Annotated in this window: 43 protein-coding genes and 1 tRNA gene (1 of these 44 running past the window's edge); 22 read left to right on the forward strand and 22 right to left on the reverse strand. The window is 48.1% G+C overall.

Going from position 1 to position 57,671, the window contains the following annotated elements:
• On the forward strand, positions 1 to 276 hold a 276-nt coding region (locus P2H89_RS19655; RefSeq protein WP_275830013.1), incomplete at its 5' end, for a transposase.
• A gap of 228 nt (positions 277 to 504) precedes the next feature.
• Here P2H89_RS19655 and P2H89_RS19660 read toward each other — a convergent pair.
• The 4 genes from P2H89_RS19660 to P2H89_RS19675 all read right to left on the reverse strand — a co-directional run bounded on the left by P2H89_RS19660 (position 505) and on the right by P2H89_RS19675 (position 4,635).
• On the reverse strand, positions 505 to 1,257 hold the full coding sequence (locus P2H89_RS19660) for a glucose 1-dehydrogenase (RefSeq protein ID WP_275830015.1): 753 nt from the start codon (positions 1,255 to 1,257) through the stop codon (positions 505 to 507).
• A gap of 89 nt (positions 1,258 to 1,346) precedes the next feature.
• Entirely contained in the window at positions 1,347 to 1,943 is a 597-nt protein-coding gene (locus P2H89_RS19665) for an ester cyclase (protein WP_275830017.1), read from the reverse strand.
• Positions 1,944 to 2,107: 164 nt separating this feature from the next.
• Entirely contained in the window at positions 2,108 to 3,880 is a 1,773-nt protein-coding gene (locus tag P2H89_RS19670) for an amidohydrolase (RefSeq protein WP_275830019.1), read from the reverse strand.
• A gap of 53 nt (positions 3,881 to 3,933) precedes the next feature.
• Positions 3,934 to 4,635 carry a hydrolase gene (locus tag P2H89_RS19675; protein ID WP_275830021.1) on the reverse strand — a complete coding sequence of 234 codons (702 nt, stop codon included), beginning with the start codon at positions 4,633 to 4,635 and terminating at the stop codon, positions 3,934 to 3,936.
• Positions 4,636 to 4,897: 262 nt separating this feature from the next.
• Between P2H89_RS19675 and P2H89_RS19680 the strand changes: the two genes are divergently transcribed.
• Positions 4,898 to 6,097 (forward strand): DUF2252 family protein, encoded by a 1,200-nt coding sequence (locus P2H89_RS19680; RefSeq protein WP_275830023.1) that lies wholly within the window; start codon positions 4,898 to 4,900, stop codon positions 6,095 to 6,097.
• A gap of 116 nt (positions 6,098 to 6,213) precedes the next feature.
• Here the strand turns inward: P2H89_RS19680 and P2H89_RS19685 are convergent, their stop codons facing one another.
• The 5 genes from P2H89_RS19685 to P2H89_RS19705 all read right to left on the reverse strand — a co-directional run bounded on the left by P2H89_RS19685 (position 6,214) and on the right by P2H89_RS19705 (position 14,802).
• Positions 6,214 to 6,693, reverse strand: a complete 480-nt coding sequence (locus tag P2H89_RS19685) for a hypothetical protein (RefSeq protein WP_275830025.1) — start codon at positions 6,691 to 6,693, stop codon at positions 6,214 to 6,216.
• Positions 6,690 to 10,112: a glycosyltransferase gene (locus tag P2H89_RS19690; RefSeq protein ID WP_275830027.1), complete on the reverse strand. Its 3,423-nt coding sequence runs from the start codon at positions 10,110 to 10,112 to the stop codon at positions 6,690 to 6,692. Before P2H89_RS19690 ends, P2H89_RS19685 begins: the two co-directional genes overlap by 4 nt.
• 171 nt (positions 10,113 to 10,283) lie before the next feature.
• Positions 10,284 to 11,072, reverse strand: a complete 789-nt coding sequence (locus tag P2H89_RS19695) for an SDR family oxidoreductase (RefSeq protein WP_275830029.1) — start codon at positions 11,070 to 11,072, stop codon at positions 10,284 to 10,286.
• 102 nt (positions 11,073 to 11,174) lie between these two features.
• A complete protein-coding gene (locus P2H89_RS19700) occupies positions 11,175 to 13,559 on the reverse strand; it encodes an outer membrane beta-barrel protein (RefSeq protein ID WP_275830031.1) in 2,385 nt (794 codons plus the stop codon).
• 154 nt (positions 13,560 to 13,713) lie between these two features.
• On the reverse strand, positions 13,714 to 14,802 hold the full coding sequence (locus tag P2H89_RS19705) for a helix-turn-helix domain-containing protein (RefSeq protein WP_275830033.1): 1,089 nt from the start codon (positions 14,800 to 14,802) through the stop codon (positions 13,714 to 13,716).
• 265 nt (positions 14,803 to 15,067) lie between these two features.
• Here P2H89_RS19705 and P2H89_RS19710 point away from each other — a divergent pair, with 265 nt between their 5' ends.
• From P2H89_RS19710 to P2H89_RS19740, 7 genes are all read left to right on the forward strand, one after another.
• Positions 15,068 to 15,883 (forward strand): DUF6597 domain-containing transcriptional factor, encoded by an 816-nt coding sequence (locus tag P2H89_RS19710; protein ID WP_275830035.1) that lies wholly within the window; start codon positions 15,068 to 15,070, stop codon positions 15,881 to 15,883.
• 252 nt (positions 15,884 to 16,135) lie between these two features.
• Positions 16,136 to 19,771 carry an MBG domain-containing protein gene (locus P2H89_RS19715; protein WP_275830037.1) on the forward strand — a complete coding sequence of 1,212 codons (3,636 nt, stop codon included), beginning with the start codon at positions 16,136 to 16,138 and terminating at the stop codon, positions 19,769 to 19,771.
• A 170-nt stretch (positions 19,772 to 19,941) separates the two neighbouring features.
• Complete coding sequence (locus tag P2H89_RS19720; RefSeq protein ID WP_275830039.1) at positions 19,942 to 20,616, forward strand: TIGR02117 family protein; 675 nt, start codon at positions 19,942 to 19,944, stop codon at positions 20,614 to 20,616.
• Between the two features lie 140 nt (positions 20,617 to 20,756).
• Positions 20,757 to 21,161 (forward strand): hypothetical protein, encoded by a 405-nt coding sequence (locus P2H89_RS19725; RefSeq protein WP_275830041.1) that lies wholly within the window; start codon positions 20,757 to 20,759, stop codon positions 21,159 to 21,161.
• 163 nt (positions 21,162 to 21,324) lie between these two features.
• The gene (locus tag P2H89_RS19730) at positions 21,325 to 22,410 is read left to right on the forward strand and encodes an efflux RND transporter periplasmic adaptor subunit (protein ID WP_275830043.1); all 1,086 of its coding nucleotides are present in this window, start codon (positions 21,325 to 21,327) and stop codon (positions 22,408 to 22,410) included.
• Positions 22,411 to 22,435: 25 nt separating this feature from the next.
• Positions 22,436 to 25,603, forward strand: a complete 3,168-nt coding sequence (locus P2H89_RS19735; RefSeq protein ID WP_275830045.1) for an efflux RND transporter permease subunit — start codon at positions 22,436 to 22,438, stop codon at positions 25,601 to 25,603.
• Complete coding sequence (locus P2H89_RS19740; RefSeq protein ID WP_275830048.1) at positions 25,596 to 27,029, forward strand: TolC family protein; 1,434 nt, start codon at positions 25,596 to 25,598, stop codon at positions 27,027 to 27,029. The genes P2H89_RS19735 and P2H89_RS19740 overlap by 8 nt, the downstream gene beginning before the upstream one ends.
• Positions 27,030 to 27,136: 107 nt before the next feature.
• Here P2H89_RS19740 and P2H89_RS19745 read toward each other — a convergent pair whose 3' ends face one another.
• Positions 27,137 to 28,306: a P1 family peptidase gene (locus P2H89_RS19745; RefSeq protein ID WP_275830050.1), complete on the reverse strand. Its 1,170-nt coding sequence runs from the start codon at positions 28,304 to 28,306 to the stop codon at positions 27,137 to 27,139.
• Between the two features lie 840 nt (positions 28,307 to 29,146).
• Here P2H89_RS19745 and P2H89_RS19750 point away from each other — a divergent pair.
• The 3 genes from P2H89_RS19750 (at position 29,147) to P2H89_RS19760 (ending at position 32,719) form a co-directional block, all read left to right on the forward strand.
• Positions 29,147 to 31,606, forward strand: a complete 2,460-nt coding sequence (locus P2H89_RS19750; RefSeq protein WP_275830051.1) for a glycoside hydrolase family 9 protein — start codon at positions 29,147 to 29,149, stop codon at positions 31,604 to 31,606.
• A gap of 173 nt (positions 31,607 to 31,779) precedes the next feature.
• Entirely contained in the window at positions 31,780 to 32,076 is a 297-nt protein-coding gene (locus P2H89_RS19755) for a hypothetical protein (RefSeq protein WP_275830053.1), read from the forward strand.
• Positions 32,077 to 32,155: 79 nt separating this feature from the next.
• Complete coding sequence (locus tag P2H89_RS19760; RefSeq protein WP_275830055.1) at positions 32,156 to 32,719, forward strand: dihydrofolate reductase family protein; 564 nt, start codon at positions 32,156 to 32,158, stop codon at positions 32,717 to 32,719.
• A 50-nt stretch (positions 32,720 to 32,769) separates the two neighbouring features.
• On the opposite strand, the gene P2H89_RS19765 is transcribed toward P2H89_RS19760, so the two are convergent.
• Positions 32,770 to 34,281 carry an alpha/beta fold hydrolase gene (locus P2H89_RS19765; RefSeq protein WP_275830057.1) on the reverse strand — a complete coding sequence of 504 codons (1,512 nt, stop codon included), beginning with the start codon at positions 34,279 to 34,281 and terminating at the stop codon, positions 32,770 to 32,772.
• Positions 34,282 to 34,535: 254 nt separating this feature from the next.
• Here P2H89_RS19765 and P2H89_RS19770 point away from each other — a divergent pair, with 254 nt between their 5' ends.
• Both P2H89_RS19770 and P2H89_RS19775 read left to right on the forward strand, forming a co-directional pair.
• Positions 34,536 to 35,444 carry an NmrA/HSCARG family protein gene (locus P2H89_RS19770; RefSeq protein ID WP_275830059.1) on the forward strand — a complete coding sequence of 303 codons (909 nt, stop codon included), beginning with the start codon at positions 34,536 to 34,538 and terminating at the stop codon, positions 35,442 to 35,444.
• A gap of 121 nt (positions 35,445 to 35,565) precedes the next feature.
• Positions 35,566 to 36,150, forward strand: coding sequence for a Crp/Fnr family transcriptional regulator (locus P2H89_RS19775; protein WP_275830061.1), 585 nt, complete (start codon positions 35,566 to 35,568; stop codon positions 36,148 to 36,150).
• 66 nt (positions 36,151 to 36,216) lie between these two features.
• On the opposite strand, the gene P2H89_RS19780 is transcribed toward P2H89_RS19775, so the two are convergent.
• Entirely contained in the window at positions 36,217 to 36,825 is a 609-nt protein-coding gene (locus P2H89_RS19780; RefSeq protein WP_275830063.1) for a hypothetical protein, read from the reverse strand.
• A 344-nt stretch (positions 36,826 to 37,169) separates the two neighbouring features.
• Positions 37,170 to 37,997 carry a helix-turn-helix domain-containing protein gene (locus P2H89_RS19785; RefSeq protein WP_275830065.1) on the reverse strand — a complete coding sequence of 276 codons (828 nt, stop codon included), beginning with the start codon at positions 37,995 to 37,997 and terminating at the stop codon, positions 37,170 to 37,172.
• A gap of 199 nt (positions 37,998 to 38,196) precedes the next feature.
• On the opposite strand from P2H89_RS19785, the gene P2H89_RS19790 reads away from it, so the two are divergent.
• Complete coding sequence (locus P2H89_RS19790; RefSeq protein ID WP_275830067.1) at positions 38,197 to 38,655, forward strand: SRPBCC family protein; 459 nt, start codon at positions 38,197 to 38,199, stop codon at positions 38,653 to 38,655.
• Between the two features lie 212 nt (positions 38,656 to 38,867).
• On the opposite strand, the gene P2H89_RS19795 is transcribed toward P2H89_RS19790, so the two are convergent.
• From P2H89_RS19795 to P2H89_RS19805, 3 genes are all read right to left on the reverse strand, one after another.
• Positions 38,868 to 39,473: a hypothetical protein gene (locus P2H89_RS19795; RefSeq protein ID WP_275830069.1), complete on the reverse strand. Its 606-nt coding sequence runs from the start codon at positions 39,471 to 39,473 to the stop codon at positions 38,868 to 38,870.
• A gap of 228 nt (positions 39,474 to 39,701) precedes the next feature.
• Positions 39,702 to 41,189 (reverse strand): S41 family peptidase, encoded by a 1,488-nt coding sequence (locus tag P2H89_RS19800; RefSeq protein ID WP_275830071.1) that lies wholly within the window; start codon positions 41,187 to 41,189, stop codon positions 39,702 to 39,704.
• 293 nt (positions 41,190 to 41,482) lie between these two features.
• Positions 41,483 to 41,554: transfer RNA gene (locus P2H89_RS19805), tRNA-Arg, on the reverse strand.
• Between the two features lie 230 nt (positions 41,555 to 41,784).
• On the opposite strand from P2H89_RS19805, the gene P2H89_RS19810 reads away from it, so the two are divergent.
• The gene (locus P2H89_RS19810; RefSeq protein WP_275830073.1) at positions 41,785 to 42,435 is read left to right on the forward strand and encodes a hypothetical protein; all 651 of its coding nucleotides are present in this window, start codon (positions 41,785 to 41,787) and stop codon (positions 42,433 to 42,435) included.
• A 53-nt stretch (positions 42,436 to 42,488) separates the two neighbouring features.
• Here the strand turns inward: P2H89_RS19810 and P2H89_RS19815 are convergent, their stop codons facing one another.
• The 3 genes from P2H89_RS19815 to P2H89_RS19825 are packed head-to-tail and all read right to left on the reverse strand — an operon-like array spanning position 42,489 to position 45,193.
• Entirely contained in the window at positions 42,489 to 42,965 is a 477-nt protein-coding gene (locus P2H89_RS19815; RefSeq protein ID WP_275830075.1) for an SRPBCC family protein, read from the reverse strand.
• Positions 42,966 to 43,004: 39 nt separating this feature from the next.
• Positions 43,005 to 43,823 carry a response regulator gene (locus P2H89_RS19820; protein ID WP_275830077.1) on the reverse strand — a complete coding sequence of 273 codons (819 nt, stop codon included), beginning with the start codon at positions 43,821 to 43,823 and terminating at the stop codon, positions 43,005 to 43,007.
• Between the two features lie 8 nt (positions 43,824 to 43,831).
• Positions 43,832 to 45,193, reverse strand: coding sequence for a sigma-54 dependent transcriptional regulator (locus tag P2H89_RS19825; RefSeq protein WP_275830079.1), 1,362 nt, complete (start codon positions 45,191 to 45,193; stop codon positions 43,832 to 43,834).
• A gap of 267 nt (positions 45,194 to 45,460) precedes the next feature.
• Between P2H89_RS19825 and P2H89_RS19830 the strand changes: the two genes are divergently transcribed.
• Together P2H89_RS19830 and P2H89_RS19835 are read left to right on the forward strand one after the other, a co-directional pair.
• Positions 45,461 to 47,413, forward strand: coding sequence for a PD-(D/E)XK nuclease family protein (locus tag P2H89_RS19830; protein WP_275830081.1), 1,953 nt, complete (start codon positions 45,461 to 45,463; stop codon positions 47,411 to 47,413).
• A gap of 48 nt (positions 47,414 to 47,461) precedes the next feature.
• Positions 47,462 to 48,898: an Ig-like domain-containing domain gene (locus tag P2H89_RS19835; RefSeq protein ID WP_275830083.1), complete on the forward strand. Its 1,437-nt coding sequence runs from the start codon at positions 47,462 to 47,464 to the stop codon at positions 48,896 to 48,898.
• A gap of 14 nt (positions 48,899 to 48,912) precedes the next feature.
• Here the strand turns inward: P2H89_RS19835 and P2H89_RS19840 are convergent, their stop codons facing one another.
• Positions 48,913 to 50,163 carry an outer membrane beta-barrel protein gene (locus P2H89_RS19840; RefSeq protein WP_275830085.1) on the reverse strand — a complete coding sequence of 417 codons (1,251 nt, stop codon included), beginning with the start codon at positions 50,161 to 50,163 and terminating at the stop codon, positions 48,913 to 48,915.
• Between the two features lie 231 nt (positions 50,164 to 50,394).
• Between P2H89_RS19840 and recR the strand changes: the two genes are divergently transcribed.
• The 3 genes from recR to metH all read left to right on the forward strand — a co-directional run bounded on the left by recR (position 50,395) and on the right by metH (position 55,092).
• Positions 50,395 to 51,015 carry a recombination mediator RecR gene (gene recR / locus P2H89_RS19845; RefSeq protein WP_275830087.1) on the forward strand — a complete coding sequence of 207 codons (621 nt, stop codon included), beginning with the start codon at positions 50,395 to 50,397 and terminating at the stop codon, positions 51,013 to 51,015.
• Between the two features lie 295 nt (positions 51,016 to 51,310).
• Positions 51,311 to 52,321, forward strand: coding sequence for a homocysteine S-methyltransferase family protein (locus P2H89_RS19850; RefSeq protein ID WP_275830089.1), 1,011 nt, complete (start codon positions 51,311 to 51,313; stop codon positions 52,319 to 52,321).
• 80 nt (positions 52,322 to 52,401) lie between these two features.
• Positions 52,402 to 55,092 (forward strand): methionine synthase, encoded by a 2,691-nt coding sequence (gene metH / locus P2H89_RS19855; protein ID WP_275830091.1) that lies wholly within the window; start codon positions 52,402 to 52,404, stop codon positions 55,090 to 55,092.
• A 69-nt stretch (positions 55,093 to 55,161) separates the two neighbouring features.
• On the opposite strand, the gene P2H89_RS19860 is transcribed toward metH, so the two are convergent.
• Positions 55,162 to 55,650, reverse strand: coding sequence for a hypothetical protein (locus P2H89_RS19860; protein ID WP_275830092.1), 489 nt, complete (start codon positions 55,648 to 55,650; stop codon positions 55,162 to 55,164).
• A gap of 68 nt (positions 55,651 to 55,718) precedes the next feature.
• On the reverse strand, positions 55,719 to 56,621 hold the full coding sequence (locus tag P2H89_RS19865; RefSeq protein ID WP_275830094.1) for a DUF5694 domain-containing protein: 903 nt from the start codon (positions 56,619 to 56,621) through the stop codon (positions 55,719 to 55,721).
• A 196-nt stretch (positions 56,622 to 56,817) separates the two neighbouring features.
• Between P2H89_RS19865 and P2H89_RS19870 the strand changes: the two genes are divergently transcribed.
• Positions 56,818 to 57,671, forward strand: partial view of a histidine kinase gene (locus tag P2H89_RS19870; protein ID WP_275830096.1) — the 5' portion only. Its footprint extends 172 nt past the window's final position; 854 of the gene's 1,026 nt are visible here — the first part of the coding sequence; it begins with the start codon at positions 56,818 to 56,820; the stop codon falls past the right edge of the window.

A 57,671-nucleotide genomic window follows, 5' to 3' on the forward strand; every position in this document is an offset into this window, starting at 1 on the left:
TGCTTTTTGAACGGAGTCTGCAACACGCAAAATGGAGATCGAATTATAGAAATATCCCTGAATAATATTCGCTTGAAAAAGGCTGCAGAAAAGCGGCTAAAAACAAAGCGAGGCCTGCAAAAACGTAAACAACGTTGCTTCGATACAGAACCAGTGTTTGCCAACATCAAACACAACCACTACTTCAAGAGATTTATGCTCAGAGGTATTGAAAAAGTATCGATAGAAACGGGCTTACTGGCCCTGGCACACAATCTCAGAAAGAAAGTAGCCTAAAAAAGGCCAAAGGCCGAACACTCTACTCCCCACAAAGACTTGAGTTAGTGGTCACTCCACCTAAACTTCCGTCCCCCCCAAAGATCCCCACAGATAAACTCCACACAACGTCATAAAAGGAAAAAGGGTGCCTCATAATTTTGAGACACCCTCTTTGTTATGAGCATATGTTTCGCGCATCTCTACAGGTGGATGCCTCCTTCATGCATGCGTCCCGGGAGGCCACCCCTATTGCGCCAGGTAGCCGCCATCCACATTGTAATATGATCCGGTCACAAAGGAAGCTTTATCAGAGGCCAGCCATAGCGCCAGTTCGGCTACTTCTTCCGAAGCACCCAGTCTGCCCATGGGGTGCAGACTCACCAGCGCTTTCATCGCAGCGTCATTGAGGCTTTTAGTGAGCAGGGGCGTTACGATATAGCCCGGCCCGATCGAATTGATGCGGATCTTTTTATCAGCATACTCCAATGCGGCAGCTTCTGTAAGGCCGATCACACCATGCTTGGCAGCCGCATACGCAGGCGATAAGCGTGTACCCACTTTACCAAGTATAGAGGCAACATTAACAATAGCGCCTCCACCCGAAGCCTGCATCGCCGGCAGCTGATAACGCATGCCGTAGAATACACCGGAAAGATTAATGCTTATCACCTTGTCCCACCCTTCTATAGGATACTCCCCCGTTACAGCCTGCGGACCGCCAATGCCGGCATTGTTAACGGCAAGATGCACGCCACCAAATTGCTTCACGGTTTGCTCTACCAGGGCCTTGCTGTCTTCGGGCTTCGACGTATCGGCCTTCACAAAAAAAGCCTCCCCTCCTTTGCCTTTGATATCCGACACGGTAGCATTGCCGCCTTTTTCGTCAATGTCCGATACCACGATCTTCGCGCCCTCTACCGCATACAGCAATGAAATAGCATGCCCAATACCCGATCCGGCGCCCGTTACGATCGCCACCTTCTTGTCTAACATTTTCATCTTATACTTTTTTAATGAGGTAATCGAATCAAGTGGGCAAAGGGGCGTAACTAACATGCACCCATCAAGTAAGGGCCGGCTGTACAGATTTACTGGGCCAGGCCAATTTGTTTCATGAAAGCCTGGTTGTCCCAGAATAGGTATTCTTCTACCATCTTGCCGTCTTTCCAATGGCCAATGGTGCACATACCCAACTTAAATTTCTTCCCGGTAGGCGGTATGAACTTACCACCGCCAACGGGCATGGATTTCGAAAAGCTACCTTCCATTTCGCCGATCACCGCAGTCCAGTCGCCACTGCCAAACTTCACAGGATGCGTTTTGATCTTTGTATCTGGCGCAAATACGAACATAGGCTTTAGCATATCGATATGCTGCGGAGAAAGGCCAACCGTTACCGAGCCGTCGGGATAGTATACTTTAATATCGTCAGCATGGCTGATCGACAACTCGGGCCATTGCTGATTACTGTAGAAGACAAAGTCAAGCGAGTCGAATCGCCTCAACCGCATTTCAGTCATTTCCCGGTCTTCATTGGACATCTTCAACGCACTTTCCAGCGAGTCGATCTTTGCCTGAAGCTGCGCGGTATTTCCACCACCCGAACAGGCTGTAAAGAAAACAATGAAAAGACCCACCATGCAGTAAATGCAATATGGCATCGAAGCGAGTTGTAGCTTTTTCATGTTTTGCTGTTTTCTACAACCTATGCAATACTTTCGAAATACGGTTATCCTGTTTCAAACTCCAACCTGCTATTGGCCAGCCCACATGAACAATGTGTTGCTATGCCAATAAAAAAACCGTCCGGATGATCCGGACGGTTTGCTATAACACTCATGTGACCAAACTAAGGTTGATACCCACCATAATATTTTACAGGGCTCCAGGCTGGTATCACCGGCAACGGCACAGGAGCCACAGGGCTGAGCACCTTGCTACCATACACTACCTTGCCATCGACGATCGTGAGCAGTGCGTTGATCGATTTGATCTCCTCATCACTCACCGTGAAATAATCCTTATCGAGGATCACCAAGTCGGCGGAATATCCAGCTCGTATACGCCCCTTCCCTTTCTCCCTGATCAACTCATAGCCACCCGCAGTCAGCAACTTTAACGCTGTTTGCCGGTCGAGCGCATTTTCGGCAGCCATCACTTGCGTGCCACCCACCGTTTTACCAGTCGTGATCCAATACAAAGCCACCCACGGGTTGTAACTCGCTACCCTTGTTCCATCAGTACCAAGCCCCACAGGCAGTCCAAGCTCCAACATTCTCTTTACGGGAGGAGAGGCCAGTGCTGCCTTCTTACCATATCGATGAATGAAGCTCTCGCCCTGGTAAGCCATGCGGTGTTGTATCGCAATACCGCCACCCAGTGCCTTAATACGTAGCAGGTTGGCTTCACTGATCGTTTCGGCATGATCAAAGAACCATACCAGACCATTGAGTGGGGTTTCCTTATTAACCGTCTCGATGACATCGAGGTCGCGGGTTATGCTCTCATTGTAAGTAGCATGCAGCCTGAAAGGCCAGCGTTTTTGCACCAGCAGTTGGATCACCGACTTCAGATTAGCCTCCATGCCCGGAGGCAACTCCGGCCGCGGAAACAGGAAGTTCTCGAAGTCGGCCGCATCGGCTACCAGGTTCTCGCCTCCACCCGTTACGTGGTAGTCTACATCATTGATGCCATTGTGGCCATGGTGATCGATCTCCACCATACCAGTCCACCGTTTGTAGTCATTCAACTCGGTTCCCTTCTTTTGCGCAAACAGAAAGTAAGGCAAACGCACGGTGATCTTGCCGAGCTTATTGAGCGAATCGGTGATCGCATAATCGTCGGGGAAATTCTGAAAGCCACCACCGGCATCCATCACCGCCGTAACACCAAACCTGTTCAACTCGGTCATGTACTGCAGCGTGGAGTTGATCTTCTCTTCGGTAGTCAACTCAGGTAGTTTTGCCAGCGTGGAATACAGGATAAATGCATTCGGCTCGGCCACCAGCAGACCGGTAGGGTTGCCCTCATTGTCTTTCTCGATCAAACCACCAGCCGGGTTGGGCGTATCGCCATTGATGTTGAGCAGCTGCAAACCAGCCTTGTTTAACCAGGCCTTTCCGTATAAGTATAAAATGAAAGTGGGCACATCACCGGTTGCTGCATTGATCTCTGCCAGCGTAGGCAATCTCTTTTCAGCAAACTGGTATTCATTCCAACCACCTACCACACGCACCCACTGCCCGCTGGGAGTGCGCTGAGCCTGCTCCTTCAGCATCTCTAAAGCACGTTGCAGACTGGTTACGCCATCCCACCTCAACTCAGTATTATAAAAGCGGCCTCCGCGTATTACGTGCAGGTGACTATCGAAAAGGCCGGGAATAACGCGCCGGCCGCCGGCATCAATAATTTTTGTTTGTTTGGTTTTCAGTTTCAGCACCTGCTGGTTCGTACCAGTTTGCAGGATCTTACTGCCGGCAATAGCAACTGCCTCGGTCGTTACATTGCCATCACCCGTAGTAACCTTTGCGTTGGTGATGATCAAATCAGCTTTTGTTTGTGCCTGGCTGTCGGGTGCCCACAAGAGCACTACCAATGACAGCACTAAAGAAATCGTTCTCATCGTACAAAAATTAAGGGGCGGATGAACCGCCCCTGTTTTACATCAACCAATTATTAGTGTTTCAGCATTTCATGAGCGTATTGGATACCGATACCATAAGCGCCACCGTATTTCTTCACGAGGCTGGTAACGGCTGCGTATGTTTCACCTCTTGCCCAGTCGCGTTGCAGCTCGAGCAGGTACTGCATGGAAGTGATGGGTTTTACACCGGCCTGCACCATGCGGCTTATCGCCATTTCATGAGCTTCAGTGCTTACGTCGCCACTGGCGTCTGTGATCACATATACATCGTATCCATCAGCTTTAGCAGACAAAGCGGGGCCTACGATACAAACGCTTGTCCACAGACCGGCTAATACGATCTTCTTTTTACCCTTGTCCACGATCGCTTTGTGCGCGTTCACATCTTCCCAGGAATTCATCGTTGTTCTATCGATATAAGGGAACTTAGCGGCAGGATAGAATTCTGCAACCTCTGGGAATACAGGTCCGCTGAATGATTTCTCAGCAACGGTAGTAACGACGGTAGGCACTTTAAAGATGCTGGAAGCGCCAGCTACGATGGCTGTATTGTTCCTTAATTGTTCGATAGCGATATTCTTAACGGCGAAACCCATCTGGCTTTCATGATCTATCAGTACCAGGGCGTGGTTGGTAGGGTTCAGTAATTCGGGAGAGGGCTTCTGGGCTTGTGCAGTAAATCCAAGAACTGCAAGAGAAAAAGAGGCTACTACGGATTTAATTAACGGTTTCATAATTGTAACTTTTAAGTTTTGTTCGGTTTATGTTATGTTCGATTAATTTGATAACACAAAGCTATTGCAGCGCGCTGCCGAAGGCAAGTGACAAATTGAGGATAGTGTTGTACATATCATCGAAGCATTGAAAAAGCACTTTAATCGTCACAATCACACTATATAATATGCAGCGACCGATGCCCGCATCGCTTATCACATTCTTATTACCGTTAAAACACCTGCGCGGCAAACGCAAAGAAAATGTTAACTTGGAAGTACCATGAGCAGGGATATACTATCAATCATCAAGCAGTTCAATGCCACGCGCGATCAGCAGGTACTACCCCGCAAATACGAAGCAATGGCAGAAGACCCCTTCCGTTTTTTCCGGGGCACCTGCCATCTCTTCTACTATGATCTGGCGCAGCAGTACCCATTCGATGCATCGCCCGCTTCGTGGATCTGTGGGGACCTGCACCTGGAGAATTTCGGCAGCTATAAAGGCAGTAACAAGTTGGTGTATTTCGACATGAATGATTTTGATGAAGGTATACTGGCTCCCTTATTATACGATCTCTCCCGCCTGCTTACATCGCTCAACATTGCGATCGCCGAAATTGGATATTCCCGGAAGGAAAAAAAGAAGCTCACGCAGCAATTGCTACAGCAATACCGCTTCGCACTGGTGAAGAACAAAGCCTTTAACATTGAAAAGGAAACCTCGGCCGGTCTCATCAAAAAGCTCATCAATAAAGTCAGCGAACGCACACGCACTGACCTCCTCCGCGAGCGCACGAACAATAGATCATCCAACGCCAAACTGATTGTTGACGATAAGCTGATCAAAATATCCAAAGACGAAAGGAAGGCATTGGCAGCCTCCTTCGCCAAATGGTTCAATAAAGGGTTTCATGCAGGATTTAAAGTAGCAGATGCGGGTTTCAGGATTGCCGGCACCGGCAGCATCGGCGTAAAACGTTATGTATGCTTACTGGAGAATGAAGTGGATCCGCGGCAGAAGAGATTGATCGATGTTAAAATGGCGATGCCTTCCTCCATACCGCTGCCTTCGCATATTCAACAACCCGGCTGGAAAAATGAAGCAGAGCGCATCATAGAGGTGCAGGAAATGATGCAGCATGTAACACCCGCATACCTGTCGACATTCAAGCACCACAATGAATGGTATGTAGTGCGCGCCATACAACCCACCGCCGATAAGATCAGCCTGGATGATTCCTGGCACCAACCCAACCGGGTTACCCAATACCTGGCCGACCTGGCCATGCTCACTGCATCCACGCACCTGCGCAGCAGCGGGCGCCGCGGATCGGCCACTGCCGATGAACTAAAAGCATTTGCCGAGGCCACCGCCTGGGAAAACCAACTCATCAAATGGGCAGATGACTATGCTCAACAGGTAGTAAAAGATCACGCACAATTTAAGAAGGCCTGGAAGGAAGGGTACTTTAGAAACTAACCCATCGTCATTCACCTTCCTCTCCTCCAATTCCCACTCCACGTAAAATGAAAAACCCCGGCTCAACGAACCGGGGCTGTTTGGAATGAATGGGATGATAAACTAAACCCTAACAACTATTTTGTAGCCTTCTTCTTATTGGCTTTGTACCGCATATCGGGCGTACCGTCTTTCTTGGCAGGGCCTGAAGCGCTTGCCTGGTTTGCCTTGTAGCGCTTATCGGGCGTACCATCTTTTTTTACAGGGCCAGCGGGTGCTGTGGAAGCTGCCGGTTTACTGCCTGCCTGTGGGTTCGCAGAAGCCGAAGGCGTTGCAGAAGCGGTTGGCTTACTACCGGCAGCAGGCTTACTGGCCGATGCAGGTGTAGCGGCATGGTGGTTACGCTCTTTCTTTTTGTCGTGCTTAGCAGCTACGGCAGCACTGTCTGCCTTTAGCGTTTTGTCGGCTTTAAATGCTTTCTTCTCTTTCTTATGACCTGCCTTTGCTGCCGCCTGCGTTTTCGCAGGCTCCTGTACTTTTGTATCTGTGGCCGACTGAGCAAAGGTGGCAGCATTGATACCAATCAGAACGAGGGCTGCTAATAATACTCTTTTCATGTGTTTTGATATTTGATTTTAACGAAACTTACATTACCGGTCCGCTTCAACACACCCCATCCCTGCCCTTCTCCTTTAACGGCTTTCCGAAGCGCTTTAAAAAGGATCACATACATTAGCTGCCTGTACACCAATCGCTGTGGTATCAACCACACCAGCTTACCTGGCTTTTCTTTCTCGAATGCGAAAGCTACGATGCTCACCAGTATATCCACTGCAAAAAATACGAGGTAGTATACCAGTATCTTATGCATACTCTCGGGGTCGTGCCTGTTCCAGATAAGGCTCAACACGAACATGACATCTGCTAACGGAGCCAATGCCGGTAATATTATTTGAAAGAGTAGAATATTCGGAAGCGATACCATACCGAGCGCCTTGTAACGCGGATTAAAACAGGCGTCCCGGTTCTTCCAAAAGCTTTGCATGATTCCGTAGGTCCAGCGAAAGCGCTGTTTCATGAATTGTTTCAGCGTCTCCGGCGCCTCCGTAACAGCAATCGCATCCGGACAATTGACAATCTGGTATCCATTGCGAAGAATACGAATGGTAAGATCGCAATCTTCCGCAAGTGTATCACTCGTAAAACCATCAGCCGCTTCAATCGCTGCTTTTCTGAATGCGCCAATGGCGCCCGGCACCACCGTGATCCCATTGACGAGGTCAAAAGCCCGACGATCAAAATTCTGTGCGGTAGTATATTCGATACTCTGCCAGCGGGTGAGCATATTGCGCTCATTACCCACTTTTACGTTCCCGGCAACAGCACCAACCATAGCAACATCGCTGCTATTTGTTGATGGCTCTGCGATAAACTTCGTCATCAACATCCTCACAGCATGCTGTTTCAGCTGTGTATCTGCATCTATACAAACCACAAAGTCATGCTGTGTATGCGCGATCCCAAAATTCAAAGCCGATGCTTTACCGCCATTGGGCTTAGTGAGTACTTTTACCCGGTCATCTCCGGCAAATGCAGCCTGCACACGCTGGTAGGTTGCATCTTTCGAACCATCATCTACAAAGATGATATCAAAGGCAGGATAGTCCTGTTGCAACAGGTTTTCGATTGTCTTCACCGCATTGATCTCCTCGTTGTAAGCCGGGACTATAATACTTACCGCTGGCCATGCATCTGCAGGAATCAACGTAGCTGCCATACGTCGGCCAGCTATGATCTTTTGCATCAGGGCCATGATCGCCATACTGCCAATACGGATAAAACCAAGCAGGATCGCTACCCAAAACGCCGCACTGAGAAATTGTCCCAGCCAGTAACCCACTGTTGCGATCCTGCCATTCCAGGCCACCAGGCTATTATTCACTGGCGGCATCACCTCATCTTTTGTTTTACCCAACAAACCCGAAATAGTAGTAAACCCAATACCCCGTTCCTTGAAATAATGAATGATCCCTGGCAGGGCAGCCACAGTAGCCGCGCGGTTACCACCAGCGTCGTGCAGCAGAATGATGCCCTTTTCGGGATTCGCTTCATATTCCCTGATCGTCCTCGCATATATGCTGTCGGCGGTAACACCCTTCTCCCAGTCGTTGGGGTCGATGCTTTCTCCCACCGTATAATAGTTCTGTTGCTTGCTCAGGTTAATGGGACGTAACTCTACATCGGTAGTAGGTTCAGAATCGGCATTGTAAGGCGCCCTGAAGAGGACCGTGGTATGCCCGGTGATCGATTCAATCAACAGGCGTGTAGCCTCCATTTCGGTAGCTGCCCTTTCGGGACTCACCATCGCTATATTGGGATGGGTGAAGGTGTGATTGCCGATCTCATGCCCTTCGCGATAGATCCTTTTCAACAAGGGCAGATTATTCTCCGCCTGCAAACCGATCACGAAAAACGCGGCTGGTACATTTTCCTTCTTAAGTATATCGAGCACCTGTGGCGTATAGGTAGGATCGGGTCCGTCGTCGAAAGTAAGCGCCACCTGTTTATGTACCACTCCATATTTCCGGATCACGTATTTGGTGGGCAACTGCACATATCGTTGTTCGCCGATAAGGCCTTCCGTACTGTCTACCATAATGTCGATCTTGCCGGGCTGGGGCGCCGTGATCACATTGAGCACTTCACCATCGCCGATGTAGTCGGGCCTTTCCACCGGCGTATTTACTGTCATCAGTTTGTTGTAATCGAAAGGATGTGCGGCAATTGCTTTATTGGTGAGGTTTCGGTTGTAAAAGGTCCAGAGGCGTTCATCTTCACTGCCCAATCTCCACAAGGCAGTGCCTGCTGTACCATACTCGTCTGCAAACCTTACCGTATTGAAATTAGAAGCTGCATCATTGAAATACACGTCATGTCCCCTGCCATTGCCATCGGTATATTGGTAATGGTTATTGTAGGTATCGTTGTCAAAATCGATGTCGGCGTTGTACTGGCGGGCATTTGCCAGCGCCTGCTGGTAAGTTACTGTAGTAGCTTCCATATGGCCGGCCCAATCGTATCCATAGCCTGCAATGCAGAGGATCAGTTTGTCGGTAGGTATCTCTTTAGCAGTTTCATCCAGCACTTTCTCGATCCACTGCTGACTACTCACGCTGCCCGGTACACTTGAGGCAAAATGTTCGTCGTAGGCCATGAGGAACATATAATCATTATACCGCTGCAACTCGCCTACATTAAAGTCCGCATCGTGGGGCATAATATCCTGCGTAACCAGGTAACCTTTGGGATGCAACTTATTGTACAGCTCCCGCTGAAAGGCAATGATAGGCTCATCCCCTTTTTCCCGAAACTCTTCAAAGTCAATATTAATACCTTGCAGTTGATATTGATCGAGGTACTTTACGATATCATTGATAAGGCGTTCGCGCTTTAGCGGGTTGTGCAGGATGCGGTGTAACATGGCGCCATCGAAGCCGCCTTCTCCCAATTGCTCATTGGTATTGTTGATCAGGGGAACAATCTTCACCTGCTTTTGCTTCATGACCTGCAGGGCCTCCTGGTCTATTTCAACGCGCAGGGTATCGGTAGCCGGGTCGATAAAGAACCATTCGGGCACCACCATGTTGAGCTTATCGATATGCTGTTGCAGGGAATAAAAAGACTGCGGATCCCAGTCCACATAAAAAGCAGCCCGCACCTGGTGACTGGTAAGGTGCGGCGTATGATGCAGTAATTCGTTGTTCCTTTCCCGCGCCTGCAGGAAGGCTTCAAAGCCTTTGTATTTGCGGGCCTCCTGTTTGTTAAGGCCGGCCGGCGTAATCGGATGTGGCAGTTCATGTAAGGCATCTGTGCTGCTGGCCAGGGCCGGTAATCCCGGCTTCAGCGCTTTGTTGAGGGTGATGATCACCACCGGCACCGTAAGTATCAGCAAAAAAAAGAGCGACCTGCCAGTCCACTGGAAGGTCCGCCACCGCCACTTTGAATCCGTCTGAAATATTTGATGTTGCGCGCCCATAGTTGTTAAGTTTGGTATCCCGTTTATTCCGGTACCAAAGCTATTTTACACTATGGGCCTGCCCAACGGGCAATCGGCGGGCAGGCAAAAACGGTCGTCGGATACCCAGGCATCCAGGCATCTATCCCAGGCCATACCTCCTTCGGTCCCCGCAACCAGGCACTCAGCATCTTACTCATTTACCATCCCACCCGTAATGTTGGCAAAGGTGCCCGAGGTAACACCTGCCTTATCGGAGGCCATAAAGGCCGCCATATACCCCACCTGCGCCAGCGTTGGATGTTTTCCTCCTACGAGGTTCCTGTGCACAAACTTCCACTCCTTCATGCGCTGCTCCACCACGGGCGACACCTCAAAAGTTTTGTCGATACTCTCCTGCGACTCCGGAGAGCCCGAAGAATGAAGGTATACAGTGCGAACGCCGTGCTCGCCCAGCTCGGCCGCTAGCGTTTTGGACAATGCTTCAATGGCAGCCCAGGCGGGCCCAAAACCTGTTGTATAGGGAATGGGAATATGGCTGGGGATGGCGGTGATCATCATGATCACCCCGGCCCGCTGCTTTACCATGTATTTCGAAGCAGCATTGGCAGTATGGAATTGTGATTGCGTGTAATGCGTGATCGGCAAAGTGAAATCTTCCCAGCTGATCTCGGACAAGGCCGCGCCCTGTTTGCCACCCGTTATATTGGTGGCACAAAACGATATGTCCACCCGTCCTGCTTTATCCACTACCCCATTTACAAATGCCTCTACCGAAGTTTTGTCGAGCACATCTACGATGCCGGTTTCAGCACGGCCACCTTCCGCAATGATGGCGTCTGCCACCTTCCGGGTGCGGGTATCTGACTGCGCACCCAGGTACACCGTTGCTCCTTCCCGGGCAAATGCATGGGCTATCGTGCGGCCAATAGAACCGGCTCCATATACAATGGCGATCTTGTTCTCCAATAGTTTCTCCATAATAGTGTCCGCGGCAATTGACCGCAGACACTAAAAGTAAAACTTACCATTGGGTCGTTGAGGGGGTGTATACGACAAAGAGCGGGGTGCATCCTGCCACTTTCAGTTACTTACCCGGTTCTCTTCCTCTGTTGTCCGGGATTGCCGGCTGCGTGGTTTCGCCTTTCCAAAACTATAACCTACTGACAACACTACCCGTTGCGCATACCCCCGGTGCGACAACCTGTTATTGATGATATTTTCTTCCCGGAACTGAAGCCGCGTTATATAGGTATTGAACACATCATAAAAATTCAGCTTTGTATTGAGCGTACTCTTTGCCCATGTTTTTTGCAACCCAACGTCGATGCCGCCGATGGGCTTGAAAATATAGAGACTATTGCCGCTTCTCGATCTATGCCGCCAGGATACATCAGCAGTTATCCCCGCAGGCAGCGAAAACACCTGGCTGCCGCTTAATGAATAATCAGTGACGGGGATAGCGTAGGTCTTACCGAAATAAGGCATCTGCTCCTTGTGATAATACACGCCACCATTCTGCACTATGCGCCACCATTTGGTGAGCGCAATGGCATAACTTAATTCTACACTGGCGAAATCGTGATAAGGCAAATTAGTACCGAGGTACAGCAGGTCATTCGTTACCGGGTCGTATTCGGGATAACGCGTTAACCGGTCTTTTTCCCTGCCGGCATTAAGAGCTACCTGGAAATCCTTGTACGAATAAGTTAATGAAATGACGCTCGTGACAGATGGCAGCAGGTAAGGATTGCCTACCCAATAGTTGAGCGGACTAAAATAAAACCGGAATGGATTTAATTGATCGAACGTGGGCCGCGTCATGCGGCGCGTAAATGACAATCCGATCACTTCATGGGCCCTGAGCGTATAGGAGAAATTAACACCTGGCAGCCAGGTAATATAATTCCTGGTCCTCACCTCCTGTAATGTAACCGCATCGGCGCGCGTATAGGTATGCTCTGCCCGCAAACTCAATTTAATACTGAATCGCTTGACCTTTCTGCTATACCCGAAGTAACCCGCGCTGATGTATTCATTGTACAGGAAACGGTTGGTACGGCCGGCATCGGGCACAAACTTTTTTTCTGTATTGAGGGTATCATACCGCAGGTCGTTATTGGTGGTGATATAAGCGAACCTTCCCCCCATTTCAAGGGAGCCATTGGGGATGGATCTTGTATAATCAACCTGCGCCGACCTTAAGGTAATATCGTTTTTCAACGTCGTTTTCCAATAACTCATTAATACGTCCTGCAGACTGTTACGATTCTGAATATCTTCTTCCTGCCGGTTACGGATCTTGCCAAAACTGCCAAACACATTGAGCGTATGCTTTCCCCAAGAGCCATCATAGCTCAGGTTTATCACCTGGTTCTTTTGGGTTTGATTGGCCAGCGATCTGCTGACTGTAGCATCCAGTAACTGAGTGCGGGTAGCATCGGAGAAATGGAGGGAGTTCAAACTAAGCCTTTCGCGGTTGGCCTGCCAGGATTTATAGGTTAACCCAAAAGTCTGGTTTTTCTTGAATTGATAGTCGACCGAGCCCTGCAGGTTGAGATTGTTTTGCGCCGTTTTGTTGTTGGTGAGCGTTGCCATATACCGCGTGTTGGCCAGGTGCTGCAAAGCCTGGTAGGTATAAGGATCGTTCCCTACCATATAGCCTGCCCGCAAGCCATAAGTAAACTTATTGGCGCCAAGGTTAACCTGAAAACTATTGTCAGCATAGGGATATTTGCTTTGACGCAAGGAAGAGGTCACCGATCCTTTCCATCCCTGCCCTTGTTTGCGCAGCCTGATGTCGATGATCGCTTTGTATTGCGCGTCGTAACGCGCCGAAGGATTGGCGATCAGCTCCACCGATTCCACCTGGTCGGGCGTTAATCCATTGAGGTAGGCCACCTGTTCTTCGGCACTCATGGCAGTTGGCTTGCCATCCACAAAAATGACCGGCACATTTCTGCCCTGCATCAACAGCGAGCCATCGGCATTGACCGCAAGGCCCGGCGCCTTGGCCAGTATGTCCAGCACATTGGCCGATGCCCTGAAGAAAGTGTTGCCCGCCACCTGTAGGATCGTTTTATCGTCCCGCACCTGGATACCCCGCCTTTCTCCGCTCACCACAACGGCCTCTAAAGCCTGATCGTCGCGCAACAGTGTCAGGTAGCCAAGTGGCAAAGTGGTGGCCTGCGCTTCCACCCGCAAGGGCCGTTGATGGGCCCTGTAGCTGAGGGCAGTAATCTTCAACACATAATTACCGGGATTAATATCCGGCAGCTCAAACCGGCCTGCCGAATCTGCCTGAATACCGCGCACAGTTACGGAATCGGGCAATTTCTGTAATGAAAGACTCGCATAAGGAATGGCCGAACGATGGGCACTGTCAATTACCCGCCCCGTAATACGCACCTGAGCCTGTACATAAACACCTGAAAAGGGAACGAAGCACAAGAAGATAAATCGCATCATAAGCTACATTTATGGCGCCCCTTGGGGGCAGGTCCTAAATGTAACAGCGGAAGCAGGCAGGCAAGGTCCGGTACTATTAATCCGGAGGTACGGAATTATAAAACCGTACCGGTATTGCCGAAACCGAACACCCAACTTATTGTTATTTAAACCACTATATAGTATCGGCTTTTGTAAGACCTTCCTTGTACAAAGCGGGGGTAGTATCCATGATCTTCCGGAAAGCGGCGTAGAAAGTCGACTTTGAATTGAAGCCCACCTCGTATCCGATGGCTTCGAGCGAGTAGGGATGGTTTGATGCGATCATAGCGCAAGCCTTGTTTACACGGTAGCCGTTGATGTAGGCTGTAAAATTCTTACCAAGATTATCATTTAAGACCTGCGATAATTGATGGGGCGTTACCTGCACGGCTTTCGCCAATCCGGCAAGACTCAATGCCGGATCTTTGTAGATCTCCTGCTGCTGCATCACTTGCTCCAGCCTGCCCAGTAACCCCGCAGCCGCGTCATCATCTACTTTTTTATTCGCATACTTAACAGGGGTCGCCTGCTCAGTCTTTCGTTGCTGGCTGCTCCTCAGGGCCAGCACAATAATGATCCCGTACAAAAAGAAGGTGAACAGCACCGAACTGCTGAAGTATAAACTGCATTGGCGGGGCATGACCATTGCGAGCGCAAAGGTGGAAAAGATCACCAGGTTGGCGATCATGATCGTCAACATCCATTTTTCGGGAGTCAGCAACCGCATACCAGCAACAGTTTTACGGCTGAACAACCTGGCGAGCAACGGCCCGGCCGCGATCACGGCAGCGATGACATACAAGACCCAAATGACGTAAATGCCCTTTATAATATACCGGTTCCATAGATCCGGGTAGATAGCGTAAGGACAGAACAGAGCACCGACCACGATGAGGCCCAATAAAAACCCGATCTGCCATTTCCAGGGCCGCGGCACATCGCTCATATTGCGCACCGTCGATCGTACATAGAAATACAGAAAGGGCCCTATCAGTAAGCAGGCCGACAAACCGATCTGAAGGTATACTTTAGGAATAGTGGGATTGAAAGTTACCAACACCGACTTGCCCACCCGTATGCTCAATGCCAGCAGCAGGGCTCCCAGAAAAGTATTCGAAACAGTCTTTACCCGGGCAAAGAGCAACAGCCATAAGCCGAGTATAAGACCATTGAAAGCCCCAAGGCTCCCCAGGAAGAACATGATAAATTTGCTATCGATCATAATGACGGCTCCGGTTTACATTTCCCCCAGGCAATATACTGCCTTTTCGGGGAGGCATCTGTGATACCTTCTAAAGGTACTGATTTAGCCTATTTCCCAAATGCTACCGGTCATACAGACGGCCTCCCCCCAAACCCACCGCCGAGCTATGGGGTAACGCATGGTTTGTTCCGATTTGTACAATCCGGGCAACCTATTCCGGTCTAAATTTGTTGAGTTAAGTAATCCAGGTGGGTAAACCTGTTTTTGTATCTTTAACACAATCATGATGTACCGGGAATATAAGCCAGGACCTCGTTTAAAAGAATATGTCAAATGTTATTACATCTACGAGTCGAACTCGGAGACAACGTTTGAGGATACCGTATTTCCCAGCGGAAATATGGAGATCATCTTTAATCTGGGTTCTGGTCAATGGCAAACCGCTCCCAATGAAACCTTTCTCGCCAATCCCGCTATTGAATTATGGGGACAGATCGTTAAGCCCTTACCAGTAAGATCGATCGGTCAAAACACCATGCTGGGCGTGAGACTCTATCCACAGGCAGCAGCCTTCTTTCTGAAGGAAAAAGTGGACCTGTTCAATAACCAGGTAGCCGACTTCAGTGAAGTGGTCGATAAAGCGGTGCAATCCCTGCACAGCCAGTTAATGGACACGGGCTCCTGGAGCAAACGCATTGAATTGTTGGATAACTACCTGTTTGGATTACTGAATGATGCCGGCAGGCGTTTGCAAAAGATAGCAGTGGTCAATGATGTGATGCAGGAAATGAAGCAACATGATTTCTTCGACAATATTGAAAATGTAGCGGCCCGCTATGGTATCACTTCCCGTTACCTGCAAAAGTTGTTCGTGCAGTACACCGGCCTCACGCCCAAGTTGTACAGCAAGATCCATCGTTTTCAAAACAGCCTTCGTCTTGTTAGTCAGAAAGAGAGTTCACTTACATCCATAGCATACGACTGCGGCTATTTCGATCAGTCGCATTTCATCCGCGAATTCAAATCATTTACAGGATACACACCCTCCGGCTATTCCATCGAAAGTTCTCCGGTAACCCTGGCACTGGCCAGCAATTAAAAGATAACCTGACCAGCGCAGGTACTGGCTGCAATTTGCTGCTGCCGTCTTAATTACCATTTTGCAAAACGTATTTTTCCGAACCCTCTCTATTCCATTATCTGGAAAATATCCCAATATGGCTAACCCGCCGGAATACCTGCCGGCGGAGGTCATGATTCCTGTTTTAGGAACAATATAACCGAGCCGGAATCCGTTACCCATTACAATACCCCCGGCAACCCTGTTGCCGGGACCATAATCCTCTTTCCCATGATAAAAACTGTACCCCCGTTCTTTTTATCGTCCATTTCCGGCATGAAGGTGAGGTCATTGGTAACAGCAGCCTCTTTGTTGGCAGTCTGCTCCGCCAATGCATTCCATGGCCCTACTGCTGGCAATAAGATTTCGGTAACCTCCAAAGCAAGATCGGCCTGGCACAAGTCGTTCGTCAAGCGGTCGGGCCCTGCAGCCAACGACCTCGAGATTGCAGAGGTAGCGCCCGAATACAAAACCCTGAGCAGGCTTTGGACCGATCAGAACCCGATCAAGGTAACGATCAAAAACAATGGTACCAGCGATCAGGCAAACGTTGTAGTAGATCTGAACGTTGTCGGCGCCAATGCCGAGGCCCTGTCGCAGATCGTTCCGTTCATTGCTGCGGGGAGCAGTGAAACGATCACCTTTACCGGTTCCATAGCATCCACCGGTACCCAGGTGATAGAGGCCAAAGTGCCCGACGATGATGACAATACCAACAACACAAAGACCGCTTCGCAGAATATCAGCTGTAACAGGTATGGCTATACCGGTTCTGAGCCCATCTATGATGGTTTTGGTTTCGGATCGGGCACCGGTATCGTGAGTGCACGTTATCAGGCACCCGGTATTCCTGTTTATATAAAAGGCGTCACCGTCCATATTTCGAACGATCCTTCCAACGTGGGTAAATCCATAACCGGTGTACTGCTCGACGAACTTGGCAATATCATTGCCGACTCCGAGCCTTACTTTGCTACCGCGGGAGATCTCAATACCAGCGTACAGATCGCCTTCTACTCACCTGTACAGTTTAGCGGCACGGAGGTATTCTTTGCCGGCATCAGGCAGGATGAAGGCGGACAAGCTCCTGTAGGGGTGGCGTTACCAGCCACCACACCGGCCAACCGTTACTTCACCTTTGCAGCCGATGGCGGCGCTGCTACTCACTACACTACGTTGGGCAGTCTCAAGATCGGCATCATGGCCGATGTAGCTGCCGACCTTACCAGTTCGCTCACCGGCCAGATCATGGCAGGCAAACCGGTTACTTTTACCGCCACTTCCGGCTTCCCCGATTATACCTTCAAGGTGAACGGCGTTGCCGTACAGTCTTCGTTCAATAATGAATACACCTACTACCCCAATAATAATGATAACGTCTATGTAGAGATCAGCAGTAACGGCTGTACCTCCGATCCCATCGGCAATTTTGTAGTCGATGTGCAGGGCATCAACCCCAACGGAGGTGTTGTTTATGTAAATAAGAATAACCCTACACCGGGCGACGGCAGCAGCTGGTCGAACGCAGTAACCGAACTGGCCGATGTACTTCGCTGGGCCAAGGCCAAAGAGGCCGACTGGACTGGCGGCAGTCCATTGCAGGTTTGGGTAGCAGGAGGAACCTATAAACCTTTGTACAGTGCAGCTGACGACAACTTTGGTAATGAGGACGGCATGAACAACTCTTTCCTGCTCGTGAAGAACCTGAAATTATACGGCGGCTTTGCAGGCACAGAAACAGACCTCTCCGAAAGAGACCTTTCCATTGCCAGCAATAAAAGTATTTTGAGCGGCGACTTTAACGGCGACGATCTTGTAATTGGAACCGCAGTAGACCTCGTCATCGAAAATACTATTGAGAACGCCAACCACGTCGTGATATCTTCTGGTGAAGTAGGAGAAGCTTCGCTCGACGGCTTTACCGTATCCGGTGGTGGTGGTGATATGGAAGCACTGAACGACATCCAGGTAAATAGCAACTGGCTTACCAGGCTCGGTGGCGGTGGCGTACACAACTACCTTTCCGCTCCGTCAATCACGAATGTAGTTATACGAGGCAACAAGTCCTTCTTCCATGGAGGTGGTATCTACAATGATCAGTCGAGCCCCGTTTTGACGAACGTGCTGATCGTCGACAACGTATCTGAATTTCAGGGAGGTGGTATGGTCAATGCCAACATGTCGGCACCGGTACTCACCAACGTTACCATCAGCAACAACAATGCCCTGGTAGAAGGAGGTGGTTATATCAACATTTCCTCCAACCCTACTATCCGCAATACCATTGTCTCGGGCAATAGCTCACCGGTGGTAGATGACAACAGTACACCAACGATCACTTACAGCCTGATCGAAGGAGTGCCGGAAGATGTAGACAATGGCAACCTGAATGGCAGCCTGGACCCTACCTTCAACAATCCTGCAGCAGGCAACTATACCCTGAAACAAGGTAGCCCGGCCATCAACAACGGCAGCTACCTGTACTATATGGTGGGCCAAATGCCCGATCTTTCCAACATCGGCAAAGACCTGGGAGGCAGGCCCCGCATCAGCGGCAGTGTGCCCGATCTAGGTGCTTATGAATCGAGCAGCAATGACCAGATCATCACGGCAGAAGATATCAACCGCACTTACGGCGATGGAGATATCGAGCTCACTGCATTCGCCAGTTCTGGGCTTCCTGTAAGTTATGCCCTCGCCGATAATATCGTGGGCGATCTGTACCAGGATCCGCTCGACAACACGAAATGGAAGATCAAGATCAAAAAAGCCGGCGTAGTTGTTGTAACCGTAAGCCAGGGTGGTGATGCCACCTACGATCCCGCACAAAGCGTAGAGGTATTGCTGGTGGTAAACCGCAAGGAACTTACTGTAACGGCCGATAACAAAACAATCGCCTACGGCGAAAACATTCCTTCACTTTCCATCAGTTATGATGGCTTCATCGGTAGTGAAACGGTAGCAGCCATAACACAACCTGCTATTTCAACAACCGCCACCAAACTCAGCACGCCAGGCGAATACCCCATCATACTGGTGGGCGGAGAAGCTGTCAACTATGATCTTAAGCTCGTGCATGGCACCCTCACCATTGAAGGGGCCGCTATCAACATCACGAAGCAACCAGGCAGTCAGTCGGTCTGTGCCGGCTCTGTCGCCATCTTCGATGCAAAAGCCACTACCAGTATCTCAGTAGCCGTGTTGTATCAGTGGCAGCAAAGTACCGACAACAAATTCTGGAGCAATGTAGCCGGCGCTACCGATACAGCCCTGAAGGTAACGGCCGCCGACGAAATGTTCTACCGCTGCGTGCTCACCGCACCGGGTCGCGTAGTACGCACAGATATCGTTAAGCTCTCTGTGAAGCCGGTAGAAAAACCCGTGATCAACATGCCTAATATTATCTGTTTGTCGGAAGCCCGCTACCCGTTGAGCGCGTCCTTGCCGGGTGGTGTGTTCACCGGACCTGGTGTTAGTGGCTCTACCTGGTATATTGATTCGCTCAAGCCAGGACTGCAAACTGTACAATACGCTTACACCAATACTAACGGCTGTGTAGCTAAAGTGAGCAAAACGGCCAGTCTCTCCCTGTGCGGCGACAAATCGATAGTAACAGTTACCAAAGCCAATCCGAACCCCACGACAGGATATGTAATCGTGAAAGTGCTGATGACAGAGACCCTGAAGCAAACAGTAGTGGTTTCAAACAGCTACGGCCAGGTGGTCTTCAGTAAAGAGGCGCAGTTCAGAAAGGGATGGAACCAAATGCCGATCGATCTCAGCAAAGAAAGCGCCGGCATCTATTTCATCACGGTGAATGGCTATGGTAAATCGCCATCCTCGGTGATCAGGGTTATGAAAGAGTAACAGGTAACAGTTGAAGATACTTTGCAACTCAACTTCTCCTAAAATATATTCGCCCCCTCCCCTACAGCCACCCCCAAAAAGGGTGGCTGTTTTTATAGGAGGCAATTTCTTCGTAGTGGGTTACTTTTCGGCGGTTTCCGGTATCAAACAATACCACCAACCTAGGCAGTTTGAAAAAAATTCTCAAATACGTGGGTTACACATTGCTTACTTTCATCGGCCTGATACTCTTTTATCTGTTGTGCGCCTGGGGGCTTTCCCGTATTCCGGTATCCGGAGAGGTGGCCGCCGCTCCTGAAATCGAAATCTTTCTTAAGACCAATGGCGTTCATACCGACGTGGTTATGCCTGTAAGAACTGCTCAAAAGGACTGGAGCCTCTCTTTCCCCTTTCAAAATACCCGCCGTGCCGACACCAGCTACCGGTATATTGCCATCGGTTGGGGCGACAAGGGCTTCTATCTTGAAACACCCACCTGGGCCGATCTGAAACCCAGCACCGCATTCAACGCTGCCTTCGGATTGGGCAGCGCCGCTATCCATGCCACCTATTACCACCAACTGATAGAAAATAACCAATGCGTGAAGCTTAGCATTGGCAGGGATCAATACGAACAACTCATCCAATACATCGACAAGTCTTTGCAGAAAGACGATAGCGGCAGCCTGATGACCATCGGCGCCAATGCCCGCTATGGTGATCATGATGCCTTTTATGAAGCCAATGGACGATACAGCCTTTTTCACACCTGCAATACCTGGACAAACAATGCACTGAAAGCATCCCGGCAAACAGCCTGTTGGTGGACTCCGTTCGATAAAGGGATATTTTACCACTATCGATAGCGCCATTAACCACCCATTAACCATCGTTTAACGATTAGATAAATATTCTTCACTGGTATAAAAGAAGAAAAGTTCTCATTTTTGCCAGCCGGTAGTTGACGCTTTAGTCAGCGTTTCAACTACCCTCATATTATCAACTAATGAGATCAGTGATATTCTTGATATGCCTTTGTGCTCTTTTACTGAAGGGGTACGATTTTGTGCGTACAGGCATTCACCACTACTCGGTTGGTTACTTTGCCACTCAACATGCCGACAAGCGGCAACACATCCGTCAATCGTGCGCCCACCACGATAATCCGCTGTTCATAGATGCAGCAGCGAACTATGAAGAAGACGATCTCTTCTGCGAAGACCTGGAAGAGGAAGACGAAGACAGCGATCACGCTCTCTGGGGCAGAAAAGCCTGGTGGAGAACAAGAGGCAACTCACCTCCCGACGAGAGTGCCGGCTTACATTATCTCAACAAATACTCCCGGGACCTGCTTCCCTTTTGCAGCCATCTCGCCCATATCTACATTACCCAACGGGCATTAAGGATCTGATCATGCCTGTTACGTCATTACCCTGGTTGGTAATGGCAGGATGGTCTTATTATTTCAATTCCTTCCAAACAAAATCCAGGCTTTAACAAGCACTGACCCCATTTTATCTGCGGCGGAGTGGCAATACTCCTCCGGTATTTTATCGTTCAATTTCAATACAGTCATGAAAAGAATTGTAGTATTTGCAAGCCTGCTTGCATTGTTGTATCAAACAAGCTGCACCACCCGGGCAGCTGAAAAAAAGGAAGAAGCCGAAAAATTCTCTGTAACCAGTCCTGTACAGGTTGACACCTCTTTTACCAAGGATTACGTATCCCAGATACGATCCGTAAAGAACATCGAGATACGCGCGCAGGAAAAAGGCTTCCTTGAAAACATTTATGTGGATGAAGGCCAGACCGTAAAAGCAGGCCAACTTCTGTTCAAGATCATGCCCAAGCTCTATGAAGCCGAATTACTGAAAGCGGAGGCGGAAACAAGGGCGGCAGACATTGAACTGCAGAACACCCGGGCCCTGGTAGAAAAGAACATCGTTTCTAAAAATGAACAGGCGGTTGCCCAGGCAAAGCTCGACCAGGCAAAAGCAGCCACATCGCTGGCGAAACTTCACCTTTCGTTTACAGAGATAAGGGCGCCTTTCGATGGCATCATCGACCGCATCCCTAAACGTCTGGGCAGCCTCATCGATGAAGGCGAACTGCTCACCAGCTTGTCCGACAACAGCCAGATGTTTGCTTACTTCAACGTGTCGGAACCCGAATACCTCGATTACCAGACCAGTAAGAAAAGCCAGGCCAACACCAAAGTGAATCTATTGCTGGCCAATAATACGGTGCTCCCTTACGAAGGGAAAGTAGAGCTCATCGAAGGCGAGTTTGACAATGAAACAGGCAATATCGCCTTCAGGGCCAAATTCCCCAATCCCGATCGTCTCTTAAAACATGGTGAAACGGGCAAGGTGCTGATGACAATGCCCATCAAAAATGCATTGGTCATTCCGCAAAAAGCCACTTATGAGATACAGGATAAGATCTATGTATTTGTCGTCGACAAAGACAGTAAGGTAAAGTCGAAGATGATCACCATACTTGGCGATATGCCCGACCTCTATGTAGTAGGCAGCGGCCTCGCAGCAACCGACAAGATCCTCCTCGAGGGTGTTCAGAAAGTAAAAGACAATGACCGGATCAACTTTGAATTTCAGGACCCGCATGAAGTGATAGCCCACCTGAAATTGAAAGCAGAATAATAGTTCATATTAATAGCGTACCTAAATGTTTAATAAGTTTATACAGCGACCGGTTCTGTCTATTGTCATATCGCTTATCATCGTATTCCTGGGCATACTGGCCATATTCCAGTTGCCCGTAACTCAATTCCCTTCCATATCGCCGCCCAAGGTGAATGTAGTGGCCGAGTACCCCGGAGCGAACGGCGAATTAATGATCAAATCGGTAATTATTCCCCTGGAAAGAGCCATCAACGGCGTTCCCGGGATGAAATACATGGCATCGGATGCAGGTAACGATGGAGAAGCTACCATTCAGGTGGTATTCAATCTCGGTACCGACCCCAACGTCGCCTCTTTGAATGTGCAGAACAGGGTGGCATCGGTAGTCAACAAACTGCCACCACTCGTAGTACGTGAAGGTGTAAAGATCACCCGCGAGGAATCGAACATGCTCATGTACATCAACCTGTACAGCGATGATCCCAATACCGACCAGAAGTTCCTCTTCAACTTTGCCGACATCAACGTACTGTCGGAACTGAAGCGGGTAGATGGTGTAGGATATGCAGACATCCTCGGTAACCGGGAATACGCCATGCGTATCTGGCTCAAACCCGATCGCATGCTCGCCTACAAGATATCCGCCGAAGAAGTGATGAAGTCCCTGAGCGATCAGAGCCTGGAAGCTTCTCCCGGCAAAACAGGGGAGAGCTCAGGTAAACGCTCGCAGTCGTTTGAATACGTACTGAAGTATACGGGAAGGTTTACCACTAAAGAACAATATGAGAACGTGGTGTTACGCTCCAGTTCGAACGGAGAACTGTTGCGTTTGAAAGATGTGGCAGAGGTAGAGTTTGGCAGTTCGATGTACGATATCTATTCCAACCTCAACGGCAAACCTTCGGCGGCCATCGTACTGAAGCAATCGTATGGCAGTAACGCCAGCCAGGTGATCAAGAACGTGAAGGCCAAGATGAAAGAGATCCAGGCCAACTCATTCCCCAAAGGCATGGAGTATGAGATCAGTTACGACGTATCGAAATTCCTGGATGCCTCTATGGAGAAGGTGATACACACCCTGATAGAGGCCTTCATACTGGTGGGTATCGTGGTGTTCATCTTCCTGGGTGACTGGCGTTCTACACTGATCCCGGCGATGGCCGTACCGGTTTCACTGGTGGGCACCTTCATGTTCATGCAGTTCTTCGGTATTACCCTGAACCTCATTACCCTGTTTGCACTGGTACTGGCGATCGGAGTGGTGGTGGATGATGCCATTGTGGTGATCGAGGCGGTGCACGCCAAGATGGAAGAGGAGGGCCTGTCAGTATTGAAAGCGACCAAGAAAGCCATGCATGAGATTGCGGGGGCCATCGTTGCCATCACCTTTATCATGGCCGCGGTGTTCATACCGGTGGCGTTCATGTCGGGCCCGGTCGGTATCTTCTACCGGCAATTCTCCATCACCATGGCAACGGCGATCATCTTGTCGGGTGTGGTGGCCCTTACGCTAACACCGGCCCTTTGCGCCATGATCCTGAAGAATCACCATGGCAAGCCGAAAAAGAAAACACCGGTCGATAAGTTCATCGATGGCTTCAACAAGCTGTTCAACCGCGCCTCTGGCCGATACGAAAAGATACTGCGGGTATTGGTAAACCGCAGGGCTGTTACCTTCCTGATGTTGGGAGCATTCTGTGCAGGCATTTATTTCCTGAACGGCAAAGTACCTTCCGGCTTCATCCCCAATGAAGACCAGGGCATGTTCTATGCCATCATCCAAACGCCGCCCGGTTCATCGCTCGAAAGAACGAATGAAATATCGGAAAGGTTACAGAAGATCTGTGAAGAGGTAGATGGGGTGCAATCCGTTTCTTCCCTGGCTGGTTATGAGATCCTCACAGAAGGAACGGGCGCCAACTCAGGCACCTGTTTGATCAACCTGAAACCCTGGGAAGAAAGAAAACATTCGGTGACGGAGATCATCGAGGAGCTGGAAGAAAAGTCGAAAGACATCGCTGGTGCGAATATCGAGTTCTTCCAGCCGCCAGCCGTACCAGGCTATGGCGCCGCGGGCGGTTTCGAATTACGCCTGCTCGATAAAGCAGGAACAGGCGACTATAAGAAGATGGAGCAGGTAAGCAATGATTTTGTGAAAGAGCTTACCAAACGCAAAGAGCTCTCCTCGGTATTCAGTTTCTACAGCGCCAGCTTTCCCCAGTACATGCTTAAGGTTGACAATGATATCGCACAGCAAAAAGGGGTGAGTATCGAGAATGCGATGAATACCCTATCTACCTTACTCGGCAGTAACTATGAGATCAGTTTCATCAAATTTGGCCGGCAATATAAGGTGATCGTTCAGGCGGCACCCCAATACCGTGCCCTGCCCGATGATATCCTGAAGCTTTACGTGAAGAACGATAAGGATGAGATGGTACCATTCTCTGCTTTCATGAAAATGGACAAAGTATATGGCTTATCGGAGATCACCCGCCACAATATGTACACCGCCTCGGAGATCAGCGGAGCTGCGGCGCCGGGATACAGTAGTGGTACTGCCATCAAGGTGATCAATGAGGTAGCTCAAAAAACGTTACCGCGTGGTTTTGGAATTGACTGGGCAGGCATCTCGAAAGATGAAGTGGCGCAGGGCAACCAGGCGGTATATATATTCCTGATCTGTCTTGGATTTGTGTACCTGATTCTGGCGGCACAATACGAAAGCTTTATCCTGCCCTTATCGGTGATCCTTTCATTACCGGCTGGTATATTCGGTGCCTTCCTGCTATTACAGTTGACCGGACTGGAAAATAACATCTATGCGCAGGTGGCGATGGTGATGCTGATCGGGTTGTTGGGTAAGAATGCAGTGCTGATCGTCGAGTTTGCCGTGCAGAAACACCGCTCAGGCTCTACGGTATTGCAGGCGGCACTGGAAGGTGCCAAGGTGCGTTTCCGCCCGATCCTGATGACATCCTTTGCCTTCATTGCCGGTTTGATACCATTGGTATTTGCCTCCGGCCCAGGTAAGATCGGTAATCGCACGATCGGTACCGCTGCCTTTGGTGGTATGTTGTTCGGTACCATATTCGGGGTGTTGATCATTCCCGGACTGTATTACATATTCGGCAAGATCGCGGAAAGGCGTATGCTCCACAAGGAAGAGGAAGAGAATCCATTAACAGAAGAAATTGATCACCATGTTTAAAATCAGCATACATCACTGCCTGGGCGCATTGGGCATTTGCCTGGCCATTGCCAGTTGCAAGGCTCCAGCGGTTTCCGTGCGTGAAGAGAACAAAACGGTACCCGCCAACTTTGGCAGCGGCGGGGATACAAACACCCTTGCGGCGCTGCCCTGGAAGCAATATTTCACCGATAAGCACCTCATCAACCTGATCGATACAGCACTGAAGAATAATCAGGAGCTGATGATCACTTTACAGGAGGTAGAGATTGCGCGTAACGAGATCAGAATGAAACAAGCGCCATTGCTACCAACTGTGGGCGCGAGGGCTGGTATCGGCGTTGAAAAAGTAGGCAGGTATACCAGCCAGGGTGCAGGTGATGCCACTACCGAAATAAAGCCCGGCAAAGAAACCCCCGATCCATTGGGAGATTTTACGGGTGCGATCTACGCCAATTGGGAAGTGGATATCTGGAAGAAGTTGCGCAACTCCAAGAAAGCAGCCGTAACAAGATACCTGGCTACCCAGGAAGGTAAAAACTTCGTGCTTACCAACCTGATCGCGGAAGTGGCCAACTCCTATTACGAACTGTTGGCGCTCGATAATCAGTTGGCAATCGTAAAACAAAACATCGATTTGCAAAAGAGTGCGTTGGAAGTAGTTAAGATTCAGAAAGAAGCGGCCAGGGCTACTGAACTGGCTGTGCAGAAATTTGAGGCCGAGGTATTGAAGACCCAAAGCCTCGAATTCCAGATCCTGCAACAGATCAGGGAAACCGAAAACAGGATCAACCTCTTGCTGGGCCGTTATCCCCAAACGATAGACCGGGATAACAGCAATATCCTCGAGCTGCAGCCTGCTGTGGTAACTGCCGGCATCCCCTCTCAGTTACTGGCGAATCGTCCGGACATCAGGCAGGCCGAACTGGATCTTGCTGCTGCAAAACTGGATGTGAAAGTGGCAAGGGCCGAGTTCTATCCATCGTTTGGCATATCGGCGGCTGTTGGGTTGCAGGCTTTCAACCCAGCCTACCTGTTCAGATTGCCTGAGTCTATATTGTATAACCTGGCTGGCGATCTCGTTGGTCCGTTGGTGAATAAGAATGCGATCAAGGCAGAATTCTACAATGCCAATGCGCGGCAGGTGCAGGCGATGTATAACTACGAACGCAGTATCCTGACCGCCTACCTGGAAGTAGCGACACAGTTGTCGAACATCAGCAACCTCGAAAAGAACTATGACCTGAAGTCGAAGCAGGTAAATGCGCTCACGAGATCGATCGATATCTCGAACGATCTTTTCAAGAATGCGCGGGCCGACTATCTTGAAGTGTTACTGACGCAGCGCGATGCACTGGAAGCAAAGCTTGAGCTTATTGAAACAAAAAAACAACAGCTCAATGCGGTAGTGAATGTGTATCGTGATCTTGGCGGCGGCTGGAAGTAGTTAGCTGGCAAACATTATTGGTCTGTCAATGAAAAAGGCCCGGGAGTTATTCACTTCCCGGGCCTTTTTACTGACCGTTGAGGCAGGTTTGTATTGCGTTCCCTTGTTTATTGAACCAATCGATTGTATTTCTTCAGTATCTCTTTTACCTGGTCGTGTGGAATACCATATAAAGTATTTCCACCCTTTCCTTTCATCGTCTCGGCGGCGATCAGGGCATTGATCACCGCTTCTTCTGTTGCCTCCACAGTGGCTTTATAAACCCTATCCATCGCTTCTTTTGTGAGTACATTCCATTTTTCTGCCGTGCCTTTTTCATTGCGTGCCGGCGCCTGCGTGCTAAAAGCAAGGAATATATCGCCTGAGGAATTGTGGGCAAAGCTGCCTGTACGGGCAATGCCCATAGCTGCACGCTTAGCCACCTGCTTCAGTTGAGATGGCAACAAGGGGGCATCGGTAGCGATCATAATGATGACCGACCCATCTTTCCTTTTGGGAGCACCCAATTCGGCCTGACTACCTTTGATCTCTCTTCCCACAGGAATGCCAGCAATCAGCAGGTCATTACGCCCACCAAAATTTGCCTGCATAAATACGCCCACTGTATAATTTGCCGTATCAATCTTGATCACCCTTGAAGCAGTACCATTACCTCCTTTAAAACCATAAAGGCCCATACCGGTACCGCCGCCAATATTGCCCTCGGCCACTGCACCAGATCGTGCATTGTCGAGCGCTTCAAACACATCTTCCTTCTTAACATGCAATCCCTGGATATCGTTTAACAAACCATCCCATGTTTCTGCCACGACGGGCAGGCCGAATGAGAAGTCGATGAGTTCTCCGGTACCGAAATGCTTGATATTCCATTCACCGATTGCATCCCGTACAACGCCAACGCTATTGGTATTGGTAATACCGATAGGTCCGAAGTTAAAGCCATAGTCCTCGATAGAAGCAAGGCCTGTCATTTCGCCATCACCATTCAGGCTGAACCAGGCGGCAGGCACAGGATCATTTGATTTACCGTTGGGGAAAATGACAGTAACACCAGTGCGGACTGGTCCGCTCCCGGTAGCCGTTTTTGCAGAGTCCTTGATAATTGTTTTATAACCAACCAGCACACCCTTAACATCTGTAATGGCGTTGTTGGCACCAGGCTTTCCATCGAAGGGGATGCCCAGATCCCTGGCTCTTGGTTTGGCCGAAGTTGATTTCTGCGCGAAGGAGCAAGTTGCGACGACCAGCGAGGCAAAAAGGATGATCGATCTTTTCATAACCTTAGAATTTGGCAATAGGTGATTATTAAGATAAAGCTATGAAGCAAGAGTCAATGCACCAATGAGCGTGGTTTTATATTGCATGAACTGGTGGATTTAAAAGATAAGTTGAGGGCTGAAGCTGAATAGGGTCCTGCATTACAGCCGTCGCATTTTTACATCCGCACCGCTGCTGGATAAGGAAGCAGGTGTTACACCATGTGCCCTCAAAAAGTCCGCTGCACGATCTCCCCGTATCAACAGGTCGTTGCGCTACCCCTTCATGTTACAAGAACCAGCTTTATCAATCCCGCAGATCTTCTTCGATTTATTGGCCATTTTTTAGCGCATTAGAAACGTGTCAAGCAGGGGCTGAACAGCCATCAAACGCGCCATGTTTTCGGGCTTGCCCGGGCTTGGTCCGGGTTTGGTCCGCGTTTGGTCGGGCTTTGGTCCCTGTCTTTTACGCCATGTTTCCCTAGAAAAGAAGATTTTTGCCCATTTTTCGGGAGATTGGACGACAAGAAAATATTTTGCCTATATTTAGAAACGTAGGGATCAATTTGGTATCAGACCCTATAGAGAAGAATTTCTCAGTGATTGCTTACTACACAACCTTGCAGGTTGATGCTTAAAACGGCCAGACTCTCCATCTGACAATAAGGTAGTTTTTGATCCCCTGGCCTGCATTGGATCATCTTTTCCGCAAAAAGAGCGGAAACAAATCGCCATCAGTTATATTACCAGATATGCTATCCGTTTCGGTAATAGCTTCATCGATGCTATTTGAATTTTAAACAGCGGGGCATCGTCAGGTATTCCTGAAAAGCGATTGTAAAGTCACTAACCTTCCAACATATGAATCTAACAGGATCCATTAAAATGCTCGTGCTGGCTCTTTTGATTGTTAGCCCGGGTTTTCTGCTTGCGCAAATTGATGAGCAATTAAAACGGGACATCATCAATACCGGCTATGTGCATAGCCCCTTGCCAATGGATTACAGTAAGTCGTTTGAAACCTTTGGGTTGACCAAGAAAGTATTGACCTCCGACATGTTGTGCGATATGGAAACGCTGGATAAGTGGTCGCACAAAGGATTTGGCGGCATGCAGCTCACCAATGAAAGAAGCAAGTCCGGCAAAAACAGTTTGCGGCTTGTGGGTCAAACCACCAATCCGACCTTTCTGGACTGGGGTATCGGCCTTGGAACGTCGATGGCCAGCTACAACGCAGGCGGCGCCAATTGGGAAAAATACAACCGCATTCATTTCTACATTTACCCGAATTGCGAAGGCGCGCGCAGTATATACCTGAATCTCTATATTGAAAATGACGGAAAGATCAAGGTCCCGGACAAATATGAACGGGAAGGCATTCATGAGATCAACCTGATCAACGGTCAGTGGAATGAATGTTTTGTGGAGATGCCCGAGTTACCACGCGATAAAGTAAGCAAATTGTCTTTTGCCATTGAGATCTTCGGGAAAGAACGTACGATGGGCGATTCTCTAAAATTCGACATCGATGCAGTATCCTTGCAAACCATCGAAAACCCTGAAATAGCCAGCGGATGGATGCCAGCGCCCAACCGTATCGTACACTCCACCTCGGGATATGGGGTAGAAAGCGAAAAGACCGCCATTGTGCACGTAAAGAATAACAACGGAAAATTTCAACTGATAGATAATGCCAGCAAGAAGGTTGCGTATGAGGGAAAGATCATATCGCAGAAAACGGCGATCGGCAATTTTGAATCCATTGATTTCAGCGATTTCAAAAAAGAAGGACAATATTCTATCCACGTTGGCGATGTTGTAACCAATCCCTTTTACATCAACAAAGATATCTGGAGCAACTCTGCCTGGCGAATGTTGAATTTTATTTTCTGTGAGCGTTGCGGCTACCCGATACCCGGTAAACATGGAGCTTGCCATGGAGACCTGAACGCCACCTTTGAAGGGAAGCTGTTTACTTTTAACGGTGGTTGGCACGATGCTGCAGATATGTCGCAGCAGGTGCTTCAATCGGGTGAAATTATCTTTGGTTTGCTGGAGATGGCGAACCGGGCTAAGCAAAAGGGAAATAGTCAGCTCACGATAAGGCTACAGGAAGAAGCGGAATGGGGTATTGACTGCATATTGAAAGCGCGGCTGGGTAATGGTTACCGCGCGCAAACCTGGGGCACCAACCTATGGACAGATGGTTTTATTGGCACCAAGGATGATTCTTCCAGACGCAGGCAGGTCCGTATACACAACCGGGCTTTTGAAAACTTCCTGTTTGCCGGCATAGAGGCCTTTGCCTCGATGAACCTCGACAACGACCCGATGCTGAAAGAATTCCTGCGCAAGGTGGCCATAGAAGATTATGCTTTTGCCAGGAAACGCTTCGACAGCCTTGGCTTTAATGATCTCAGTAGCATCGGCGGTGGCGGAGACCACGCGGCCATGGCTTCCAATAGCCAGTATTCGGCGAATATCTCTTTTACCGCAAGCCTGCTCTATAAATTAACCGGCGATAAATTCTATGCAGCCGAAGCGGCAAAAGCCATTCAATATACCCTGCAATGCCAGCGCGTTGAACCGCTGAATGACAAGCACAAAATACATGGCTTCTTTTATCGCGACCTGAGTAAGAAATCCATTGTGCACTACACCCATCAATCGCGCGACCAGGCTTATATGCAGGCATTAACTGCACTTTGCGAAACACAACCGGATAATCCTGATTATAAAAGATGGGAGAGCGCTGTCAGGATGTATGGCGACTATCTGAAGACCATCATGCAATATGTGCAGCCATATGGTCTGGTACCCAGCGGTGTTTATCATGTGGATGAAGTAAAAGACTCGGTGAATTTTTATAAAGTGCAGGTAGGCATTTATAGAGGCGCTGCCGATGATTACAAAGAACAGTTGAAGAATGGCTTCAAGTTGGATGATGAACATTATTTGCGCGTCTTTCCGGTATGGTTCTCGTTTAAGGGAAATGCGGCCGTGCAGCTTTCCACGGGCAAGGCTGCAGCGCTTGCGGGCAGGCTTTTGCGCGATAAAAAACTGATGGATATTGCGGAGCAGCAATTGTTCTGGATCGTTGGGAAGAATCCGTTTGGCCAGTCGATCATCTGGGGAGAAGGAAGCAATTACCCCCAATTGTACACTGCATTACCTGGTGAAACGGTGGGAGGCATTCCTGTTGGGATGCAATCACGATTCAATGAGGACACTCCCTACTGGCCTCAGTTCAATACGGCTACCTACAAGGAATTGTGGATCGGGCCCGCTGCCAGGTGGTTTTCGCTGATTGCCGAGTTTTGACAAGTGATGACGCGAGGAGGCTGTTTCCGACAACCTGCCCGCATACGGAATTTATCATGACCATTACATTTCCTTGAGAATTAATGGTATAAGATAGCATCGTTAGCCACCCATAAACGCAGCAGCGGGCAAACAGGAGTTTTGTCTACCTTGCTGTACTAAACGATAGTGATATGGACTTCCAACTCGTAACCGGCGGTCCCGATACAGCGGACCATTTGGTGTTCACCACCACGTTCACCCACAACAACATTTTTTACAAGGCAGCACTTGCAGAAACCATTTCGTGGGAAGGATTGCGAACCGGCACGTACGACGTGCTGCTTCAGTCGGCCAGGGGCACACAACGCCTGACTTTAATTAAAGACAAGGACCACTGGAGAACCGGGGGAGAAGTAGAACAGATTGGCGTGATTGAGCAGGCGGTAGCAGATGTGCTTGGCGCGGCGATCAGTGAGGTTCGCAGGTAATTGCCTTTTCTTTTTGGCGATATTAGTAAATTCATTTTTCAAAATAAATCCCACTGTATTACAGCGGGTCTGATTTCTCATGAGAAAATTAATTGCCTCTCTTAACGTGACGCTTGATGGATTTTGCGATCACACCGCCGGGATTGCAGATGCAGAACTCCATCAACATTTTGATGAACTGATGATCAGTGCAGACACGCTATTATATGGCAGAGTTACTTATCAAATGATGGAAAGTTATTGGCCATCGGTGGTAAGTAAGCCAACTGGTGTCAAAGAAACAGATGAATTTGCTGTACTGATAGACAATATTCCGAAGATCGTTTATTCCCGCACGCTGAAAAATGTTAGTTGGAACAATTCAACATTGAAATCGGAGGTGGTTAAAGAAGAAGTGTCGGCGCTTAAGCTACAAGCGGGTAAAAACATTGTAGCGGGCAGCCCCAGTTTAATTATGGCCTTATTACAGCTGGACCTGATCGATGAATATCAGTTACTCGTTCATCCCGTAATACTGGGAAGCGGATTGCGATTATTCAATAACCTCCACGAGAGGATCCCCCTGAAACTCCTAAAAATAAAAACCTTTGGTTCTGGTGTAGTGGTATATTATTATGAACCGGTAAGAAATGTCAGCGTCTGATCAACTGGCTGAGATGCGCGACCCGAAACTAAGCTGGTTGTTGTATCTTCCTAATACCCAATAATTCCAGGATCCGTCGATATGATCTTCTTCATCGGGTCATTTAGAAAGACGCGGTATATTTCCATCATCTTGCTATTAAAAACGCCATGCCCCTTATTGATAAGCAGGAACCGTTGACTGTTCGGCATGTAGTGGTTGATCCGGTCTATATACAGGGGCCGGCAGGCAGGATCCATTTCTCCATCCGCCAATAGCGCTGGCTTGAGGGAGTAAAATCCCTGACGGGTTTCCTGGCGAATAGGAGGCGACTTCCAGCAATCGCACATGGCACGGTAAACATCATTGATGCGGTACCCTGGCAAATAAGGGTACAAGTTGCCAATCTCCTGAATTACTTTCTCACTATGGTAAGCCGTCTGATCGGCGCAGTACACCGAGATACGCATACCATCCGGGGCGCCATAGCTTCGGAATAAACCATTGAATTTTTCTGTCATGTAGGTTTCATGCCTGCCGGCGATGATCTGTGTGATCAGGTACGGCAGGTGGCTACGCTGCCTGTCATCGTAAAGCTGGTTGATGATAATATCCAACAATTCATTCTTTGTGTAAGCGATAGAAAGGCTGTCTTTAGTTCCGGGCTCCAGGTAACGCAGGTAGAAGGTGCTGTCTTTGATAGACGTAAAATAGCGGTCAAATCGCTCTTCCAGGTGATCATATCGTTGCGCCGCAGACGAATCTTGCTGCACGTGCCGGAATAATACCCCTAATGCTTCCCGGAAATTCACCGGTTCGTCTTCATCGATGGGAACGAAGGTGGGCAGGGGTGAATCCAGTGCGAGCGACCGGATGCGGGTAGGATCTTTTTGTAATACGGCCAGCATCAGCCCACCACTGTACGAGCTACCAAATAGATTTACTGAATCTATGTGCAACAAAGAAAGCAAGTCGTGAATATCCGAAACTGTAGCATCGGTATTATATCCTGCCAAATCGATCCCGCGCTGCTGAAGCGATCCTTTAACAGCTTTTACTCCCGATAGCACTGCGCTATCAATATTCCCGTTACGTCGGTAAGCCCCTTTGATCGCGTCATCCAGTTCGAACGAACGTAGATAGGGCAGCGCATACCTGGTGCCACGTTGCTCCAGCGCGATACAATCCCGATCTTCGATCAATACAGAACGCGTACTATTAACAACCCATCCAAGCGACGAACCACCGGGTCCACCAGCGGTATACAGAACCGGGTCTTTATGTTTAGCCGGGTTCTTGCTTCTTACGATGACGTAAGGCAGCTTTATCATGCGCGAATGCTTTTTCTCCCTGTTTTCAGGAACGATGAGGTATCCACATTCCGTTTTAAAGGAACTATCGATCTTATCCAATGGCCGAAATCGGCTGCGGTAGGCAGGAGGGGCCAATTTTATTACTTCAGGATCTGTTGTAAAATTACAGCTACAGGGTTCAATGGTTGCCTTGGCGCTAGTTTGAGCGAAAGACAAAGCGGCGGCAGCTAAAAATACTACCAACAAAATTGTTTTGAGTAAGCTCATCATACTCGTAAAGTTAAGCGCGTATGCCCCTGTGGGAATGGTAAAAAACGGACATTTTACTGTCTTCGACCATAACCTCACCTGCGGGCAAATTTGGAAACCAAACGGAGTCATGAACGACAATATTTAAAAAAGCTTCAAGCCCAATGAATTGACTCGTCAAGGCTAAGTCAGGACGATTGTACGTTTATTATCATTTGTCATCGTCCGCGCTTGTCGCAGCTGGTAGCTTTGCAACTTAAACAAACATTTGAGGTATGAAATCCGACAATAGAAAAGTGATAGCCGTAGTTGGCGCTACGGGCCAGCAAGGTGGTGCTGTTGTACGTGCCCTGCAAGCCAGTGGCGAATTTAAAGTGCGCGCTTTAACGCGCAACCCAAACAAACACAGTGGTATTAGCCACGAAGTCGTGGAAGCAGATCTGAACAGGCCCGATACACTCAAGGCTGCCTTTCAGGGAGCGTATGGTGTTTTCCTGGTCACCAATTTTTGGGAAAAAGGAACCGACGAAGTTAAGCAGGCAACAGCAGCTGTACGTGCAGCCCGGGAAGCCGGTGTTAAGCACTTTATCTGGTCAACGCTGCCAGATGTAGAATTCATCAGCAAGGGCAAATTCTATGTTCCCCATTATACGGGTAAGGCGAAAGTCGATCAGATCATTAAGGAGGCCGGATTTGAGTATCACACCTTCGTTATAGCTCCTTTTTTCTACCAGAACTTTATGGGTCCGCTTGCACCCCAAAAACAGGAAAACGGAAGAGTTGGCTGGGCACTTCCTATGGACCCAACCATACGTGGCATTCACTTGGGTGACATTACAGAGCTTGGCAAAATCGTGGCTGGTGCGTTTGCAAAACCAACTGAAGCCGGCAATGGTGCCTACCTTCCCCTGGTCGGTGACCTGATGAGCTTTAATGAAATCGTGGATACACTTAATCAACAGGGGCATGAATTTTCATTCACGCAGGTGCCGACAGGCATTTTTGTTACTCTCTTTGAAGGGGCCGGCGAGATAGCCGCTACATTCAGTTATTTCGAGGCATACACTTATTTAGGCTCCGATGCATCCAAAGAGATCGCACTGGCAAACAGGATAGCTGGTTCACCGATGACCCGTTTTGCAGATTGGGCCCGGGTGAATTTACCGGCAGAAAGAAAACAATAAGTCGATAGCACATTCAAATCAACACCGGTTAGGACGATCAGTTCCTGACCGGTTTGCCATCCATATGACCAATCAACTGATTAAATTATATATTTGAAGTATAATTTAATCAGCTGAATAAATGTACGAAGCGCTTATAAACTACATAAACAGCTACAGTACAACCCAACTAAGTGAACCCGATATAGCAGCCATTAAAGACACCTTCAAACCAGGGAAAATAAAGAAAAAGGAGTTCCTGCTAAAAGAAGGACAAGTCTGTAACCTTACTGCCTTTGTTATCAATGGGGCGCTGCGACAATACTCGGTTGATGAAAAAGGGTCAGAACATATTGTTGGTCTGTATATTGAAAATTGGTGGGCGAGTGACCGTGAAAGCTGGACAACGCTTACACCCTCCCTTTATAATATTGATGCCTGGGAGAATACAGACGTTTTGCTACTCACCAGAGACGCCTACTATGAAAGGATAAAACCTATACCTGCCTTTATCGAGATGAATTCAAAGTTACAGGAGAACAATGCATTCTCCGTACAGAAGAGACTCCATGCACTGATCAGTTTGCCGGCCGAAAAGCGCTATATCGATCTTATCAATGCCTATCCACAGTTTTTGCAGCGCTTTCCGCAACACATCATTGCTTCCTATCTCGGCATTACTAAAGAAACACTTAGCCGGGTACGGCGTCAGTTAAGTAATAAATAACAAAGGTTTCATACTTTGAAAAATTCTATGCCCGTAACTTCAAATAGGCCATAGCAGGGTCAACACCTACCACTTCAACATAACGTCAGCCATTGAGGCATGCACCTTTGTACCCAGCTCATTTGCCAATTGCTGATCGTCCTTGTTGGTTTTGTCTTGAAGTACCGTCCATAGATTCGGTAGAACAAGCTTTCCGCCGGCATCATATATCGTTGCGGCTGCCACATGCAAACGACACTGGTACCAGCCATAATTCTTAGGCTGTTTAGTGGCAATCTCGGTATAATTGCTTTCAAACTGATCGAGGGTGATGAAGTTGTAGCCCTTACTACCGCCTGCAACAACCATGTTGGGAAATACAGTTAATGCTGATAATAGTTGGGGTTGACGTTCGGCAATATAGGTGTGCAGGAAAATATTGCAGAACAATTCCCCCATCCATTTTCTTTGCATATACAACGATGCCTGCCGATGGTATGCATGCCCAAGCTCATGCACTGCCAATAGATCGAAAAATGGTTGCATAGATAGCTGTCCGTCTTTCTCACTGTATGCCTTCTTAACCTTTGCCACCAGCTCTGTGGGCAGTTCTGTTAATGGCGGAATGAAACTTTTCCAAAAGGCGTTATTTTCTGCTGCAACAACCAGTGTATTGTCATTGGAATAATGTGGCATACCGTATACCGGAAAATTTGTAAAACGAGGCCAGTCGGCCGGCGATAGAATGAGTAGCGAAACTGCAGGTCTATACTGTAAAAGTGAATCAGCAAATTGTATACATTCCTGCATACGGGACGACATTTCGGTGGCTCGCGTTTTGTGGCCTTTGCTGTAGTAGACCTTTAAGGATCGGGTATCCAGGGAATCGAGGTCCTGGAATTGAGATCTGCCCACGAAGGAAGAGCCCATTATTAGAAGCAAAATGACTAATGAACTAATGTTGGTGAGGGAATTCATGTTTCTTTTTACTCAAAATTATCTGAGGTGTACCATGGTAAATAGTACAGAAACGACATCTTTCAGATCTTGACATTTGCCTGCAGCCGAATGGAATGAAAAGCCATCTCCCGGTCTAACCCTGTTGGTGTGATGCCTGCAAACTGCTTGAAGTCACGTATGAAATGCATCTGATCATAATAACCTGATTCATGGGCGATGGAAGTCCAACTCCAGGATGGTTGCTGCTCGCGCAGGCGATAGGCGTTGGAAAAGCGTGCCAGCCGGGCCATGAACTTTGGCGAATAACCAAGCCGCTCCTTGCATTTTCGTTCAAACTGGCGCATGCTTAAGCAGGATAAAGCGGCAACATCGTCGATGGCCAACATGCCGTTTACATCTATCAATTGTTGAAGGGCTGCATCTAATGGAAGCAATGGTTTTATGGACGCCTGTTTTTTAAGGAGGAACGCTTCGGCAATTTGCGTCATGTTGAAAAATGTATCTGCTTCCAGGATTTGATTGGTAAGGCTTTCAATTTCCGGTCCCATCAATTCCCTGCCTTCAAAGCCATCATCGTATAATTCATACAGGGGGATGCCTAATAGACGGTAAAGTCCGCCGGGCCGAAACGTAATCACAAAGGCTTTATGGCTACGACGTACCAGCAGGTTCATCCTGGTTGCCTGCGGTCCAACCACTATACATCGCCCCCTGGTTTTAGATTCACCGTCGCCATGTTTTTTAGTTGTCACCAGATCATCCAGATAAAAGACCAGGAACTGCAATGGCGTGGGGGGAAAAGGACAAAGAATCGGGTTCTGACCCTCAGGCAGCTGAAGATGCTGGAGGAACATGTCAACCACTAACGATTGCAAGGCCGGGTGAAGGTTATGGTGCAGCAAAAGCAAGAACGAAGGCTTTATGGAAAGATAGGTAATCTAAAAGAAACCGGATGCGGGCTATATCCACCAATAACAAAAAACCCGCATAAATTCAATAAAAACAATAAATTGTAAAAATTACACAAACGCCTTAAGGCATGCAAACGTTAGCATTGAACAGTTTTCAGACCCGAAGATTTTTAGAATTTTAGGAATAACGAGTGAAATGGAAAGCATCAAGTTTACTGAAAAAAAGGAAATCAAATGCAGTCCTGAGTATGTGTTTGATTATACGCAAGATTATAAACAAAGACTCACCTGGGACACTTTTTTAAAAAAGGCCGACCTAATTGAAGGGGCTACAACCGCAGGCAAAGGAGTCAAGGCGTATTGCGTTGCCAAAAATGGCCTTGGAATGGTGACAGAATACGTTTCATTTAATAGGCCAAAAGCAACTGCAATCAGAATGACAAAAGGTCCTTTTATGTTTAAATCATTTTTAGGTTCCTGGACTTTTAAGGAAATACAAACTGATTTGACAGAAGTAATATTTTTATATTCATTTCAACTTAGATTTCCGTTTAACTTAGCGACAGGACTAATAAGGAAGAATTTGCAAGGCAACGTAAGGCAAAGGCTTGAAGACCTTAAAAAAACTCTGGAAGCAAGAAGCACGACTTGCTAACAGCGCATTTGTTATGGTGAACGACGATTTGTGCATGAATTAATTGCATTTACCTACGCTAATGCTGGTCTCCCCGATCATTTCGAAAAGTTTACGGGGCAATTACTGTGTTACACCGAATTTATTTCGATGTCAAAGAGAAAAAGGTCAGCATTACTGACCTTTTCTACTTGATATCCTACAAGGATAATCTTTTATATGATTCTGTACGCCTATCGTTTTCCACCACCTATGCAAAACCCAAGCTTGATACCCAAATAGCCGTTTTTAGTTGTATACGTGGATTTACCTTCTGACGTGGGGTCAATAGTTTCAAGTTTCGTAGACGGAACAATATTATACTCCAAACCGATCCGGAAGTGGCTAAGCTCAACGCCTACTCTGACCATTTCGCCAAATTTAGACCCGGCGCCGCCAGCGGCAGTAGTCCCGTTTGTATTAGCAGAGGCGGCCGCCAGCGAATAAATACCCAGGCCAAGACCTGCAAACGGGCGAACCGTGTTTTGTGTGAAATAATAATCACCGGTAAGCAAATAAGATCCTGCAGCTTTTACGTCGACATCTGCCGCGTTTCCATCTGCGTCTACGGTTCCACGGGCCATAACTGCCCCTTCCATACGAAGCCCAACTGAAAGATTGGGAATTACTTCGTACTTAGGTTCAAGCGCAAATAAAACGCCTCCTTTAGCGCCCGTTCCGCCAGGAATCGCATAACCCAAACTAAGGTCTACTTTAAAGGGCTTAAATGGGGATTGCAGTTGGGCATTACCAATAGCAACAATTGCCAATAACAAGAGACTGAGTGCAAACTTTTTCATTTAATATTGGTTTAGGGTGGCTATCAAAATAGGCAGGATTTTCCCCGAATGCAACTCAGACTGACACTTATCGAAAGATTCGAGGGAGATTACAAGTAAACGCTCGTGCTTTTACGTCGTATTTTTTCTTTTTGGGGTCTGGGAGACACTCGTGGCGGCTGAGCATACAGGTGATCATTAGCCACATGATTCCTATTAATTGGGAATAACAGAAGCCGTTTCATAGAGCTACTGTTCCAAAATCTGCTTCACATATGTTACCCATTTAAAGCCTGGGATTTCATTGCTTATGAAATAATCCGGCTGCAAACCGCGATCATCTACAACATATTGCGGGATTCGCTTGCTGCGAGAAAGACAATACCCTAACTCATATTCGTTGCAGGGGTCTTTTACAGCGTACATATTTGAAATATCAACTGCCCCAAAAGTAGGAGTTCCAAAAAATTTTACTTTTTTGCTTTGCCTGGCCGCCAGCACAAATTGTTCGGCTGTGCTGCCTACATTGCCATCTATTATAATACCCACTTGTTTGGGGTATGCTTTTTTTGTGGCAGCATCCTCCGCTTCTTTTTCTTTCATAGGCTCGTTCAAATAGACAAATTCTCCCAAATGCTTCTGTAAGGTATCGTATGATTTCTTTATCCATTCCTTTTGTTCATTAGAAAAAAAAGTTTGGTATTCCGGTTTATTAATAAGGTCCAACATCCTTTTATTATTCATTGAAGTACTCAGGTATTCAACGCCAACAGTTGATATTGGATTGGTTTTTACATAGGGGATGATATTGCTGAAGCTAAAATCGCTACCGCCTCCATTACCTCGAATATCGATAATAAGGTTTGGCATTTTTGACAGCATTTCATCGTTCGCGTCCAGCACGCTGTCAATTGCCTTTTTCTGGCCCGGATCAAATGAAGGGATTCTGAAATACAGTGTATTTTTGTCCAACTGCTTTATATATGGATTTTTGGTATTCTGTGATGTTAAATAGTCCTGGACTTCCGTTTCCGTAGTCAGCACCGGCGCCAGCCGCTTCAACCAAAGGCCGGCAACTTGTAAATAATTTTGTCCGGTACATTCTATATGGTCGCTTTTAGCTTTGGAATGATCGCACATGTAACCTATCCCCTTTAACTCATTACCCTCTTTTATTATTTCCAGTTTTACCTGTCCTGATTCCCAATAAGGAGAAACATTATTTATTAGGATACCCTTATATCCATTTTCTGTTTTTTTAATGGCAATTTTATAAGGTGGGGAATCCCAAATGCCCTCAAAGTCCTGCGTTTTCTTATTGCTCAGGTATTTTTCAAATTCAGTCAGCGTTATTTGTAATCGTGGCCAATCTTTAAATTGATTTTTAATGGAAAGCGTATCTAAATGTTTGGCAAGAGCCGGGCTTTCGTTTCCCTTTTTTCTTTCAAGCGCTTTGATGTAAATATGCCCTTTTCTAAAAAAATGCAACCATTCCTGCAGTACAGGCAGGCATTCTTCCCTGGTTTTTGCCACATTGATTTTTTCCTGGATTCTCTGCGTATGATAATCGTAGGTAGCCTGTCCTTTAATTGAAAGTATGTAGCTAAATCCCGCATCATTCTCCTCAAAAGTCTTTTTCAACCATTGGAAGGCTGTGCTACAGTTGCAGTCCTGGCCATAGGTAAACCCTGTTCCGATAAATAGAAGGCAGAAGGTTAATAAGCGTTTGGTAAACATATCCGATTTTCTATGTAAAAAAATTATCAATCATTATATCACAACTCAAAATGGTCATGTGCGCTCATTATCTATACGCAGAGGTTTAATAAATGTTACACGACTTAGTAGATTGCAACATCTATTTATCTATCCAGTGCTGAGTGTAACATGTCAGTACAGCTGAATAGCGCATTAATAAAGATGTAAATGCTCAAAATGTGAGAAAAGAAAAATGGAAGTGAATGCCTAACTAACTGGGATAAGTTTGGCAAAACAAAACCCGCTGAGTTACAGCGGGCTTGTCATGCTTGTAGTCCCGACAGGAATCGAACCTGTATCAAAAGTTTAGGAAACTTCTATTCTATCCATTGAACTACGGGACCGGGAATGGAAACTATGCCTTTAAAGACTTGTTTTTGAATTCCGGGCGCCAAAAATAAGAAAACAAAGCATTGCATTTGCAGTAAAGCTGAAAAAAGGGCAAAATGCTCAGAAACAACCGCTAAATAGGTACTTAGGGCCGTACACACCTTCCCTTTTGCATCCTTTACAAATTTGCTGGGCTGCTCCTGAATTCCACCTATCTTTGCTACCCCTAAAAAATGTACGATTTATGAAGTTTTATACCTGGCTTATCCGTTACCGCCTGTTTCTCGGCATCGCCTTGGTGGTATTGGGTATCGTGGCGAATATTTACAGCAGCTTCTGGCCTGCCTTCCCGCTTTATTTCATAGGCGCCATCCTCATTTTTGGCCACTTTTTCATCGGCCCGCTCCGCCTTATCCAGGAACATATGGAAGCCGGCGACCTCGAAGGTGCTGAAAGAGTGCTCAATAGTGTTAAATTCCCCAACCTGCTCTATAAACCCATCCGTTCTGCCTACTATACTTTTAAGGGACAGTTGGCAATGATGAAGCAAGACTTCGACGGCGCAGAGGCCAATATGAAGAAAGGTCTTTCACTGGGCACCCCCATGAAAGAAGTAAAAGGCGCCAACCTGCTGCAAATGGGTATGATATCCCTTCAAAAAGGCGACCTGAAGCAAGGAGAGCAATACATCCGTCAGGCTATCCGCGAAGGTTTGCCCGATAAGGAGAACGAAGCCGCTGCCTACCTGCAGATGTGTAATATCATGATGAACAAAAGAGAGTTCCGGGCTGCCAAAGAGTTCTTCCGCAAATCCAAGGCCCTGAAACCTACGACCCCCGAAATCGCCAAACAGATCAAAGAGATCGAAAAATACATTTCCAGGATCCCCGGTTAACACACCGGTTTCCTTCCAAAAAAGGGTGTCTCTTACAGTAGAGACACCCTTTTTTATTGGTGCTGCTCCCATTTACCAAACAGCTCTTCGATCTTCTTATAGCGGAAATCAAATATCTGCCGCAGCTTTTTCTTCACAAGCCAGCCAACAAGCATATCGCCCATCCAGCCACCCCGCACTTTGTAATGAACGATATCCGTCATCTCCAATCCGCCTGGCACGTCGCGGAAATGATGCTGGTGATGCCACAGGCTGTAAGGCCCGTAACGCTGCTCATCGGCAAAGTATTTGCCTTCTTCTACATGAGTTATCTCTGTCATCCAATACCACTCGATGCCCCAAAAGGGTTTTATCCGGTATTCGATGATCTGTCCGGGGTATATCCTGTTGCCATGTAGTGTAGAAATGATCCTGAAGTGTACATCGCCCGGGGTAATGGCTTGCAGATTATGGGGCGAAGAGAAGAACTCCCAGGCGGTTGCGGGAGAGATGGGTATCAGTTGAACCGATCGTATCGTGTGAACGCTCATATAGGTCTATCCTAAACAGCTCTCCAGCCTCATTGTTTTTTACAGGTTGTAATCTTTTTTTACCTGGGCCGCTGTGGCCAGCATTACTTCTGTTACCCGATTTACCATTATCGGTAACTGATCGATGTTTTCAGCCTTCTTGCCCTGTTGTTCTATTTGCCTGATCACCTCTTTAAGTTGTACAATGTTCATTGAGTCGACCGTCGACTTTAGTTTGTGTGCCAGCTTACCAACCTGCTGCCAGTTCTGCTGGCCGGTTTCCTTTTCCAGGTCCTGCAAGGTCAACGGCATGGTGTCCAGGAATAACTGTAGCATCCGTCTTACAAACGACTCGTCGCCACCAGCAATGTCTTGTATCATTTTAAGGTTGTACAGCTTGTCCTGCTCAAGGACATTGTTCACGGTGGCGTGCCCGTTTACCAGGAGGTCCGTTTGCATGGCGGTCTCGGTGGTCGTCATGTTTGTCAGGTTTTTCGATATGATACGGAATAGATCTGCTTCGTTGAAGGGTTTGGAGAGGTAGTCGTTCATGCCAGCCTCCAGGTATCGCTCGCGGTCGCCTTTCAGCGCGTTGGCTGTAAGGGCTACGATGGGCACTGTTGCCCTGGAAGGGTCGCTCAACAGGCGGATATGCCTGGTAGCTTCCATGCCATCCATTTCGGGCATATGTATATCCATCAAAACAAGATCGTACCCGTTTTGCTCCACCAATCCCAACGCAACTTTGCCATTGGCGGCGATATCGACCTCAATTCCCCAGCTCTGCATCATATGTCGCGCCAGTTGCTGATTCATCTCTACGTCTTCTGCTAACAGTATGCGGCGTTTTGCGAGGCTTTGATAATTGGGTGATGTCATGTTACCGGTTATTTGGTGGTCAGTTCACCTGCCTGTATCATGCGGTAAATGGTCGACTTGCCAATGTCGAGCTTCTTAGCTACCAGCAACACATCCTTATCGTATTTGTCCAGGTAATGTTGAATGATATGAATTTCGAAGTCTTTTAAGGTCCGTTCTTTACTCAGCAGGTCATTCACCGTTGCGACCGTGTTGATCGTAATATGCTCGGGCAGTACGGCATCGCCATCGGCCATCACGGCAGATAGCTCCATGACTGATTTCAACTCACGTACATTCCCCGGAAATGTATACTGTAATAGTTTTTGCTGGGCTTCCTGCGATAGCGTTTTCTTTCCAATGCCATTGTCTTTGCAAAAAAGATCCATGAAATGCCTGGCCAGTACAATGATATCGTTGCCTCGTTCACGAAGAGCCGGTAATCCGATCGGTAAACCGATCAGACGGTAGTACAGATCCTCCCGAAAGGTTTTCTTTTGAACCTCTTCCAGTAATATACGGTGAGTAGCAACGATGATCCGTGCATTGAGCGGTACTACTTCATTGCCGCCAATCCGCGTGAGTTCTCTTTCCTGCAAAACCCTCAGCAGTTTTGCCTGCAGACTGATATCCATTTCCCCGATCTCGTCGAGAAAAAGTGTTCCTCCATTCGCTTCTTCGAACTTACCGATGCGCCGGGTAAGGGCTCCGGTAAATGCACCTTTTTCATGCCCAAACAATTCACTTTCGATAAGGTCTTTAGGGATCGCAGCCACGTTCACAGCCACAAAAGGCTTCTTCTGTCTCTCGGAATTATAGTGAATGGCTTTGGCTACCATTTCTTTACCGGAACCTGTTTCTCCGTTGATGGATACCGTGATATTGGTCTTTCCAGCCTTTTCGATCAGGCCATATACCTTCTCCATTACCTCGCTTTTGCCGATGAGGAATTTGGAGTAATCGTATTTACGGGCTACCTGCTCCTTTAATTGCTCCACTTCCTGCCGCAGCCCAACGATCTCCCGGACGTGCAATAATGAATTCCAGAGCCTGTCCTTTACGTCGTCGTCTTTTACAATGTAATCGAAGGCTCCATTTTTCAGCAGGTTGATCGCTGTACCTACATCCTCCTGTCCTGAAATAATGATGACCTGGATCTCGGGATTGATCTCTCTGATCTTTTTCAACACGGCGCTACCATCCATATCGGGCATGGAATAGTCAAGGGTAACGACATCGGGGCGCTCGTGGAGTTGATTAAAAAAGGCTGTTGAACTATCGAAGCGTTTTACTTCGTAGTCTGGATTGAGAGACAGATAATGTTCGAGCATGGAACCATACCAAACATCATCTTCCAGGACGAAAATCCTGAGGGCATGCTGATTTTTCATTGTAAAGGACTAAATAGTACATATATAAACGTATGAATGCCAAAAAAGTATTCCCAATTTGAATATTTTTTCCGCGAATGAGAATAAACAGCCAAAGCGGGAATCCATAACTTACCTGATAATCAATAGTTAATGACCTATAACCATATTTTAATGTGTTTCTAATTTCTTCTCCTTTAATACGTCCAATTAATGAAGCCAGGAGCCAAATTCCCGGGTATCGCTGGCAATTTGTCACTTTTCATATGCTGCTGTTTAACTTTGGATATGCATCATCCGCTTTTGCCTGTATCCGACCTGGAAAGGATCGGCCTATTTGTCCATTTAATCGACCGGTTTCCCGTTGGGCATCCCCTCAAGCGATTCCGGGGTGATGTCTATTTCGAGATCGTCAATTTTCATCAGCTCTTCAAGGTTATGATGCAGGAAGGCTGGCAAACGGAAATCCTGCAGGAAGAGATTGAAGCGTACCTGGCCGGATTGGATACAACGGCCCTTCCGGCAGCTATCGGATGGACGGAAAAGCTTACAGCAGCTCTGCACGAATTTGATAACTACCGCCTGCTGCTCGTGGACACGAACCGGTATGAACCGGTCAGGCGGGAACCTGTTCTCAAAATTGCCGGGTCTTTCACACAGCAACCAACCCACATAGTGAGCCAGCAGTCGCCGGGCATACAGTCACTCCCTCCGACAGCGTCCATGCCCCTGGCTGTCCTGGAGGATCCATTTATTCAACAGGTGATCGTACTGCTTAACTACATCGTGGCAGAGCAGGAAATACCTTCCAGCGGCGAGGCTATGCTCTTTGAATTGTTGCATGGTCCCTGGTTCCAGATCGCGCCCAACGACATACTGGACCTTACACTGGACGTGGCCGACAGGCAATACACCGAGCACATTACCACACTACGGCGGTTATTGTATGAAAAGGTGCATTCACCCGCCAAAAACCTTTTTGCGCCCGGTGCCCCTGCCGGAATGAAAAAGGCGTCTGATGCTATTGAAAAACTAATTCCTCTCGTTGGGCAGTTACCAGTGCCCGACGTGGTTTCACTGCTGCTGGAGGAAACCGGCATTACCGAACATATCGACCAGCATGCAGACAATGCGACGCTCGCTCCCCGCCTAAACGCATTCCACAACTGGATTACCGAAGAATCCCTCCGGCACGCACCTAACAACCTGGGCAGATTGTTGAAGCTGATCGCCCTCGCCCCTTATTTAAGCTGGGCCGATTCGCTGCCTGTTCCCACAGATCCGGATGGTCGGATTGTGGCATTGGGGCGTCTCTATAAAACTGCTGACGACACAGACACCAAACCAGCCGATGAAAGCGCTGCCCCCATTTATCCCCTTCCCCATCCCCGGGGCCCTGTGCTCAGTTCTCCGTATAGAGCCATTGAGAACAAGTTGGTACAGCGATTTGCGATGCATGCTACTGCACTTAACAGTTACCTGCGCTGCCCGCTGGAGTTCTATTACAATATCCTGGTGCGGACACCTTTCCCCAGAAATGAAGCCACCGAGTTTGGATCGGCCGTGCATTTTGCCCTGGAAATGTTATTTAAGAAGATGCAATCGAACCAGGAGGCATTTCCCGCCAAACAGGCCTTTATACTGGATTTTGAAAGTTATATGCACCGGCGCAGAGCGAGTTTCACGCAGGAGCAATTCGACCGGCGCCTTGGCTATGGCAGAGAGGTACTCGAGAACTATTACGAGCAGTATGCACATCGCTGGAATACCATTGTGACCGTGGAAAGGAATTTCCGGAATGTGGTGGTGAGGGGCGTTCCAATAAAAGGAAAGATCGACAAGCTGGAGTTTGATGGCCGTTCTGTAAACCTCGTGGACTATAAGACCGGCGACCCGGACAAGGCCGATTACCGGTTATCGCCACCCCGTGCCGCGAGCCCCCTTGGTGGTGACTATTGGCGGCAGGCTGTTTTTTATAAAATCCTCGTGGATAATTACCAGCAAAAAGAATGGAAGGTGACGAGCGCGGAATTCGATTTTATTGAACCCGACAGGCTGGGTGTTTATCACAAGGAAAAGTTATTTATCGGGCCTGAAGATGTTGAGACCGTAACACAGCAATTCACCGTTGCGTGGGAGCGCATACGCGACAGGGATTTTTATACCGGCTGCGGCAAACCGGGATGCCACTGGTGCCGTTTTGTTAAATCATATGGGCTCGATACAAGCTCTCATCCATAATCCGTGCAAACGAGCTATGTTTGCAGCTTATTGAAGTTGTAACAATTCATGAAGCAGGTATTATCCATTCTTTTCATCCTTGTAGTGATCGCTCAATTTCAGGTTATTACGGTTGGCTGTGCAAATATCATTGCCCCCATGGGTGGCCCGAAGGATTCTTTGCCCCCGCAGCTGATGGAAGTACGCCCTGCCGACTCTACCCGGCATTTTACCGGCAAGCGTATCGTATTTGAATTTGATGAGTTTATTGCTGCGCCGGATAATATCCAGGAGAACCTGTTGATTTCGCCCTTACCTAAACTCAATCCGGTGGTGACCAGTAAACTGAAAACACTTACTGTTGTCATAAAGGATACCCTTGAGGATAATACCACGTACTCGATTAACTTTGGCAGTGCTATCAAGGACATCAATGAAGGGAATATACTGAAAGATTTCACGTACATTTTTACGACGGGGTCTACGGTCGACTCCCTGACCGTTTCGGGCAAGGTGATCGTAGCAGAGACCGGCAAACCCGACTCTACACTGATTGCAGCGCTTCATAAGAAAACAGACGATTCGGCTGTAGTAAAGGAGCGTCCACGTTATATTACCAAGCTTGATAAGGAAGGCCAGTTCACTTTCCACAACCTGCCTCCCGGCACTTTTGCTTTGTACGTTTTCAAGGACGAAGGTGGCCAGCGGAAGTTCATGAACCGCGGGCAGTTGTTTGCTTTTGCCGATTCACTCGTCAACACCACCGAAAAAAAATCATTTACCCTGTACGCTTACCCACAGCAGGAAAAAGAAGAAAAGAAAAAAGATACGGCAAAACCCAAAGCTCCGGTTGTTAAGCCGGCCACTAATAAAGGCGCTGGTGTGGGTCAGGATAAGCGATTGCGGCTTGAAACCAACCTGGCCAACCAGGAGCTGGATATCCTTGGTCAACTGGAGATCAGCTTCAAGGCTGCCCCCTTGAAATCATTCGATTCGACCAAAGTGCAGTTTGTCAGTGAAAAGTTTGAGCCCCTTTCCGGTTATCGATATATTACCGATAGCAGCAACAAGAAAATTACCTTACAGTACGCCTGGGTCCCGAATACGGCCTATAACCTCATCGTAGACAAAGATTTTGCGGAAGATTCACTGGGTCATAAACTGACAAGAACAGATACGCTCCAGTTCCGCACTAAAAAAGAGGCTGACTATGGGCTGGTTCGTTTGCGTTTCCCGAACCTCGATCTTTCCAAGAATCCTGTATTACAGTTTGTGCAAGGCGATCAGGTCAAGTTTAGTCACCCCTTTACCAATAATACCTTTAACGCAAAGCTCTTCATACCCGGCGAATATGACCTGAGGATCTTATTCGACACCAACAAAAATGGCATTTGGGATCCCGGCGATTTCTTTGGTAAGCACCTTCAACCAGAAAGGGTAATGCCCATTTCGCGCAAGCTGACCATTAAAGCCAACTGGGACAACGAAATTGACATTACCCTTTAGGAAATCGTCATTACTTATTTTTTGAACCGGTACCCCACTCTACAAGTGTAGGTGTACGGTTTAATCGATAATCCATTAAAACGTTCGAACCCTCCGGCAAGATTTGCTGTAGCACACACTTCAAACCTGTTTGCGATAATGCCGCCAACACGACCTGTCACAGATACCCATGATTTCTCAAGGTCGAAGTAGTTGTCCAGCTCTGCTTTCTTGTCGTAGTTAACCCATGTTCTAACTAACTTGTTCTCCGGATAGGAGGAAATGTTATAATCAATGCCTGCTCCCAGATAAACTTTCCACGTAGGTTTTCTCAGCAGGTTGTAAAGCAACGACAAGGAAGGTGTGATGTTATTTTGCTTCAATGTGTAGGTAGAATTGGCTCCACTTGGCAGGTAATCGGAAACAAAGCCTTTACCTTCATAACTTAAAGAACTATAGAACAACTCAACCCGGATAATGAGATCCTGGAGATTTCTTGAAGAGGCAATATCCATACCCAGTCCACCCGTAAACCCCACTTTGCTTTTGTAATCGAGGCGACTGGCTTCATTGGGTCCACTAACTTTCAGGTTTGAGAAGGTGGGGCCTGCTGCAACAAAGAAATTAATTGGTGCTGATTTCTTTTTCTCGACCTTCTGATCGTTGATCAAAGCAACGATCCTCAACAGGTCGCGTTCCTGATAATTAGCCCGTAAAAGGTAACTATTAAGTTTTTTCTCTTCTTTGTGGCCGATCGAAAAACGCTGCAGTTGATTGCGGAAAGTTCTTTTGTATTGCAAACTCGCGCTTACATTGTCGTATGACACTCTATAGGTCAACTCCTCATACGTACCTTGCTTGTCTTTCGTGTAATAGTGGGGCTTTTCATCTACCAGCTGGTAAAGTTCTACCACGGGTCCTTTCATGAGGATCCTCAGGAATACGGTATCTATTGCTGTCGTATCGTTTTTTCCATCCATGACTTCCTGAAGTGTCACCGGTGCCATATCTTTCTTCACCACTGCACGCTCAAAGGAGTCTTTTCCGATAATCAGGAAAGAGGTTAGGTCTGCAACAGTATATTGACGTACCTGACCTGCTTCTCCGTCTTTAAAATTGATCTTACGGGGGTTTTGGCGCCATTCGCGGTAATCGACCTGGCCTTCTTGCTGTGTTCCGTTGAGGAAGGTGATGGATGCAGGGAGATAATTGGTTTGGCTCAGGGTAGTTAGGGTATTCATCAACAGTAAAACAACTGTGCACAATAACACATTAAGTGTTCTCATATGTATCTTTTTGGTTTAGGGTGAGCAAAATTGGTCTAAAAACGATTACAAACAAACGAAAATTGCAAAACAGATCAGATCTGGGTAAAGGATGGCAGCGGAAATGCAGGCGGGGCGTGCATCTCTTGTGAACGCCCACCGTATACAGAGGGCTTTTTGCCGAATCCAGACGGCGAATATTGCCTTCATTCCCCGCTATGGGGCCAACCGCGAAACGCGTATCTTTGTGTTATGCAATTTTCATCTGCGTTACTGGAAAATGCCGTCAATGAATTTGCCAAACTACCGGGCATTGGCAAAAAGACAGCTTTGAGGCTGGTGCTCCATATATTGAAGCAGGAACCGGAAAAAGTAGAACTTTTTGGGGAAGCCATTACCAAAATGCGCCGGGAGATCAAGTTCTGCCAGCGGTGCTATAATGTGGCCGATGCCGACATTTGTTCCATTTGCTCCAACTCCCTGCGCCGGCAGGAACTGGTATGCGTGGTGGAAAACCTGCGTGATGTGATCGCTATCGAGGGAACGCAGCAATTCAGCGGCACTTACCATATCCTCGGCGGTATCATCTCCCCGCTCGACGGCGTTGGCCCCGACCAACTGCATATTGAAGCCCTCATTCAACGGGTGCAGAAGGAAAAAATAGAAGAGATCATTTTCGCCCTGAACCCTAATATCCAGGGAGATACGACGATCTATTATATTCAGAAAAAACTACAATCGTATCCTGTCAAGGTAACCACCATTGCCCGGGGCATCGCTTTTGGCGGCGAGCTCGAATACGCCGATGAAATGACACTTGCCCGTTCAATCACCAACCGTTTGCCAGTAGAGAGTTACGTATCGAACCGGTAAGGCCCTCAGGTTCAGCCTCGTTTTGCCATTAATAGAACTTACCGTAACTTTGCGGCCTGATCGCAGGCGGATTTGTTTATTGTTCGGCCTGTAGCCCACAGGGGCAGCTTTCCAATAACGGAAAGTTCTTCACAACAGAACTAATAAACGCCAGGAAAACCTTCACACCATTTTCCCAACGTTTATGATGTTCTGAACTACGAACAGTAATCACCCACTGCCTGTTAATCTTATGCATCACCCGTTTTGTCATTGGCGGCTTCGCTGCCGACGACGGAGCAATAAACATTAGCATATGGACATCAGGAAACAATTAGAGAAGCGGATCTTGATCATCGATGGGGCCATGGGCACCATGATACAACGTTATAAGCTGGAGGAAGCCGATTACCGGGGTGAGCGTTTTAAGGACTGGCACCTGGATGTTAAAGGCAACAACGATCTCCTTTGTCTTACCCAACCTCATATTATTGAAGAGATACATAGTCAGTACCTTGAAGCAGGCGCCGACATTATCGAGACCAATACATTCTCCAGCACCACCATCGCGATGGCGGATTATGAAATGCAATCGCTGGCGTATGAACTAAATGTGGCGGCTGCAAAATGCGGACGCCGGGCAGCAGACAAATACACGGCACAGGACCCTTCCAAACCACGCTACGTGGCTGGCGCTATCGGTCCGTTGAACAAGACGCTCAGCCTTTCGCCCGACGTGAACAACCCCGGTTTCCGGGCGCTCACTTTCGATGAGGCCATGACGGCCTATTATGAGCAGGTGAGCGGGCTCGTTGACGGTGGTGTAGACATTATCCTTATCGAAACCATCTTCGACACCCTGAACGCCAAGGCTGCCATTTATGCTACCAAGAAATACTTCCAGGATACCAAAAAGCCAGAGCTGCCGATCATGATCAGCGGTACCATTACCGATGCGTCGGGCCGTACGCTGAGCGGGCAGACGCTGGAGGCATTTTATACCAGTGTAGCCCATGCCAAGCCTTTGAGCATTGGCCTCAATTGTGCATTGGGTGCTGCAGAAATGAGACCCCATATTGAAGAGCTGAGCCAGATAGCGGCTTGCTTTACATCGGCCTATCCGAACGCCGGCCTGCCCAATGCCATGGGTGAGTACGATGAACTGCCCGAGCAAACTGCCCACTTCATTGAAGAATGGGCTGAGCAGGGTTTCGTGAATATCGTGGGGGGCTGTTGTGGAACAACGCCAGATCATATCAGGCACATCGCTGATCATGTAAAGAAGATCACTCCAAGGCCTTTGCCGGTATTGGAGGAAGCCCTTTAAACGAAAGGGCCCCTGCCGCAATGCAGCCATCATGCTTTGAACAACTTAACTCGTAAGAGTTCCTACAGGAAATAATCAGTATGTCTGAACAAGTAGTTATCAAGCCTTACTTACGGCTCTCAGGTCTGGAGCCGTTGATCGTTCGCCCGGAAACGAATTTCGTGAATGTGGGAGAGCGGACGAATGTTACCGGTTCCAAGAAGTTTGCCCGTCTCATCCGGGAAAACAAATACGAGGAAGCGCTGAGTGTAGCCCGCCAACAGGTAGAGAGCGGAGCCCAGGTGCTTGACGTGAACATGGACGACGCCCTCCTGGATGGCGTTAAAGCCATGACCACATTCCTAAACCTGTTGCAGAGCGAGCCCGATATCGCCAAGATCCCCATCATGATCGATAGCTCGAAGTTTGAGATCATAGAAGCGGGCCTGAAGTGCGTGCAGGGTAAGTGTATCGTTAACTCTATTTCCATGAAGGAGGGCGTTGACAAATTCATCCGTGAAGCCCAGATCTGTAAACTGTTCGGTGCGGCTGTCGTAGTGATGGCGTTTGATGAACAGGGGCAGGCTGATACTTTCCAGCGCAGGGTAGATATTTGTACCAAGGCGTATCAGATCCTCACGGAAGAAGTAGGCATTCCGCCACAAGACATCATTTTCGACCCGAATATCTTCGCCGTAGCGACAGGTATCGAGGAACACAATAATTACGCAATCGATTTTATCGAGGCTACCCGCGTCATCAAACAAAGAATGCCGCTGGCAAAGATCAGTGGCGGTGTGAGTAATATCTCGTTCTCGTTCCGTGGTAATGACCATGTGCGGGAGGCGATGCACAGCGTATTCCTGTATTATGCCATTAAAGCTGGTATGGATATGGGTATCGTGAATGCCGGACAACTCGTGATCTATGATGAAATTGAGCCACAGCTGCGCGAACTCTGCGAAGATGTTATTCTTAACCGTCGTGCAGACTCAACCGACCGATTGATCAGCTTTGCCGAAACCGTGAAGGCAAAGGGTAAAATTGAAGTGAAAGACGAGGCCTGGCGCAACGGTACCGTACAGGAACGATTGACGCATGCTTTGGTAAACGGTATTACCGATTATATTGAACTGGATACCGAAGAAGCCCGCCAACAATATGCACGCCCCCTCGAAGTGATCGAAGGACCGCTGATGGATGGTATGAACGTGGTGGGCGACCTGTTTGGCAGCGGTAAGATGTTCCTGCCACAGGTAGTTAAGAGTGCCCGTGTGATGAAGAAAAGTGTGGCCGTCCTGACCCCATTCATTGAAGAAGAAAAGAAGAAGAATCCCGCCGCTCAGTCAGGCGGTGCAGCCCGCATTCTGCTGGCTACCGTCAAGGGCGACGTTCATGATATTGGTAAAAACATTGTAGGCGTGGTATTGGGCTGTAATGGCTATGATATCATCGACCTGGGCGTAATGGTGCCAGCGGATAAGATCCTGGAAACGGCCCAAAGAGAGCGGGCGGATATTATTGGACTGAGTGGCCTGATCACGCCTTCACTCGACGAGATGGTGCATGTGGCCAAAGAGATGAAGCGCCGCAATATGAAACAGCCGCTACTGATCGGTGGCGCTACCACTTCCAGGATGCACACGGCGGTGAAGATCGCGCCGGAGTATGATCTGGGCGTGGTGCACGTGCTGGATGCTTCGAGGAGTGTTACGGTAGCAGGTTCGCTGTTGAGCAATGAGCAGAAACCCGAATTCTTAACCAAGATCAGGGATGAGTATAAAAAGCTGAAAGAGGATTTTGGCAATAAGAAATCTGCCAAGCAATACCTGACTTTTGCCGACGCGCAAAAGAATAAAGTAAAGATCGACTGGGATGGATTTACTCCTGTGAAACCGACCTTTACCGGCACTAAGATATTCGACAACTACGATCTTAGAGAGATTGCACAATACATCGATTGGGGTCCGTTCTTCATTGCCTGGGAGCTGCATGGCAAATTCCCGGCCATCCTGAAGGATGAAAAGGTAGGCAAAGAGGCAACGAGGTTGTATGAGGATGCCAAAGTGCTGCTGAAACAGATCATTGATGAGAAATGGTTGAATGCGCGGGGTGTTATCGGCTTCTGGCCAGCAGAGGCAGTAGCAGCCGATACTGTTGAAGTGTTCAGCGACAAGGGTAAGTTCCAGCTGGACTTCCTGCGGCAGCAGGTGAAGAAAGCGGCCAACCAGCCGAATATCAGTCTGGCCGACTTCATCAAACCCTCTAATGGTTCTACTACTCCATCAGACTTTATCGGTGCTTTTACAGTAACCATGCAGGGCATTGAACCCCATGTAGAGCGTTTCGCTAAAAACATGGATGATTACAACAAGATCACACTGCAGGTATTAGCCGACAGGCTGGTGGAAGCTTTTGCCGAACTGTTGCATGAACGTGTTCGTAAAGAGTTCTGGGGCTATGCCAGTAACGAGCAGTTCTCCAATGAGGAGTTGATCAGCGAATCGTATTCCGGTATTCGACCTGCTCCCGGTTATCCCGCCTGTCCAGACCATACAGAAAAGTACAAACTGTTTGAAATGCTGGGCGGCAAGGAAGCTACTGGTATCACGCTTACGGAGTCGCTGGCGATGTACCCTGCTTCTTCGGTGAGCGGATGGTATTTTGCCCATCCTGACAGTAAGTATTTCGGTATTGGTAAAATTGAAAAAGATCAGTTTGAAGATTACGCCAGGCGTAAAGGCATGCCGCTCGACGAAGCTGAGCGGTGGCTGCGCCCTGTACTGGAGTAAGACTACGTTGTTTAATACAAAACAGCCGGGCCCATCAGGTCCGGCTGTTTGCTTATAGGACGTATTTGTTTATTGACGAGCTCTTTTATTGTCCATCCAGGTCTGGACCTCTTTTGCGTTTTTGAGTCCACTGATCAGCAGGGTTATTGCCACTATCTTCAGAATGATCCCTTTCACGATACTTTCAGGTTCCAACACCGCTGAGAGCACTAACAAGCTGCCGTATATGATCAGTCCGGTGAGGATGGCGTAATAGGGCCTTTTCTTTGTCCACAAACCAAGGCCCACGAACAATGCCGCAAAGAATACATAGATGCCTACCGTGATCCACATTTCCAATTCGGGCAGATCGGTAACAGTGGCAATCGCGATCAACTGAAATGCGCCGATGAGCAATAAAATGTTGCGGGCTTTCTTGACGGGTTTATCGTACCCTTCCATTGAATCATCATACACATCATCGAGCAGATTTTCCTGTTGTGGCGCTGCTTCCGCTGCCTGGCCGATCTGTTGACCGGCAGTGGCTGGTTGGTTGGGTTGTTGGGTGTTTTGCTCCATGTTAGCTGTTTATGCGCTCCAATATAGGGTGTTTTGCGGGGCTAACATAGAGTAATAGATGTAATTTTCTATTTTATCTTACCAGCAGTCTGCATTTTCAATGTCAAATCTTTGAGTTCTACGACCTCAAATTCGGGTGATGCTTCGAAGCAATGCCTCAATATAGGCATATGTCCGTTGCCGAATATCACTACTATACGGTCGGTGGGGCCGGGGTTTGTTTTCAGGATATTGTTGAAGATGCGCAGGTTTCTGCTGTACCACCACATGGCCAATCCATCGGGACCACTGTTGTTCTTTGTATTAAACCCCGATGCCAGGTAATGGCCATGCATCCTGCGGAGTGTAGCAGGTTCAGCCATCAACAAAAAGCTCTCGAGCATAGTGTTTTGCAGTTCGATCGAATCACTGGCATCATACATCAGCTTATACCTTTTATCCATCAGTCCGTCCCGTTCAGCATTGACCGGCTCGGCGCTTTTACGCATGCTGTCTATAAAGGCGTACTTATTGTAATTCTCACTGATGAAATTCGAGGCATCGACAGTATATACTTTGGTATGGCCGAGTTCTTTGGCCAGTCGGAAACCCAGCTGATCTATCTCATTGCGACGCAGTTTGTGTTCGCCGCGCAGGTAAGCATTGTACAGGGAATCAATGTACCGCGGGCTAAGGGATTCAATGTAGATGCGCGTGGGCTTGAAAGAGGCGATCACATCGGCCAGCTGCCGGATCTCGCGTTGCCTTTGCGGCGAAAGCACATCCATCATTTTTGACGAATCGGTTTTATGTCCGTCAAGGTTTGGGTAGGCAAAGTGAAAAGATCCGAGCAGCAGCGCCTGGGTAGGTGGATTGGTGGGATCGAGGAGGATCTTATCGGGCTGTAGTTGCCGGAGCTTTTTCCAATTAACGGGTTGACCGAAGGCTACCCCGGCCATCAAGAACGTAAAAAGGGTTGAGAATATCTTCATAGCTAATAATTTTCAACAAAGGAATGGAGGATCGGGCAGGGCCTTTGATCCGATCTGCTAACCGGCAGGTTCTGTCTGCCATTGCTGGTTTGCAGCGATTTGAGGGTTGGCAGACAAATTGAGGGGATTGGCAGACTATCTCTTAATAGAACCTGCCGGGTGCTGGATATTAGCAGCTGCTTATTTAGTTTTGGTTATGCGTAAACATCTTCTGAGAATTGCCCTCTTTTATACGCTGTTTGAGTTGCTGCGACAGGTGGGTGAAAGTGTTGCCCTTTGGGTGAGGGGGAAATTCCCGTTTGTCTGGGTACATAACGTAGGTGACCGGATCATGGCTATCGGGGGCTTTTTCATCTTCCTGTTATATCCCCTCACGGCTTTTGCCATTTTTGAGACCTGTTTCCGTCAGCGCAAACGACTGGCATTGACCTATTGGGCGGGTTGTATTTTGGTGATCATCTCTATCAGGTACCTGGTAGAACAAGTATTTTACCTGGCTGTTTGGGACTTTACCAACTACTCGCGGGGCGTTTCGCTATTGTACTACTTCCTCGATAATATCTATTATGCTGTTCTGTATTCATCTTTCGGCATTATCTATTTTTTCATCCACAATGAACGGGAGCTCAAACTAAACCAGGCTAAGCTCATGCTGGCAAATAAGCAAACCGAGCTTTCCTTTTTGCGGTCGCAGGTCAACCCACATTTCCTATTCAATAGCCTCAACAATATTTACTCGCTGGTCTATCATAAGAATGATCAGTCGCTGTCGGCCATCGCGAAGCTATCGGACCTGCTCCGGTACATGTTGTATGATGCGAATGAGCAAGTGCCCCTCGAAAAGGAGCTGGAGTATATTGACAAGTACATTGATTTGCAGCAAATGCGGTTTGACCAGCCTGTGCAGGTTGGGATGGCTGTTAGCGGGCGCCCGGAAAAAGCCCGTGTACCCCCACTCCTGCTGATACCTTTTGTAGAAAATGCTTTTAAACATGGTGATCTGCGACATGGGATTGGCATACAGGTTAAAACCTATGCCGATGAACAGGT

This window comes from Paraflavitalea sp. CAU 1676, assembly GCF_029223285.1.
Lineage (GTDB): Bacteria > Bacteroidota > Bacteroidia > Chitinophagales > Chitinophagaceae > Paraflavitalea.

What these genes read in the sequence shown, in the direction of transcription:
- P2H89_RS19660 (WP_275830015.1), bottom strand. Translation starts at nt 1,257, where the DNA reads ATGAAAATGTTAGACAAGAAGGTGGCGATCGTAACGGGCGCCGGATCG.
- P2H89_RS19665 (WP_275830017.1), bottom strand. Translation starts at nt 1,943, where the DNA reads ATGAAAAAGCTACAACTCGCTTCGATGCCATATTGCATTTACTGCATG.
- P2H89_RS19670 (WP_275830019.1), bottom strand. Translation starts at nt 3,880, where the DNA reads ATGAGAACGATTTCTTTAGTGCTGTCATTGGTAGTGCTCTTGTGGGCA.
- P2H89_RS19675 (WP_275830021.1), bottom strand. Translation starts at nt 4,635, where the DNA reads ATGAAACCGTTAATTAAATCCGTAGTAGCCTCTTTTTCTCTTGCAGTT.
- P2H89_RS19680 (WP_275830023.1), top strand. Translation starts at nt 4,898, where the DNA reads ATGAGCAGGGATATACTATCAATCATCAAGCAGTTCAATGCCACGCGC.
- P2H89_RS19685 (WP_275830025.1), bottom strand. Translation starts at nt 6,693, where the DNA reads ATGAAAAGAGTATTATTAGCAGCCCTCGTTCTGATTGGTATCAATGCT.
- P2H89_RS19690 (WP_275830027.1), bottom strand. Translation starts at nt 10,112, where the DNA reads ATGGGCGCGCAACATCAAATATTTCAGACGGATTCAAAGTGGCGGTGG.
- P2H89_RS19695 (WP_275830029.1), bottom strand. Translation starts at nt 11,072, where the DNA reads ATGGAGAAACTATTGGAGAACAAGATCGCCATTGTATATGGAGCCGGT.
- P2H89_RS19700 (WP_275830031.1), bottom strand. Translation starts at nt 13,559, where the DNA reads ATGATGCGATTTATCTTCTTGTGCTTCGTTCCCTTTTCAGGTGTTTAT.
- P2H89_RS19705 (WP_275830033.1), bottom strand. Translation starts at nt 14,802, where the DNA reads ATGATCGATAGCAAATTTATCATGTTCTTCCTGGGGAGCCTTGGGGCT.
- P2H89_RS19710 (WP_275830035.1), top strand. Translation starts at nt 15,068, where the DNA reads ATGATGTACCGGGAATATAAGCCAGGACCTCGTTTAAAAGAATATGTC.
- P2H89_RS19715 (WP_275830037.1), top strand. Translation starts at nt 16,136, where the DNA reads ATGATAAAAACTGTACCCCCGTTCTTTTTATCGTCCATTTCCGGCATG.
- P2H89_RS19725 (WP_275830041.1), top strand. Translation starts at nt 20,757, where the DNA reads ATGAGATCAGTGATATTCTTGATATGCCTTTGTGCTCTTTTACTGAAG.
- P2H89_RS19730 (WP_275830043.1), top strand. Translation starts at nt 21,325, where the DNA reads ATGAAAAGAATTGTAGTATTTGCAAGCCTGCTTGCATTGTTGTATCAA.
- P2H89_RS19735 (WP_275830045.1), top strand. Translation starts at nt 22,436, where the DNA reads ATGTTTAATAAGTTTATACAGCGACCGGTTCTGTCTATTGTCATATCG.
- P2H89_RS19740 (WP_275830048.1), top strand. Translation starts at nt 25,596, where the DNA reads ATGTTTAAAATCAGCATACATCACTGCCTGGGCGCATTGGGCATTTGC.
- P2H89_RS19745 (WP_275830050.1), bottom strand. Translation starts at nt 28,306, where the DNA reads ATGAAAAGATCGATCATCCTTTTTGCCTCGCTGGTCGTCGCAACTTGC.
- P2H89_RS19750 (WP_275830051.1), top strand. Translation starts at nt 29,147, where the DNA reads ATGAATCTAACAGGATCCATTAAAATGCTCGTGCTGGCTCTTTTGATT.
- P2H89_RS19755 (WP_275830053.1), top strand. Translation starts at nt 31,780, where the DNA reads ATGGACTTCCAACTCGTAACCGGCGGTCCCGATACAGCGGACCATTTG.
- P2H89_RS19760 (WP_275830055.1), top strand. Translation starts at nt 32,156, where the DNA reads ATGAGAAAATTAATTGCCTCTCTTAACGTGACGCTTGATGGATTTTGC.
- P2H89_RS19765 (WP_275830057.1), bottom strand. Translation starts at nt 34,281, where the DNA reads ATGATGAGCTTACTCAAAACAATTTTGTTGGTAGTATTTTTAGCTGCC.
- P2H89_RS19770 (WP_275830059.1), top strand. Translation starts at nt 34,536, where the DNA reads ATGAAATCCGACAATAGAAAAGTGATAGCCGTAGTTGGCGCTACGGGC.
- P2H89_RS19775 (WP_275830061.1), top strand. Translation starts at nt 35,566, where the DNA reads ATGTACGAAGCGCTTATAAACTACATAAACAGCTACAGTACAACCCAA.
- P2H89_RS19780 (WP_275830063.1), bottom strand. Translation starts at nt 36,825, where the DNA reads ATGCCACATTATTCCAATGACAATACACTGGTTGTTGCAGCAGAAAAT.
- P2H89_RS19790 (WP_275830067.1), top strand. Translation starts at nt 38,197, where the DNA reads ATGGAAAGCATCAAGTTTACTGAAAAAAAGGAAATCAAATGCAGTCCT.
- P2H89_RS19795 (WP_275830069.1), bottom strand. Translation starts at nt 39,473, where the DNA reads ATGAAAAAGTTTGCACTCAGTCTCTTGTTATTGGCAATTGTTGCTATT.
- P2H89_RS19800 (WP_275830071.1), bottom strand. Translation starts at nt 41,189, where the DNA reads ATGTTTACCAAACGCTTATTAACCTTCTGCCTTCTATTTATCGGAACA.
- P2H89_RS19810 (WP_275830073.1), top strand. Translation starts at nt 41,785, where the DNA reads ATGAAGTTTTATACCTGGCTTATCCGTTACCGCCTGTTTCTCGGCATC.
- P2H89_RS19815 (WP_275830075.1), bottom strand. Translation starts at nt 42,965, where the DNA reads ATGAGCGTTCACACGATACGATCGGTTCAACTGATACCCATCTCTCCC.
- P2H89_RS19820 (WP_275830077.1), bottom strand. Translation starts at nt 43,823, where the DNA reads ATGACATCACCCAATTATCAAAGCCTCGCAAAACGCCGCATACTGTTA.
- P2H89_RS19825 (WP_275830079.1), bottom strand. Translation starts at nt 45,193, where the DNA reads ATGAAAAATCAGCATGCCCTCAGGATTTTCGTCCTGGAAGATGATGTT.
- P2H89_RS19830 (WP_275830081.1), top strand. Translation starts at nt 45,461, where the DNA reads ATGCATCATCCGCTTTTGCCTGTATCCGACCTGGAAAGGATCGGCCTA.
- P2H89_RS19835 (WP_275830083.1), top strand. Translation starts at nt 47,462, where the DNA reads ATGAAGCAGGTATTATCCATTCTTTTCATCCTTGTAGTGATCGCTCAA.
- P2H89_RS19840 (WP_275830085.1), bottom strand. Translation starts at nt 50,163, where the DNA reads ATGAGAACACTTAATGTGTTATTGTGCACAGTTGTTTTACTGTTGATG.
- recR (WP_275830087.1), top strand. Translation starts at nt 50,395, where the DNA reads ATGCAATTTTCATCTGCGTTACTGGAAAATGCCGTCAATGAATTTGCC.
- P2H89_RS19850 (WP_275830089.1), top strand. Translation starts at nt 51,311, where the DNA reads ATGGACATCAGGAAACAATTAGAGAAGCGGATCTTGATCATCGATGGG.
- metH (WP_275830091.1), top strand. Translation starts at nt 52,402, where the DNA reads ATGTCTGAACAAGTAGTTATCAAGCCTTACTTACGGCTCTCAGGTCTG.
- P2H89_RS19860 (WP_275830092.1), bottom strand. Translation starts at nt 55,650, where the DNA reads ATGGAGCAAAACACCCAACAACCCAACCAACCAGCCACTGCCGGTCAA.
- P2H89_RS19865 (WP_275830094.1), bottom strand. Translation starts at nt 56,621, where the DNA reads ATGAAGATATTCTCAACCCTTTTTACGTTCTTGATGGCCGGGGTAGCC.